The sequence below is a fragment of the Nostoc sp. CCY0012 genome, from assembly GCF_963920855.1.
Lineage (GTDB): Bacteria > Cyanobacteriota > Cyanobacteriia > Cyanobacteriales > Nostocaceae > Cyanocohniella.
Map to the genome: position 1 here is coordinate 1 of NZ_CAWUDM010000028.1, position 57,671 is coordinate 57,671.

At 40.2% G+C, this 57,671-nt stretch carries 43 protein-coding genes and 2 pseudogenes (1 of these 45 running past the window's edge); 35 read left to right on the forward strand and 10 right to left on the reverse strand.

What is annotated here, in order from left to right:
* Positions 1-153: 153 nt before the first annotated feature.
* The 3 genes from ACM0OS_RS10300 (at position 154) to ACM0OS_RS10310 (ending at position 3,460) form a co-directional block, all read left to right on the forward strand.
* Positions 154-531 carry a hypothetical protein gene (locus ACM0OS_RS10300; protein WP_414543090.1) on the forward strand — a complete coding sequence of 126 codons (378 nt, stop codon included), beginning with the start codon at positions 154-156 and terminating at the stop codon, positions 529-531.
* A 363-nt stretch (positions 532-894) separates the two neighbouring features.
* The gene (locus tag ACM0OS_RS10305) at positions 895-2,676 is read left to right on the forward strand and encodes a WD40 repeat domain-containing protein (RefSeq protein ID WP_414543091.1); all 1,782 of its coding nucleotides are present in this window, start codon (positions 895-897) and stop codon (positions 2,674-2,676) included.
* 223 nt (positions 2,677-2,899) lie between these two features.
* Positions 2,900-3,460 carry a Uma2 family endonuclease gene (locus ACM0OS_RS10310; protein WP_414543092.1) on the forward strand — a complete coding sequence of 187 codons (561 nt, stop codon included), beginning with the start codon at positions 2,900-2,902 and terminating at the stop codon, positions 3,458-3,460.
* Between the two features lie 18 nt (positions 3,461-3,478).
* Here the strand turns inward: ACM0OS_RS10310 and ACM0OS_RS10315 are convergent, their stop codons facing one another.
* Together ACM0OS_RS10315 and ACM0OS_RS10320 are read right to left on the reverse strand one after the other, a co-directional pair.
* Complete coding sequence (locus ACM0OS_RS10315) at positions 3,479-3,709, reverse strand: type II toxin-antitoxin system RelE family toxin (protein ID WP_414543093.1); 231 nt, start codon at positions 3,707-3,709, stop codon at positions 3,479-3,481.
* A gap of 283 nt (positions 3,710-3,992) precedes the next feature.
* Positions 3,993-4,574: pseudogene (locus ACM0OS_RS10320) on the reverse strand (ATP-dependent metallopeptidase FtsH/Yme1/Tma family protein); the annotation flags it as partial.
* Positions 4,575-4,806: 232 nt separating this feature from the next.
* On the opposite strand from ACM0OS_RS10320, the gene ACM0OS_RS10325 reads away from it, so the two are divergent.
* Both ACM0OS_RS10325 and ACM0OS_RS10330 read left to right on the forward strand, forming a co-directional pair.
* Positions 4,807-5,001, forward strand: a complete 195-nt coding sequence (locus ACM0OS_RS10325; protein WP_414543094.1) for a hypothetical protein — start codon at positions 4,807-4,809, stop codon at positions 4,999-5,001.
* Positions 5,002-5,057: 56 nt separating this feature from the next.
* Positions 5,058-6,206 carry an AI-2E family transporter gene (locus ACM0OS_RS10330; RefSeq protein WP_414543095.1) on the forward strand — a complete coding sequence of 383 codons (1,149 nt, stop codon included), beginning with the start codon at positions 5,058-5,060 and terminating at the stop codon, positions 6,204-6,206.
* 80 nt (positions 6,207-6,286) lie between these two features.
* On the opposite strand, the gene ACM0OS_RS10335 is transcribed toward ACM0OS_RS10330, so the two are convergent.
* Together ACM0OS_RS10335 and ACM0OS_RS10340 are read right to left on the reverse strand one after the other, a co-directional pair.
* Positions 6,287-7,855, reverse strand: coding sequence for a WG repeat-containing protein (locus ACM0OS_RS10335; RefSeq protein WP_414543096.1), 1,569 nt, complete (start codon positions 7,853-7,855; stop codon positions 6,287-6,289).
* A 64-nt stretch (positions 7,856-7,919) separates the two neighbouring features.
* Positions 7,920-9,263, reverse strand: coding sequence for a response regulator (locus tag ACM0OS_RS10340; protein ID WP_414543097.1), 1,344 nt, complete (start codon positions 9,261-9,263; stop codon positions 7,920-7,922).
* Positions 9,264-9,877: 614 nt separating this feature from the next.
* Here ACM0OS_RS10340 and ACM0OS_RS10345 point away from each other — a divergent pair.
* The 21 genes and pseudogenes from ACM0OS_RS10345 (at position 9,878) to ACM0OS_RS10445 (ending at position 36,762) form a co-directional block, all read left to right on the forward strand.
* On the forward strand, positions 9,878-10,552 hold the full coding sequence (locus tag ACM0OS_RS10345) for a vWA domain-containing protein (protein ID WP_414543098.1): 675 nt from the start codon (positions 9,878-9,880) through the stop codon (positions 10,550-10,552).
* Positions 10,553-10,598: 46 nt separating this feature from the next.
* Complete coding sequence (locus tag ACM0OS_RS10350; protein ID WP_414543099.1) at positions 10,599-11,417, forward strand: PP2C family serine/threonine-protein phosphatase; 819 nt, start codon at positions 10,599-10,601, stop codon at positions 11,415-11,417.
* Between the two features lie 76 nt (positions 11,418-11,493).
* The gene (locus tag ACM0OS_RS10355) at positions 11,494-13,677 is read left to right on the forward strand and encodes a tetratricopeptide repeat protein (protein WP_414543100.1); all 2,184 of its coding nucleotides are present in this window, start codon (positions 11,494-11,496) and stop codon (positions 13,675-13,677) included.
* A gap of 223 nt (positions 13,678-13,900) precedes the next feature.
* Entirely contained in the window at positions 13,901-15,118 is a 1,218-nt protein-coding gene (lhgO, locus tag ACM0OS_RS10360; protein ID WP_414543101.1) for an L-2-hydroxyglutarate oxidase, read from the forward strand.
* Between the two features lie 574 nt (positions 15,119-15,692).
* A complete protein-coding gene (gene rfbF, locus ACM0OS_RS10365; RefSeq protein WP_414543102.1) occupies positions 15,693-16,466 on the forward strand; it encodes a glucose-1-phosphate cytidylyltransferase in 774 nt (257 codons plus the stop codon).
* Between the two features lie 158 nt (positions 16,467-16,624).
* Positions 16,625-17,731, forward strand: a complete 1,107-nt coding sequence (gene rfbG, locus ACM0OS_RS10370; RefSeq protein WP_414543103.1) for a CDP-glucose 4,6-dehydratase — start codon at positions 16,625-16,627, stop codon at positions 17,729-17,731.
* 58 nt (positions 17,732-17,789) lie between these two features.
* Positions 17,790-18,782 (forward strand): annotated as a pseudogene (locus ACM0OS_RS10375) (glycosyltransferase family 2 protein).
* A 44-nt stretch (positions 18,783-18,826) separates the two neighbouring features.
* Entirely contained in the window at positions 18,827-19,666 is an 840-nt protein-coding gene (locus tag ACM0OS_RS10380; protein WP_414543104.1) for a phytanoyl-CoA dioxygenase, read from the forward strand.
* Positions 19,667-19,707: 41 nt separating this feature from the next.
* Positions 19,708-20,259, forward strand: coding sequence for a dTDP-4-dehydrorhamnose 3,5-epimerase (gene rfbC, locus ACM0OS_RS10385; protein ID WP_414543105.1), 552 nt, complete (start codon positions 19,708-19,710; stop codon positions 20,257-20,259).
* Positions 20,260-20,346: 87 nt separating this feature from the next.
* Entirely contained in the window at positions 20,347-21,660 is a 1,314-nt protein-coding gene (locus ACM0OS_RS10390) for an NAD(P)H-dependent oxidoreductase (protein ID WP_414543106.1), read from the forward strand.
* 231 nt (positions 21,661-21,891) lie between these two features.
* Complete coding sequence (locus ACM0OS_RS10395; RefSeq protein ID WP_414543107.1) at positions 21,892-22,980, forward strand: glycosyltransferase; 1,089 nt, start codon at positions 21,892-21,894, stop codon at positions 22,978-22,980.
* 58 nt (positions 22,981-23,038) lie between these two features.
* Positions 23,039-25,270 carry a GumC family protein gene (locus ACM0OS_RS10400; RefSeq protein WP_414543108.1) on the forward strand — a complete coding sequence of 744 codons (2,232 nt, stop codon included), beginning with the start codon at positions 23,039-23,041 and terminating at the stop codon, positions 25,268-25,270.
* A gap of 544 nt (positions 25,271-25,814) precedes the next feature.
* Entirely contained in the window at positions 25,815-26,540 is a 726-nt protein-coding gene (gene hepC / locus ACM0OS_RS10405) for a heterocyst development glycosyltransferase HepC (protein WP_414543109.1), read from the forward strand.
* 194 nt (positions 26,541-26,734) lie between these two features.
* The gene (gene hepA, locus ACM0OS_RS10410; protein ID WP_414543110.1) at positions 26,735-28,582 is read left to right on the forward strand and encodes a heterocyst formation ABC transporter subunit HepA; all 1,848 of its coding nucleotides are present in this window, start codon (positions 26,735-26,737) and stop codon (positions 28,580-28,582) included.
* A 193-nt stretch (positions 28,583-28,775) separates the two neighbouring features.
* Positions 28,776-29,615 (forward strand): hypothetical protein, encoded by an 840-nt coding sequence (locus ACM0OS_RS10415; RefSeq protein WP_414543111.1) that lies wholly within the window; start codon positions 28,776-28,778, stop codon positions 29,613-29,615.
* Positions 29,616-29,744: 129 nt separating this feature from the next.
* Entirely contained in the window at positions 29,745-30,908 is a 1,164-nt protein-coding gene (locus ACM0OS_RS10420; protein WP_414543112.1) for a glycosyltransferase family 4 protein, read from the forward strand.
* A gap of 62 nt (positions 30,909-30,970) precedes the next feature.
* Positions 30,971-31,963: a glycosyltransferase family 2 protein gene (locus ACM0OS_RS10425; protein ID WP_414543113.1), complete on the forward strand. Its 993-nt coding sequence runs from the start codon at positions 30,971-30,973 to the stop codon at positions 31,961-31,963.
* 41 nt (positions 31,964-32,004) lie between these two features.
* Complete coding sequence (locus tag ACM0OS_RS10430) at positions 32,005-33,201, forward strand: glycosyltransferase family 4 protein (protein ID WP_414543114.1); 1,197 nt, start codon at positions 32,005-32,007, stop codon at positions 33,199-33,201.
* Complete coding sequence (locus tag ACM0OS_RS10435) at positions 33,119-34,063, forward strand: glycosyltransferase family 2 protein (protein ID WP_414543115.1); 945 nt, start codon at positions 33,119-33,121, stop codon at positions 34,061-34,063. Before ACM0OS_RS10430 ends, ACM0OS_RS10435 begins: the two co-directional genes overlap by 83 nt.
* 102 nt (positions 34,064-34,165) lie before the next feature.
* Positions 34,166-35,617, forward strand: coding sequence for an O-antigen ligase family protein (locus ACM0OS_RS10440; RefSeq protein ID WP_414543116.1), 1,452 nt, complete (start codon positions 34,166-34,168; stop codon positions 35,615-35,617).
* An 11-nt stretch (positions 35,618-35,628) separates the two neighbouring features.
* The gene (locus tag ACM0OS_RS10445) at positions 35,629-36,762 is read left to right on the forward strand and encodes a glycosyltransferase family 4 protein (protein ID WP_414543117.1); all 1,134 of its coding nucleotides are present in this window, start codon (positions 35,629-35,631) and stop codon (positions 36,760-36,762) included.
* Positions 36,763-38,455: 1,693 nt separating this feature from the next.
* Here the strand turns inward: ACM0OS_RS10445 and ACM0OS_RS10450 are convergent.
* Positions 38,456-38,947: an orange carotenoid protein N-terminal domain-containing protein gene (locus tag ACM0OS_RS10450; protein ID WP_414543118.1), complete on the reverse strand. Its 492-nt coding sequence runs from the start codon at positions 38,945-38,947 to the stop codon at positions 38,456-38,458.
* A 234-nt stretch (positions 38,948-39,181) separates the two neighbouring features.
* On the opposite strand from ACM0OS_RS10450, the gene ACM0OS_RS10455 reads away from it, so the two are divergent.
* The 6 genes from ACM0OS_RS10455 (at position 39,182) to ACM0OS_RS10480 (ending at position 49,315) form a co-directional block, all read left to right on the forward strand.
* Complete coding sequence (locus ACM0OS_RS10455; protein ID WP_414543119.1) at positions 39,182-40,084, forward strand: SDR family NAD(P)-dependent oxidoreductase; 903 nt, start codon at positions 39,182-39,184, stop codon at positions 40,082-40,084.
* A gap of 623 nt (positions 40,085-40,707) precedes the next feature.
* Positions 40,708-43,254, forward strand: a complete 2,547-nt coding sequence (locus tag ACM0OS_RS10460; RefSeq protein ID WP_414543120.1) for a proteasome protein — start codon at positions 40,708-40,710, stop codon at positions 43,252-43,254.
* Positions 43,255-43,425: 171 nt separating this feature from the next.
* Positions 43,426-46,824, forward strand: coding sequence for a molecular chaperone (locus tag ACM0OS_RS10465; protein ID WP_414543121.1), 3,399 nt, complete (start codon positions 43,426-43,428; stop codon positions 46,822-46,824).
* A 388-nt stretch (positions 46,825-47,212) separates the two neighbouring features.
* Complete coding sequence (locus ACM0OS_RS10470) at positions 47,213-48,310, forward strand: hypothetical protein (protein WP_414543122.1); 1,098 nt, start codon at positions 47,213-47,215, stop codon at positions 48,308-48,310.
* Between the two features lie 248 nt (positions 48,311-48,558).
* Positions 48,559-48,876 (forward strand): RNA recognition motif domain-containing protein, encoded by a 318-nt coding sequence (locus ACM0OS_RS10475; protein ID WP_414543123.1) that lies wholly within the window; start codon positions 48,559-48,561, stop codon positions 48,874-48,876.
* Between the two features lie 133 nt (positions 48,877-49,009).
* Positions 49,010-49,315, forward strand: coding sequence for a P-II family nitrogen regulator (locus ACM0OS_RS10480; protein WP_414543124.1), 306 nt, complete (start codon positions 49,010-49,012; stop codon positions 49,313-49,315).
* A 266-nt stretch (positions 49,316-49,581) separates the two neighbouring features.
* Here the strand turns inward: ACM0OS_RS10480 and ACM0OS_RS10485 are convergent, their stop codons facing one another.
* Together ACM0OS_RS10485 and ACM0OS_RS10490 are read right to left on the reverse strand one after the other, a co-directional pair.
* Positions 49,582-50,964 carry a serine/threonine protein kinase gene (locus ACM0OS_RS10485; RefSeq protein WP_414543125.1) on the reverse strand — a complete coding sequence of 461 codons (1,383 nt, stop codon included), beginning with the start codon at positions 50,962-50,964 and terminating at the stop codon, positions 49,582-49,584.
* A gap of 307 nt (positions 50,965-51,271) precedes the next feature.
* The gene (locus tag ACM0OS_RS10490) at positions 51,272-52,132 is read right to left on the reverse strand and encodes a metallophosphoesterase (protein WP_414543126.1); all 861 of its coding nucleotides are present in this window, start codon (positions 52,130-52,132) and stop codon (positions 51,272-51,274) included.
* A gap of 157 nt (positions 52,133-52,289) precedes the next feature.
* Here ACM0OS_RS10490 and der point away from each other — a divergent pair, with 157 nt between their 5' ends.
* Positions 52,290-53,654 carry a ribosome biogenesis GTPase Der gene (gene der, locus ACM0OS_RS10495; RefSeq protein ID WP_414543140.1) on the forward strand — a complete coding sequence of 455 codons (1,365 nt, stop codon included), beginning with the start codon at positions 52,290-52,292 and terminating at the stop codon, positions 53,652-53,654.
* A 112-nt stretch (positions 53,655-53,766) separates the two neighbouring features.
* Here the strand turns inward: der and ACM0OS_RS10500 are convergent, their stop codons facing one another.
* Positions 53,767-54,198, reverse strand: coding sequence for a nucleoside deaminase (locus tag ACM0OS_RS10500; protein WP_414543127.1), 432 nt, complete (start codon positions 54,196-54,198; stop codon positions 53,767-53,769).
* Between the two features lie 150 nt (positions 54,199-54,348).
* On the opposite strand from ACM0OS_RS10500, the gene mgtE reads away from it, so the two are divergent.
* Together mgtE and ACM0OS_RS10510 are read left to right on the forward strand one after the other, a co-directional pair.
* Positions 54,349-55,719, forward strand: coding sequence for a magnesium transporter (gene mgtE / locus ACM0OS_RS10505; protein WP_414543128.1), 1,371 nt, complete (start codon positions 54,349-54,351; stop codon positions 55,717-55,719).
* 465 nt (positions 55,720-56,184) lie between these two features.
* A complete protein-coding gene (locus tag ACM0OS_RS10510) occupies positions 56,185-57,108 on the forward strand; it encodes a nucleoside hydrolase (RefSeq protein ID WP_414543129.1) in 924 nt (307 codons plus the stop codon).
* A gap of 97 nt (positions 57,109-57,205) precedes the next feature.
* On the opposite strand, the gene ACM0OS_RS10515 is transcribed toward ACM0OS_RS10510, so the two are convergent.
* Together ACM0OS_RS10515 and ACM0OS_RS10520 are read right to left on the reverse strand one after the other, a co-directional pair.
* Positions 57,206-57,526, reverse strand: coding sequence for a hypothetical protein (locus ACM0OS_RS10515; protein WP_414543130.1), 321 nt, complete (start codon positions 57,524-57,526; stop codon positions 57,206-57,208).
* Positions 57,527-57,561: 35 nt separating this feature from the next.
* On the reverse strand, positions 57,562-57,671 hold the 3' portion of the coding sequence (locus tag ACM0OS_RS10520) for a hypothetical protein (protein ID WP_414543131.1). Its footprint extends 361 nt past the window's final position; only the last 110 of its 471 coding nucleotides appear in the window; its start codon lies beyond the right edge, outside the window; the stop codon is at positions 57,562-57,564.

Consider the following 57,671-nt stretch of genomic DNA (forward strand, 5'->3'; position numbering starts at 1 on the left):
CCCCTGCTCCCCTGCTTCTTCCGCCCCGCCCCCTGCTTTTTCACCTGAGCCTCTAGCCTTTTCAACACCGAGTAATTATACTTAACCCAATTGCAGGAAGATTTTTGTGAGAAATTATGCCAATCTAGCAAGTAAATCTTCTCAGAGAAACTTATGGCGAAGAAACAGCAAAACAACATAGAATCATCTGAAGATGTCAGAGTAATGGCTACTCAAAAAATCTGGGGATATACCGTTGGTATTTTGGCTCTGTGTATCCCCCTTTCAGCTGTAACTAGAAGCGGCCCGGTTCTTCCTTTAGCCGCCCTTGGGGGTGCAGCGGTTAGTACTGTAGCTATCTGGCGTTCTGATGATAAAAAATCAAAATCTCACTATTTACCACCACAGCAGCTAGAAATGTTGCAACAAAGAGTAGCCGATTTAGAAACAATAGTTAGCAGTGACGAATTTGACCTACAAATGAAAATTAAACAGTTAGAAACACGCAACATCAATAAGCCTAACAATAATGACAAAAAAACTAAAAATTAGCCATTATTCAACACTGATGGTGATTGCTGTTTATTTGCACCTGTATTTGTGATCCTAACTGCCCCGCCAATATCTTAGTTTTTCTCAACCCTTACTTTTTTTTGCAGATAGAAGTGTTTCCCTAGAAACAGTATCTTGTGCTTGAGGTTAGTTAGAATTGACGGACATCATCGAATTGACCATACATCAGTCAATCAATAGTTTGATTGCTGCCTAGATATATGCCGACACGAACATATAACTATAAATGTGTTCTATTAGACTGAGAGGTTCACGTAATTTTTAATTAACTAGAGGTTGTAAACTTGAGTAATTGTGTTGGTATAGCTTACCTTAGGTATGCAATAATGTCGTGCCACTGGAATGCAGATGGATTGGATTAGCTTACTCAAAGCTCAACAAGCTGATTTCCTGCAACGTGTGAAAAAACCTAAAACTTACGATTTATCTTTGCTGGAAAGTCAAGTTAAAGGATGCCACAGCGAAATTATGGCATTTTCCGGTGATCCGTTGGTGAAAATCCTGGAGTTTTCGCGTCAACAGGCCGAAATTATCGCCAGAAATCCGCCCCCCATACCACCTGAATACCCTGAACCTCCTGACTGGGTAATTCCTTTTCCTAAATTTTTTCAGCAGCAAGCAGAAGATTATCTTTTGCGAGAACAAATTGTAGGACAGGTAATGGCTGAACGTCTAGGCAAGTTGGTGAAAAAACTGCCCCAGGATGTTCTGCGAAACATGGTATTAGATGATGAAGGAAATTTGCGCGGGGAAAGTAAATTTACTTATGTGCTGGCAGATAACCCTAAGTTGAGTATTCAAGTTTACGCGGCTGATGGAGAAAGTTTTAATGGTATTAAGAAAAATAAAATTAGGTGGACAGTTACTCAAGAGGATTTAAGAAATCACCAAGTATTAATTTTTCTGTGTTTATTTTATCCATCTAGTAGTAAATTAGGTTACGAAAAACACGCTGTAATTACTGGATTTTTACCTAGTAATCAAGTTGAATTTACAGAATCTAAACTAAATATTACTCCGAGTAACTTGTTGTATGCGGGGGGATTGAGTTGGTATTTAGAATCATTAATTACCCAAAAAAATGCGGCAAAAGAGATACAGTTATTCGGTGATGAAAAAATCATTACCGAAACAATTGATACTTTACCGCCAGAACATCCCCGCAAAGAAATAATTGGTGATTGGGAATGTTGGCAAACCTTGAAAGGTCATACTAGAGGAATTAATTGCCTCGCCTTTAGTTCCAGATGTAACAATGGTCAAAACTTGCCCATTTTAGCTAGTGGTAGTCGTGGCGAGACAAAGCTATGGGATTTAACTAAGGGCGAGTTAATCGAGACATTATCAGAATACCCTTGGGTGATGTCTGGGCTAATAGATGAAGTAAATTCTCTCGCCTTTAATGCCGATGGACAAACTTTAGTTAGTGGCGGTGCAGATTCTACGATTAAGATTTGGCATGTAGGGGCGCTAGATTTAATAGATATCCTGCACAAACATAATGGTATGGTGCGGTGCGTGGCTTTTACACCCGATGGACGGATGTTAGTCACTGGTGGGGACGATCGCAAAGTTTTGTTTTGGGATTTGATGCAACGTCAAGTAGCGATCGCTTTATCTTTAGATGATACAGCAGCTCATTCTCTAGTTCTCAGTCGAGACGGGCAAACTCTAGTTACAGGTAGCTATCGCAAAATCAAAGTCTGGCAAACCCCACATCCCACCAGAGGCAAAATTCTCAAAGATACAGAACCGCTATACACCCTCACCGGTCATTCTCATATCGTGCGTTCCCTGGCACTCAGTGCAGATGGTAAACTGCTAGTTAGTGGCAGTTGGGATCGAACAATTAAACTTTGGCACTTGGAAACTGGGAAATTAATTCGCACCCTGAAAGGCCATACAGATCAAGTATGTGCGATCGCTCTGAGTCCTGATGAACAAATTATCGCTAGTGGTAGTGCTGATAAAACTATCAAGTTGTGGCATTTAGAAACAGGTGAATTGTTAGGTACTTTTGCGGGTCATGGTAATACAGTCACAGCTTTAGCCTTCACTGATTCCGGGGAAATTTTGGTGAGTGCCAGTTTGGATAAGACTATCAAAATTTGGCAGAGGAGTTAGGGACTTCCAGCTAAAAAAATTTCCTATCACTGGGTAGGCAGGGGAGCAAGGGAGCAAGGGAGCAGGGGAGCAGGGGGAAGACGACAAATATTGTTTGAGTAAATTGGATAATTTATTTTCTAGGAGTCCCTTAACAGTGTGTTAGGCGATCGCACATAATTAAACTATCGCCTCTACCTTTACCCACTGATTTATCTATTTCCCGGTATACGACGAATTATCTATGACTGTAGCTAGTAAACCCAAACTCACTTTAGCCGAGTTTCTCAAACTACCAGAAACTAAGCCAGCATCAGAATTTGTTAATGGTGAAGTTATTCAAAAACCTATGCCCCAAGGTGAACATAGTCTACTTCAGACGACTCTCTGCGAAGTGATCAATGGCATAGCGAAAAATCAGAAAATTGCTATGGCGTTTGCTGAATTACGCTGTACTTTTGGCGGTGCTTCTATTGTCCCCGATGTCACCGTCTTCCGGTGGGAGAGAATACCTAAAAGTTCGTCTGGAAGAATTGCGCACCGTATCGAAATTTATCCCGATTGGGCCATTGAAGTTCTTTCTCCAGACCAAAGCCAAACTAAAGTTCTTAGTAAATTATTGCATTGTTCACGCAATGGCACTGAATTAGGCTGGTTACTAGATCCAGAAACAGAAAGTATTTTAGCGGTGTTTTCTGGTCAAAGAGTTGAAGTTTACGAAGGTATTAATCAGTTGCCAATAATTGAAGGTATCGAGTTGCCATTGACAGTAGAACAAGTTTTTAGCTGGTTGAATTTTGATTAATTTTAAGTCCTGAAAAATTTATAAATTCCTATAGACTTCATTATCATTACGCTTACCAACACGGAAAACATTAACTAGCTGATTCTCTTCATCAATGGTGTACAAAATTCTGTATTCACCTTGATCAACACGATAACCACCTTGATATCCCTTCAAAGCTTTACAGTCTTGGGGCTGAGGATTACCTTGAAGTGAAAAAATTTTTGATACAACTTGCTTAAACTGTTTGGCTTGCAAGTCTATTGACACTCTCCGGGCTGAAGCCACGGAGATTCTTAAGACCTTTCAATCTTAATATCCTGATTACTCAGGTTCCCAAACTCACTACGTTTGCTCATAGAGCGTAGTGATACCGCCAGATGCTCTACTTGGGGAGACCCCAAGACCGCACTGGCTCATCTTTTGGGCGTTTTGGTGATTAACACCTAGTTTCGCAGAGTCCCCGCGTACTATTTCCAAACCTCTATCTCTAATAGTCTTTGCAGCACCGATGTCAGCGTGTTCGTGATATCCGCATTCTGTACAAATGAACTCTGAGAAAATCAACAATTTCTTCGAGTTCGGCTTTGGCTTCATCCACACCAGCAACATCACTAAATTCCACACCAGTGACACCTTCTGAGTAGATGCGGGCTTTACTTTTACCTACTGTTAATGCAGCCGGGCCACCAGCCTGACGATTGATTAAAAAGGCCCAAATCCCTAAGAAAATTAAGGGTGGTGCAATCCAACTTAGTAATGTGCCAATCCAGCCGTTTTGTGATGGTGGTGGTGCAGTAAACTCTACATTATTTTCCCGGAGAATCTTCGGCAAATCTAAATCTAGGGCTACTGGTGTGGTGGTAAACACCTGTTCCACAGTTTCGTCTTCAGGGGTTTGAGTTTTGATGGTATATTCAATGCGATCGCTACCCACAAGAGCTTGTTCAACTTTACCGTCTTGCACCTGAGCGATAAATTCACTATAGGGAACTTGTGATTGACCCATCCCCAAGAAGCTGGGAACAATAAAGTTAAGCAGTAATAAAAAACTTAACAAAATTAGTAAAGTACCGCCAAATTGGCTGGTTTTCGGCTGTTTATTGGGTTTGTTATTATTGGTTTCTACAGGCATTTAGATGTACCCTCCAAATTCGACATTAGGGGCTAGAGGCTAGGGGCTAGATGAGGATGGGTGTTGGTGTGATGGGGAAACGACAAAAATATTAATACTGGTACTCTATGGCGATTAAGATAATTATGAGTGATGAGTAAAGTATTGTATCTGTTAAGTCTATTCTAGAAAATAGAGACAGTAGCCCAATATTGGGTATACCCTACAGAAATATGTGTATTGCCGTACTACGATGGAAAATAATTTTGGAGTTGTGGGGAAATTGCTGTTACTTTCGGCTTTGCTGTCATTCTTGATTAAGTATGCAGCACCAAGTTTATCGATTCCAGCGACAGATGCTAATGCACTAATTATAGTTTCGTTACCGACTTTGATCATAGCGATCGCTTTATTTTGGCGATTTCAGTCAGTATCAAAACAAAATTAGCGGAAGTTGCTACAATCAGCTAACCTCATTTGCATTACACAGTTGGGAGTCAGCCGGTGAACCTTGGTCAATGGATCGGCTTAATTGCTATAGTTCTCTGTTTATATATATTGTGGCAAATTCGGCAAGTACTTTTGTTGATGTTTGCCGCAGTGGTTTTGGCTACTACCTTAAATCGGCTAGCGAAACGCTTTCAAAGTTCAGGGCTAAAGCGTGGATTTGCTGTTTTCTTATCGGTGACTATTTTCTTTGCCGGAGTCGTGTGTTTTTTCTGGCTGATTGTGCCGCCTTTTGCACAACAGTTTCAAGAACTAACTTATCGAGTTCCTCAAGGTTTTGCTCGTTTTAATAGTTGGCTACAACAACTAGAAACTCTTGTTCCTCAGCAATTAGCTCCTTACATCCCTAATCTCAATGATCTGATTGCACAGGCGCAGCCTTTTGTGAATGAAATATTGGGTAGTTCTTTTGCCTTTGTTTCTGGCTCTTTAGAAGTCTTACTCAAAATTTTACTAGTCTTGGTATTAACAGGAATGTTCTTAGCCGATCCTCAGGCTTATCGCCGATTATTTATCCGGCTGTTTCCCTCTTTTTACCGCCCACGGATCGATGGCATCTTAGATAAATGCGAACTTTCATTGGAGGGATGGATCACAGGTACTTTTATTACTACGATTGTAGTGGGGCTGTTGAGTGTGATTGGCTTATCAGTTTTGGGGGTGAAGGCAGCTTTAGCTTTAGGCGTTTTGGCAGGATTTCTCAACTTAATTCCTAATTTGGGGCCCACATTAAGTGTAGTTCCAGCAATAGCGATCGCTTTGTTAGATAGCCCCTGGAAAGCTTTAATTGTGTTGCTACTTTACCTTGTAATTCAACAGATTGATGCTAACTTTGTCACCCCCACTGTGATGGCGCATCAACTTTCATTACTACCAGCAGTAACATTAATTTCCCAACTCTTTTTTGTCACCTTCTTTGGCTTTTTAGGTTTATTTCTCGCCCTACCCTTAACTGTTGTGGCTAAAATTTGGCTGCAAGAGGTATTGATTAAAGATGTGCTAGATGAATGGGGTAATAGCCATCGCCAAGAAACTGAGTTGGTGATTATTTCTCAATCACCGATGTCAGATATTGATTGGTCAGTAGATAATAAAACTAGCGAGCCAGAGCATCCAATTGATGAACCTTTACCACAAGAAGAGTAGTCATCTGTGGGGTGAAAAAGCAGGGAGCAGGGGGCAGGGGGGAAGGATTCACTTCCTTGACTTCCGCGCAGTGGTAGTAGTTACTTGGGTTTGGCAATATAACCCCATTTTCTCACATAGCTCCCTTGGTAGTAGCCACTGCCAATTGCCGCAGGTGCCATACCTTCTTTAAACTCACCTGCTTGAGAAAATTGGGGGCGAATCACTATATTTCCCGACTTATTAATATAACCAAATTTATTATCAAGTCTAATGCTCGCTAACCCTTCAGAAAATATAGATGCTCCATCAAAAATTAAAGGAATGACAACTTTTCCTGTTTTGTTAATAAAGCCACTTTTGTTGTTGCTATATACTGCTGCTAGTCCTTCATGAAAGTTGCTAGCTCGATATGTCAGAGGAAGTACCAATTTACCTGTTTTATCGATAAAACCATCACCTGCAACGAGTTGGAACCTTGCTAGACCTTCGTAAAAAGGTGCATTAACATCAACTGATTGTAGTTGTTCTACTTCTGTAAAATGTCCTGTTTGGTCAACAAAACCAAACTTACTAATTCCATCACTCACAAATGCAGCTTTGTCAGAAAATGGCTCTACCCATTTAAATTGAGGTTGAATAACCAACTTACCACTTTGATCAATAAATCCCCATTGATCAGCAATTCTTACAGATGCTAATCCTTCAGAAAAATTCATCGCCGTATCAAATTGTGGCGAAATTACAAACTTACCTTGAGGATTAATATAACCATATTTGCCATTAATACTCACGGCTGCTAATCCTTCTGCAAAGCTATTAGCCTGCTCAAAGTTTTGGGCAATAATAATTTTTCCTGTTTTATCGATGTAGCGAAACTTGCCACCAATAGTAACTAACCCTAATCCTGAAGAAAATGGATATTGCGTATAGTATTCAGGTTTAATCAAAAAATTTCCTGTCTTGTCAATTAAACCCCATTTACGATCAACTCTTACCCAAGCTACCCCCTCCGAAAAAGCTTGTACTTCATCAAACTGCGGTTGAATAGCAAAGGCTTGACTACCCACAACATATTGAGCAGGAATTTTGTTCCAGATTGACAAGGCTTGACACATCAAAGCCGTAGCCTCTCCTCTAGTAGTATTGCGGTTAGGCTGTAACCTTCTCACCTGAGGATAATTGACAACTAAAAAATTTTCCGATGCAGTAGCGATCGCACCTTGAGCATAGGCGGGAATTGTTTGCCAATCATCAAAATATTGCTTCAGGACTTGCTCTGTATTCTTTTGTCCAGGAAAATTAAATATGTTTCTGATAACTGCGATCGCCTGAACACGAGATATATTTTGATTGGGCTGAAAGGTGCCGTTAGGATAACCCACAACAAAATTTCTGTGTGCAGCTAGTTGAATGGCGTTATATGCCCAATGACTTTTCGCTACATCAGAAAAGTACACATCTTGATTCAGCGGGGGTACATTAACAGTTGTCTGTTGATCGGTAAATGCTTTTTGCAAAATTACCGTAAACTCGGCGCGGGTAATTGTTCCTTCCGGGCGAAAAGTTTTGTCAGGATAACCCTTAACTATTTGCCGAGATACTAACTGAGTTATACATTGTTGCGCCCAATGGCTATTAATATCAACAAGATTTATCGGCTCAAGCATGATTTAAATAGGAATGCGTACCCAGAAAAGATGTTGATATCATGTTACCAATAGCTTGTGTTTTTTAATTCAAGTGCTTAAAAATTATTTTTAACAATTCCGCCTGGGTAAAAGGTTTGGTTAAATACCCAGATGCACCGACAAATCTTGCTTTCACCTTATCCACAATTCCCTTGTAACCTGTAACAAAAATAATGGGAGTCCGTTGAAACATGGGATTGTTGCGTATAATACGGCACAACTCATAACCATCAAGACCTGCCATATTCAGATCCAATAAAATCAAGTCTGGTTTGTGCCTAATAATTGACATGACTGCCTTTAATGGTTCATTAATAGCGACCACATTAAAATTTTCATTTTCTAAGAAACGGCTAATTTCCTTGAGAATTGTGGGACTATCATCCACCGAAACAATTTTATAAAGCTTTTTAGGCGTTAGGGTAGCAGCGGTTACTCTTTGGGAGGGAATATTTATGTTATTTGATATTACTGGTTCTTGTTCTCTTGTCGGCACAGAAACATCTGCATCCGAGTGAGTCAAGTTTCTACTTACTGTTTTGCGGTTAAGTAAGATTTTTTGATGGGTAGAGGTAGGAATTGCGGAAAACTTTTCTCCTGTATGCGGTAACTTATCAAATGGGGGGTCTGGTTCATGTAATATAATCCCGCCTTTGATAATGTAAGGATATAACTTTTTAGCCAGTTCAAGTTCATCTTGATTTGTAATTTCCGCAAGATGACGTAAACTGATACCTTTCATTTTATTAATTAAATTTGCTTGGAGGTCTGGAAATTTTCTGCTGAGTAATGTGCTAGTGCTTAACACATACGGTCGTTGGTAAGGTGAAGAGATATAAGGCGAAAAAGATTGCCAATTATGTAATTGTATTTGGCAGTATTCTATAACTTTTTCTACATCTAGTCTGCATATTTCTCGTACTTCTTCTTGTGCATCGCTTAACTCATAAGTACCAGTTTTGATTAACAAAAAGGATTCAATTACTTCTTTGACTAATTCTTGAATCAGCAATGTTGCTTGTGTATGATCCAGATATCCTTGATTAATTAGCCAATATATAGCTTGATAATCAGGAGGCTGCTCACTGCTCACACTGTCATCTTCACTGTACTGATTGTATAATCCAGGTTCAAAAATCAAACGTAATTGCACATGAACTTCATGACTAATGTGAGGAATTTCATGACTGAGGCGATTGAGATGGCGTTCTATTCGCTCAAAAGGCTCGATTGAATGGGTCGCATAAGTGATTCTCCCCCGGTCTAAGTAAATTAACCAAGTAACTAAATTACTAGAGGCGGTTATGCAGGTAGTGTCATAACAGCTACATAATTGTCTTAACAAGCTTTGGGGACGTAGTGTGATGAAGGTGCCCAAATTATTCATATTTTCAAGTTTTTGTGTAATTATACCGAAAATATGTTTATTGGGAATCCTTAAGCTGTGAGACTTGGTGATCTTTAATAATTCTTGACATTCTGTTCTTTAAAAAGACGCGGATTCTGGGGTCAGCAAGTGTCGGTAGTAGGGTAAGAATTACTCACCAAAACCTAAAAATTTTGGCAACAGCCTATCAGGACTTACGTAACCAACCACGTATTTTCGTTATTGCGTAGGCGAAGCCCATCGTTCGCGTAGCGTCTCGCAGAGAAGATATCGTAGGGTAAAGCCCTAACGGGCATGGCTGCGCTTACCGCGTAGCGTGCCGGAGGCTCTAGCAATCTCAAAGCCTTTATTTTCGTAGCGAGTGCGTAAGTCGTACCTACGTTACCTATATGCCCAAAATCCCATATAAGTAATTCTTTTGCTTCACAAGCAACAATGATAAAGATTTTCTTAAATAAATGTGTAGTTAATTTAGGGAAAATTATCTGTTTAATAAAGATTCAACTAATAACTCGTAAACATCCATTTTTGGCCTTGTAGGCTCCGGAAATCAAACTATATACTTTGAAAAAAGGAAAATAAAGCAATTGCCATATAAAATAACACAAAAAGTTATGCATGATACCTTAAGACTTGATGAAGTAGTAGAGTTTGCGGAAAATCCAGAACCACGTTGTCCTTGTGTTTTGTTGTTGGACACATCTGGCTCAATGCAAGGAGATCCCATCGAGGCTTTAAATCAGGGCTTGTTGAGTTTAAAAGATGAATTAGTCAAAAATTCTTTAGCAGCCAGAAGAGTAGAAGTAGCCATCATCACTTTTGATAGTCATGTCAATATAGTGCAAGACTTTGTGACAGCAGACCAATTCAATCCGCCGATTTTGACAGCACAGGGTCTAACAACTATGGGGGCGGGAATCCATAAAGCCTTAGACATGGTGCAAGAGCGTAAATCTCTTTATCGTGCTAACGGCATTGCTTATTATCGTCCTTGGGTCTTTATGATTACAGATGGAGAGCCACAGGGCGAATTAGATCATCTAATAGAGCAAGCAGCACAACGCTTACAAGGAGATGAAGCAAATAAGCGCGTAGCATTCTTCACAGTAGGAGTGGAAAATGCTAATATGATGCGTTTAAATCAATTAGCTGTGCGAACTCCGCTCAAACTCAAAGGATTAAACTTTATTGAGATGTTTGTTTGGTTGTCAGCTAGTATGTCAGCAGTTTCCCATTCTCAGGTAGACGAACAGGTAGCACTACCACCCATTGGCTGGGGAACACTTTAAGCTGCTTAACAGCTTACTCACACAGCTAGCTGCCTTTACAAAATCTATGAACACAACAAAACAGATATCTCATTGGCGGGTAGTCGCCGCATCTGTATGTGGTACAAGCCACGTCAAAAACAAGCAGCTGTGTCAAGATGCTCACCACTGGCAACTGTTGCCGGGTAATGTGTTAGTAGCCGCTGCTGCTGATGGTGCAGGTTCTGCCAGCCAAGGGAAAGTGGGAGCAATGGTGGCTGTGGAAACAGCAATAGAGGCTCTATCTCTCAAAGAAATTACTCGAGAGTCTTTAGCACAAGATGCATTTGTGCAATCGCTATTAAATGAGGCTTTGCTAGCTGCCAAAAAAGCAGTGGAGGATGAAGCCGTAGCATGTAGCAAACAGCCTCAAGATTTAGCAACAACCTTAATTATTATGGTTGCCACACCAGAGATGGTGGCAGTTGTCCAGATTGGTGATGGTTTGGCAGTAGCTAAGGATAATCAAGGTAACTTACTGGCGCTGACAATACCGGACAATGGCGAATACATCAACGAAACCATTTTTTTAACTTCGCCTGGTGCCTTAGACTCGGCACAAATGAGATTATGGCGAGAAACTATAGTTAACGTTAGTCTCCTCACTGACGGACTACAAATGCTGGCTTTAAATATGGTTGTTGGTGAACCTCACAAACCATTCTTTTTTCCCTTGTTCGACTTTGTAGAAAGTGCCGAAGATAAAACACTAGCAAAAGAGCAGTTGGTGAAGTTTTTAGGTTCTGAGCGGATTACACAACGTACTGATGATGATTTGACGCTGATTGTAGCTGCCTTTAAAGAAGAGGAGGCAGGGGGGCAGGGAGCAGGGAGCAGGGGAGAATAATTACGAATTGCGAATTGATTTTTTGGTGATCTGCTAGATCGGTTTTTTTCATAACTCCATTCACCGTGATTAAATCATGCAGGTACTACGTTGTTTTCCCAAGCAAGAAATTATCAACCTTAGCGTTAGCTTGGGGCGCGGCGGTGAAGCTTGTATTTATGCCGTACCGTCTTCTGGTGATTTAGTAGCAAAGGTTTATCATAAGCCTACAGATGCTCACGCCCACAAACTCCGAGCGATGCTTGCTAACCCGCCGGAAAACCCTACAGCTAGCTTGGGACATATTTCTATTGCTTGGCCACAAGATTTATTAAGGGCGACAGATGCTAATAATGGCATTATCGGCTTTTTAATGCCCCGGATTCGCGGGATGCGGCCAATTATCGATTTTTATAATCCCAGCACTCGGCGACAACATTGTCCTTTATTCAACTATCAGTACTTGCTTCGCACTGCACGCAACTTAGCGGCGGCTTTTGCGGCTTTGCATAATAGTGGATATTGCGTTGGTGATGTGAATGAGTCAAATATTCTGGTGAGCGACACAGCATTAGTCACCTTGGTAGATACAGACTCTTTTCAGGTGCGCGATTCAGATAATAATGATCTTGTTTATCGCTGTCCAGTGGGTAAACCAGAGTTTACTCCACCGGAACTACAAAATAAAACTTTTGCTCAACATGACCGGGAAATTGTCCACGATTCCTTTGGTTTGGCGGTGTTGATCTTTCAACTGTTAATGGAAGGTACTCACCCCTTTTCGGGGATATTTCAAGGGATTCCTGAACCACCACCTTACGAAGCCAGAATTGCGGCTGGACATTTTACCTACAGTCAAAAGCGACAAGTACCTTATCGACCTACGCCCATAGCACCTGCTTGGGAAGTTCTGCATCCCAAATTACAGGAATTGTTTTTACGTTGTTTTGAGGATGGTCACAATGACTCGCAGCTGCGTCCCAGCGCCCAAACTTGGCTGTTAGCTTTGGCGGAAGCTGAAGATAGTCTAATTACTTGCACTGTTAATCCTCAGCACCGTTACAACAACCACTTAGAGAGCTGTCCTTGGTGTGAACGTGCTTCCCGCTTGGGTGGACGTGATCCTTTTCCATCTTCACGCGCAGTAGAAAATAAAGAACATCTCCGGCCAAGAAGTATCCCTAAAAGGCGATATGCCCAGCGGCCCCGTTCACCACAGCCAGCGATGCCGCTATATCCAGTCAATTATTGGCAGCCTGTAGCTAACCCTAGCTATTCCTCTTATCCTGTTCAGAAGAAAGCGAAAGTGTATCCGGCTGTCTTGTGTCTACTCGGTGTGGGTGTGTTGGGTTATTTGGACGTGATGGTGAAATTTACTCGTCCCTATGTTTCCCAAAATGCTTTCACTCAACAAGCGTTGATGGCACGCCCGACACCCGATAAGGAGACTTTAACTTTCGCAGATTACTATCAACAAGGTCATGCTGCTTACCAAATCAGAGATTATGAGCAAGCAGTGGAAAACTTCAGCCAAGCTATAAAACAGGAACCGAAAAGTGCCAGAGCATATGTTAACCGAGGTAATGCGCGCTACAACTTGAAAGATTATGAAGGCGCGCTGACAGACTATAACCAAGCTTTGAAAATTAATCCCCAAGAAGTCAAAGCTTTTGTCAACCGGGGCAATGCTCGTTATATGCTAGCTGAATTTAGCCATGATCCTGATCGAGAATATCACTTAGCGATCGCGGATTTCGATCAAGCTCTGCGGATCAACAATCAAGAAACAGAAGCCTTTCTCAGAAGGGGTATTGTCCGTTCGCAAATGGCTAGATATAGTAGCGAATCTTTACGAGATTACAAACAAGCCATTGTTGATTTTACCCAGGCAATTCGATTAAATGTATCTAACGCCGAAGCGTATTTTCAACGGGGCGATGTGCGTTACAAAATGGCCCAATTTAGTAGCGATTTTATTCAAGATTATCAACAGGCGATCGCTGACTTTAACCAAGCACTGAAAATTAATGACAAATTGGCAAAAGTCTATCTCAAGCGAGGGATGATTCGCTATGAACTCACACAATATAGTGGTCAGGAATCTGATCCTAATAATCTGAAAGCTATTGAAGATTTACAAACAGCCGCTAAATTCTCCTTAGAACAAGAGGATACGGAAATTTATCAACAGGCACTCAGTAGCATTTGTGTAATTATAGAAAGTCAATGTAGTGCTTTCTTACAAAGTTCTGCTATGTGGCAATACACAAATACAAATTAATTAGAAAACTAGTAAATTTAAACACTAGTTTTTTTATAGAGATTTTTTGTCTTTGATTCAGGCAAAACTCTACACGATAAGGGTTGGCATTAGCTGACTCTTATCACTTACTGTGATAGTGCCAATAAACAATGTTTAGAGGAGCTATGGAAGAAAAATCAGGCTCCTGGGAAAGTATGGTAGTTAATAGATATTAACTACACAAAATTTTCAAGTGCATACCATGTATCATTTTGCTATTATCGGTGGGGGAATAGTTGGACTGTCTACAGCGATGGCTTTAGGTCAGCGCTATCCCAATGCACGCATTTTAGTCTTAGAAAAAGAAAATAACTGGGCAGTTCACCAAACTGGTAATAATAGCGGAGTTATTCACTCCGGAATTTACTACAAACCAGGGAGTTTTAAAGCTAAATTTTGCCGTGATGGTAGTCACTCAATGGTGAAATTTTGCCAAGAACATGGAATAGAGCATGAAGTTTGCGGCAAAGTCATCGTAGCCACTGAGACAGAAGAACTACCTCGCTTAGAAAACATCTATCAACGCGGCTTAGAAAACGGCATACCAGTCCAAAAAATTAGTCCCGCAGAAGTTAAAGAAATTGAACCTCATGTTAACTGTGTAGGTGGAGTTCGGGTATTTTCTACTGGTATTGTTAATTACAAACAAGTTTGTTTAAAATATGCCGAATTAATTGAGAAGCAGGGTGGAGATTTACGCCTGAATACCAAGGTGCTAAAAATCTCTTCTAGTGATAAAAATCATGTACTGGAAACCAACAACGGTAATTTTGCCACACGTTTCTTGATCAATTGTGCCGGATTGCATAGCGATCGCCTTGCTAAATTAAACCAGGTAAAACCCCAGGCAAAAATAGTCCCCTTTCGCGGAGAATATTACGAACTAACCCCCGAAAAACGTTATTTGGTCAAAACTCTCATTTACCCAGTTCCTAATCCAGATTTCCCCTTCCTAGGCGTTCATTTCACCCGAATGATTGATGGTAGCGTTCATGCTGGGCCAAATGCAGTTCTCAGCCTCAAACGCGAAGGTTACAAAAAAACCGATTTTAATTTGCGAGATTTTGCCGAGGTTATCACCTACCCTGGTTTCTGGAAACTAGCAGCTAAACATGCAGATGAAGGCATTCAAGAAATCATCCGTTCTTTGAGTAAAGCCGCCTTCACCAGAAGTTTGCAAAAGCTCATTCCCGAAGTTCAAGCCGAAGATTTAGTCCCCACTCATGCAGGTGTCCGCGCACAAGCATTGATGAACAACGGCAAACTAGTAGATGACTTTTTGATCGTACCAGGTCAAAACTCCATCCATGTTTGCAATGCTCCTTCCCCAGCGGCTACTTCTTCTTTGGAAATCGGCAAAGCTGTTGTGGCGCAAATTCCTCAACAATCTCATCTGGAGATGGTCGTTCGTAATTCGTAATAGAGTCGAATGAGACACGCTACGCCAGTGAAAATCGCCTAACCCTTCAGCAGCGTTGTCTCATCGAGACTTACCTTTTTATTAATGCACGGAGATAAATTCTGCTTGTGTAGTAGCAAATTATATTTACCCAAAACTTTTAAAACACCCTCTCATAGTCAAAAATAAACAGATGTGAAAGTTTATTTTTAACCGAGTATTTTGATAATTTTATACCTTGAAATTTACGGCAATTGCTATAAACTTATTCTCTGGTTTTGAATAATTATTTTTGTTTTGAATAATACAATTTTTAGCACAACAACAGTCAATATTACTTATTTTTTATTCTTATTGGGTATTATTTTTAGCCAACGTATAACTATCTAATTTGAATTATAATAAATATTCATCAAGGTTTTATATACAAAAGAAATTTATTTACATATTCTTTACTATTTTGCTCAAAATAATCGTTAGATTATGTACTGAGAAAAGACATTATTCAGGCAATTTTATTCAATCCAAGTGCATCCTCTTCATTTCCGAAAAATTGAAATAAAATCATCTCCCTGCAAATCCCCAAGGTAATTTTATGAAAGCGGTGATTCTGGCTGGAGGGCTTGGTACACGCCTCAGTGAAGAAACTAGTATCAGACCAAAGCCAATGGTAGAAATTGGTGGTAAACCAATTCTTTGGCACATAATGAAGACTTACTCGGCTCACGGTATCAATGACTTCATTATTTGTTGTGGATATAAAGGCTACATCATTAAAGAGTATTTTGCTAATTACTTTTTACACATGTCGGATGTGACCTTTGATATGCGATTTAACCAGATGAACATCCATTCTGGTTATGCTGAACCCTGGCGTGTCACCCTAGTAAATACAGGCGATTACACCATGACAGGTGGACGCTTAAAACGTGTTAGTGAACATCTTGGTAATGACACATTTTGCTTCACCTATGGTGATGGTGTGAGTAATATAAATATCACAGAACTAATTCAATTTCATAAAGAACAAAATAGTTTAGCAACACTCAGTGCAGTACAACCAGCAGGACGGTTTGGGGCTATTTCGTTAGGTCAAGAACAAACTAAAATCAATAGCTTTAAGGAAAAACCCGAAGGTGATGGTGCCTGGATTAACGGCGGTTACTTCGTTTTAGAACCAGAAGTAATTAACTTAATTGCTGATGATTCCACAGTTTGGGAAAAAGAACCATTGGAAAAGCTAGCTGAAATGGAGCAGTTATCGGCTTTTAAACATACTGGTTTTTGGCAGCCGATGGATACTTTACGGGATAAACAACACTTAGAGGAGCTATGGAAGAGTGGTCAGGCTCCTTGGAAAATGTGGTAGAGGGGCTAGTAAGAGAAACAGTTGTCTTATTTTCATTATCCAATTCGTGATCAATTGTCCCGGATGACTAGGCGATCGCCTGGATAAATTAGGTAAACTTAACCTCCTAGCCAAGATGGCTGAAGAAATTCTGGTCAAACAACAAGGCATATTTGGTAATGCAATCAAATTTTTGGACTGGAAAAAAAGTTTTTGTAACAGGACATACTGGCTTTAAAGGTAGTTGGTTATCTCTGTGGCTACAAATGTTAGGCGCTAAGGTATGTGGTTATGCTTTAGTTCCGGCTACATCCCCAAATTTGTTTGAGTTAGCTCATGTTGCTAATGGTATGACATCGGTGGTAGGAGATATCAAAGATTTAGACTTGCTCAAACAAGTGATGCAAGCCTACCAACCAGATATTGTCATCCATATGGCAGCTCAAGCATTGGTGCGGGAATCTTACTACAACCCAGTAGATACCTATGCTGTGAATATTATGGGTACAGTCAATGTATTGGAAGCAGTACGATCTGTATCCAGCGTCAGAGCCGTAGTTTCAGTTACCTCTGATAAGTGTTATGAAAATCGTGAGTGGGTTTGGGGTTACCGCGAAACTGATGCTATGGGTGGATACGACCCTTACAGTAGCAGCAAAGGATGTGCTGAATTAGTCACTACTGCTTATCGTCAGTCTTTCTTCAATCCTGCTGATTACGACCAACATCAAGTAGCTGTAGCCAGTGTCCGCGCGGGTAATGTCATTGGCGGAGGAGATTGGGCTAAAGACCGACTAGTGCCTGATATTCTCAATGCTTGGCTAGCCGATAAAGAAGTTGTCATTAGAAATCCTCAAGCTGTGCGTCCTTGGCAACATGTTCTAGAACCACTCAATGGTTACTTAATGCTGGCAGAAAAACTCTTTACTCAAGGTTCACGATATTGCGGAGGCTGGAATTTTGGGCCGAGTGAATCAGGAGTCAAGACTGTAGCTTGGGTAGTTGACCAACTCCAGCAATTTTGGGGCGAAAATGTCAATTGGATTAAAGATGGTGGAGTGCAACCGCATGAGGCCAATTTATTAACCTTAGATTGTTCTAAAGCCCGCACTCAAATTAACTGGGAACCTCAATTAGACTTAACCACAGCTTTAGCTTGGATTGTGGATTGGACTAAAGCCTGGCAACAAGGCCATGATATGCAGCAAAAAAGCCAATCTCAAATCCAGCAGTTTATGCAACTTGCAAATTTTTCACGACGAGAAAATTCTCGGTTAGGAGTTTAATCCTTCATCAGAATACTTTCACTAGAGTTAAATTCACAAGCTAAACAACTTTTTGAATATGCATAAATTACTCACAATTGCCATTCCTACTTATAATCGTGCCGAGCTACTTGATAAACAGTTAGCATGGCTAGCTCAAGCTATTCAAGGTTTTGAGTCTGACTGTGAAATTTTTGTTTCTGATAATTGTTCAACTGACCATACTCAGTAAATTATCAAGAAATGGCAAAATGCTCTCACTAATGTTACATTTAAATCCCATAAAAACCCTGAAAATTTGGGATTGATCAAAAATATTATTCGTTGCCTAACTTCTGCTGAAACAAAATATATTTGGACAATTGGAGATGATGACCCCATTCAGCTAAGAGCAGTTAGTTATCTGATGAATCAGTTAAAGAATAAAGAAAAATTATCATTATTATTTCTGAATTTTTCTGGACGCAATAAGCTGACTAATGAACCAGTTCATCCACCAACAATCGTTGGTAATCGTTGGTTTGATGCTGATACCGAAGATGGTAATGAAGACGGCAAGTCAATATTTGAATATTGCTTTGCTAAAAGTATCGGTGCAGTTAGTTTTCTGACGGCTTCAGTCTATCGTGTTGACTTAATCAAACGCGCGTTAGAAATTTGGCCAGAGGCTCCAAGTAATTGGTTATCTTTAGCATATTTAGCTGGCTATTGTGCTGCTAATGGTCAAGTTATTGTCACTAAAGATACTTATATGGAATGTATTGTTGGTGTGAGTTATTGGCAAAAAGAAGCGGATTCTGCACTATTAATGCAATACAAACATATACCTGAAGTTATTGTCAAATTGGAAGAAAATGGATACTCTAAAGAATTTTGTCGTCGAATGATCTTACAAAATTTCAAACAAGTAAATATGAAAGTATTTTTGGGTGGTTTACGAAGATGGCCTGTGTCTGCCATGAAAATGGTGGGTCCCTTTTTGAGTTTGGTTTGTTTGTCTGCTTTTAAAACTATGCTAGGGAATAGATTTGGAATAGGACATTTGCAGAAAATTTCCATCAAGGCTTCATAAGCATTCAGCATTAATTACATTCAATAAATCCAGGCATTTTGGTGATGATCAACAACATTAAAAAAAAGCTATTAGCTTATAAATCTCAACTAGATTATGAAGCCTCGTTGCTGAGATATGCCAAAAAACTACCTCAATTATCACTAGGTGATCGCTGGATTGTTGATACTCTCAAAAAAGAGGGTGCTTATATTACAACATTGGCAGATTTAGGATTACCTTCTACTAGAGAATTGCTGCAAGCCTCTCACAGCCTATCGCTGGAAATGAAGCAGGTAAGTAATAGCCATTTAACTTATAAATTACCCCAGATTTATACAGTTACAAGTTTACCCGAATTTTCCACATGGGGAAGTAATAGAAGACTGTTAAACATCATTGAAAATTACATTGGACTTCCTATTACTTTTCATGGCGTTCATTTACGTAAAGATTTTTCTAATCAACATGAGTTTGGGACACTACTATGGCATAAAGATTCAGAAGATAGGCGGATGATTAAAGTCATTATTTATTTGCATGATGTTGAAGAACAGCATGGACCCTTTGAATATATTCCACGTTCTTTAACTTCCATACCTAATTTTAATGGCTATCGCGTTGACCGTAAGCTGCAACAATCTGGTTACTTAGGTCTCAAGGATGAAGAGCTAGCAAAAATTCTCCCTAAATCAGCTTGTAAATCTTGTGTTGGTTCAGCAGGCACAGTAATTATTGCTGATACCAGAGCCGTTTTACATCATGGAACAATTCGCACAGAAGAACGGTCTACACTGTTTTTTGCTTACACTGCTAATCCTCCTAAAAGACCGGAGCTTTGCAGACAATATTGGGATAATACTTTTACTATTCCAGCGTTAAGTAATACCTCAGTTCATAGTTGAATTTTTCACACAACTAATTAAAATTTCCCTCGAAATAAGCAATGATATTTACTAAAACTGCACTTAAAGACGCGCTCATTGTTGATGTAGAAAAGAAGCCTGATCATCGGGGATTTTTTGCTCGTGGTTTCTGCGCTCAAGAATTTATAGCGCATGGTTTAAAGCCCACAGTAGCCCAATGCAATATATCTTTCAATCATCAAAAAGGCACAGTGCGGGGAATGCATTATCAAGTTTCTCCAGCCGCCGAAACAAAATTAGTTCGTTGTACTCAAGGCGCTATTTATGACGTAATTATTGATATGCGTCCTGAATCACCGACTTTTTTATCACATATCGGTGTGGAATTGTCCGCAGAAAATCACCGCGCTTTATATGTGCCAGAAATGTTTGCCCACGGTTATCAAACCCTTACAGATGACGCTGAAGTAGTGTATCAAGTGGGTGAATTTTATACACCTGGATATGAACGGGGATTACGTTATAACGACCCATTTTTTAATATTGAATGGCCTCTGGAAGTAACTGAAATTTCCGAGAAAGACTCAAATTGGATGTTATTAGAAATGATGCCTGTCGGTTGTAGAGATTAGTAGCTAGAGCCTAGAGCGTGTTTTCTAATCCCTACTCCCTACTCCCCACTCCCCACTCCCAACACAAATTTATAGAGGAACTTACTAATGATTATTATTGATCGTGCCTTACAAGCCCGTGCCGCAGCAGGTAATCCCGTAAAAGTAGGGATGATTGGTGCTGGTTTTATGGGTCGGGGAATTGCTAATCAAATTATTAATTCAGTTCCCGGAATGGAGTTAGTTGCTGTTTTTAGCCGTCAATTTGATGCAGCTAAACGAGCTTACACAGAAGCTGGCAGAGAAAATGTGCAAGTTGTTACGAGTGTAACTGAATTAGAAGACGCGATCGCTAACCATAAGTATGCAGTTACCGAAGATGCTCAATTACTCTGCCAAGCTGAGGGTATTGATGCCATCGTTGAGGTGACTGGTGCAGTAGAATTTGGCGCTCATATTGTCATGCAAGCGATCGCGCATCGCAAACATGTAATTATGATGAATGCTGAACTTGATGCCACCATCGGCCCCATGCTCAAAGTGTACGCCGATAAAGCTGGAGTCATTCTCAGCGCTTGTGATGGTGACCAACCAGGGGTAGAAATGAATCTCTACCGCTTTGTGAAAAGTATTGGTCTGACTCCGTTATTGTGCGGTAACATTAAAGGACTCCAAGACCCTTACCGCAATCCCACCACTCAAGAAGGATTTGCCAAACGTTGGGGTCAAAAAGCCCACATGGTAACCAGCTTTGCCGACGGCACAAAAATCTCCTTCGAGCAAGCCATAGTTGCCAACGCCACAGGTATGAAAGTCGCCCAGCGCGGAATGCTGGGGTACAACTTCAGTGGTCATGTAGATGAAATGACCCATATGTACGACGTTGACCAACTACAAGAACTAGGCGGCATTGTTGATTACGTCGTAGGTGCTAAACCTAGCCCTGGTGTGTTTGTTTTTGCCACTCACGAAGACCCCAAACAACGCCATTATTTAGACTTATACAAACTAGGTGAAGGCCCTCTTTATAGTTTCTATACCCCCTATCACCTCTGTCATTTTGAAGTTCCCCTATCTGTAGCACGGGCTGTCCTGTTCCAAGATACTGTTTTATCTCCACTAGCTGGCCCAGTGGTAGATGTAGTCACCACCGCCAAAATTAACCTGAAAGCAGGAGAAACCCTAGATGGTATTGGCTACTACATGACCTACGGCCAATGTGAAAATTCTCCCATAGTGCAAGAACAAAAACTCCTACCAATCGGTTTAGCCGAAGGATGTCGTCTCAAACGAGATATTCCCCAGGATCAAGTCCTCACTTACGATGATGTAGAGTTGCCACCAGGTAGACTTTGTGACCAACTCCGCGCTGAACAAAACACTTATTTTGCATCAGAAAAAGTTCTGGCCACAGTTGGATAGCATCAATATTTCTCTACCAATATCGTTCAGTTAAGGTTTTGATCCCTCTAACTCCGTTAAAAAGGAGTTGGGGGGAATCTTCAACAAATAAACCTGCGTAAATTAAGTTGCAGAAAGAAACCCCATATCACAAATACTTTCTTTTCTTAATTCAGAATTACGTATTGCTAAAGCCTTCACGTTGGGTGCATTGGAATGCTATGACGAATTACTAATTACTAATTACGAACTATGAAAATTGCTCTAGTCCATGATTACTTAACCCAACGCGGTGGAGCAGAGCGCGTATTTGAATTACTGTGTAAACGCTATCCTGACGCGGATGTTTTCACCTCTTTATACAATCCGCACAAAACTATTGATATGGGCGATCGCATCGTCAAAACTACTTTTTTGCAAAATATTCCGGGCGCAACTAAGTATTTTAGATTGATGGCTCCCTTGTATTTTCCGGCCTTTCGGACTTTAGATTTACAAGACTATGATTTAATTATTAGTAGTAGTACCAGCTTCGCCAAAGCAGTACGCAAAAGACCAGATGCCAAACATATTTGTTTTTGTCATAATGTTACCCGTTTCTTGTGGGATACGGAAACTTATTTACGTGAATATGGAGATTATCGCTACTTCGCTCCGTTAATTGAACAAGTATTTCAGTTAATGCGAAATGTAGACCTAAAATATGCTCAAGAACCTGACCTTTACATTGCTAATTCCAGTGTAGTTGCTCGCCGTATCCAAAAAATTTACAATAAACCATCGATTGTGATTAACTATCCAATTGATACAAATAATTTTTTGTTTTCTGATATAAAGGATGAATATTATCTAGCCTCAGCGCGGATGATCAGCTATAAGCGCCTGGATATAATTATCGAAGCGTTTAACTGGTTAGGTTGGCGCTTATTAATATCAGGTGATGGGCCAGAACAAGCACGTTTAAAAGCCAAAGCTTTAGATAATATAGAATTCTTAGGACATGTCAGTGATAGTCAACGCAAAAACTTATTTTCCAAAGCCAAGTCCATCATAGTTGCTGCCTTAGAAGACTATGGATTAGTTCCAGTAGAAGCAAATGCCAGTGGTACACCAGTTATTGCCTACGGCGCAGGTGGGGTATTAGATACTCAAATACATGGCGAAACCGGAGTTTTATTTAAAAGACAAACACCCGAATCTTTACAAGCTGCATTACTAGAATCCGGAGAAATCACTTGGAATTATGAAACTATTCGTAATCATGCAGTGAACAATTTTTCAGAACCAGTTTTTTTCAGTAAGGTTGAGAAACTTATTGAGCAAACTTGTGGCGCCAATTAATGATTTTGGGAATTTTTAGCCCGCTAAACGTAGCGTCTCGTAGATCAGGATAATAAACATGAATCAAGTTAGACTAAATCCGAGTCTCAATCCAGGTATTGACTCTAATACAGAACCAAGTTACGGACAGTTATTTAAAATATTTATTCGCCGATTTCCTTGGTTTATTGCAGTATTTATTAGTTGTGTTGCTATTTCAGCTTTTGTAACTTCGAGAACTAAACCTACTTTTAGAAGTTCCATGCAATTGCTGGTAGAACCAAACTATCAAGGTAGAAGAGAGCCAGGGCCAGATAATCAGTTTCTTGAGCCTGATGTGCAAATAGACACGGCGACTCAGCTAAATTTAATGCAAAGTTCAGGATTGATTCAAAAAGCGGTTGATAAACTGAAGCCGACATATCCTGATATCACTGTTAATGAAATCAAACAATCTTTAGTCCTCAATCAAATCAGGAATCCAGAAGATAACGTAGCCACAAAAATATTCCAAGTAGACTATACTGCCCAAGACCCACAAAAAACACAAACAGTTTTGGCTGCCATTCAACAAGTGTATGTAGAATACAACAAACAGCAGCAGGATTCACGTTTACAAAAAGGTCTACAAGTTATTAGGGAACAATTAAGTAAGGCGAGTGAAGAAGTGAATGCTTCAGAAACTAACCTACAACGCTTTCGCCGCAACCAGAACTTAATTGATCCTGAATCACAAGCCAAGGCCCTTGAAGATGCTTTAAATAATATTGAGCAAGAACGTCGTGCTACTCGTTCCCAATATCAAGAGGCTGTGGCGCGCCAAAAATCTCTACAAGAACAACTTAATCGTTCCCCACAAAATGCTTTGGTTGCGTCTCGTTTAAGTCAATCTACTCGTTACCAAGGCTTACTCAACGAAATTCAAAAAACAGAATTAGCTCTTGCTCAAGAACGTCTGCGGTTTACAGATGAAACTCCTAGTGTGCAGAAACTCGGAGAACAACTGCAAAGTCAGAAGGAATTATTGCAACAAGAGGTAAGCAGAACTTTAGGCGTACAGTCCAATGGTGTCTTGTCTTCCAGGGTACAGTTACTCGAACAAGGACAATTCGGTGAAATTGACCTCAACTTGGCTAGTCAATTAGTAGAGACACAAACAACCATAGTTGCTTTAAGCGCCCGCGATCAAACTTTGGCAGAGAAAGAAAGTCAACTGAGTTTTGAAATCAAACGCTTTCCGCCTTTGTTAGCTTATTACAATCGCATCATGCCACAGCTACAATTTAGCCGTGAAAGGTTAGAACAGCTGTTACGTGCAGAACAAAAATTGCGTCAAGAACTTGCCAAAGGTGGATTTAATTGGGAAGTTGTGGAAGAACCATTATTAGGGTCACAGTTAGGCCCCAACCTCCAGCAGAATCTTTTATTAGGTGCTGTAGTGGGTTTGATGTTGGGAGGGATTGCTGCTTTTATTCGAGAAGCATCTGATGATGCTGTCCACACTACGGCTGAATTGGAAAAGCAAGTGCCTTTACCATTGCTGGGAACCACTCCCAAACTGCAATCCACCAAAACCAGAGAATCAATTATCAAGTTGCCTTTTGGTAAGCCTGAAGTGCTAGCACCTTGGACGATTCAGGTGTTGCAATCTCCATCACGTTGGGAATCTTTGGATTTGATTTTCAAAAATATTGAACTATTAAATACTGTTTCTAGCTTAAAGTCGTTGATGATTACCTCGGCTTTACCGGATGAGGGTAAGTCTGCTTTGGCTTTGGGTTTGGCGATGAGTGCTGCACGTTTACACAAACGGGTATTACTGATTGATGCCAATTTAAGAGATCCCAATCTGCACGAACAGCTGAATCTTCCTAATGAACAAGGGCTTTCGACGCTCTTAGCTAGTGATGTCACCTTACCTGAGCAAATTGGTATCCACACTTTAGGCTCTGCCTATATTGATATTTTGACAGCCGGGCCTAGACCTACTGACCCAGCGAATCTTTTAAGTTCTCCCCGGATGATGCAATTGATGAAAGCATTTGAGGAGAATTATGATTTGGTGCTGATAGATGCTCCACCAGTTTTGGGTTTGGTAGATGCTATGCTCACAGCATCGTCGTGTCGCAGTGTCGTATTAGCTGCAAGTATGAGTAAAGTGACTCGCAGCCAACTTGCCCAAGCTACAGCCATGTTGAGCAAGTTAAATCTAATTGGAGTTGTGGCTAATGGAGTCTCAGATTCTGGTAGTACCTATGTACAGTATCCCCAGCCGTCTCAATTTGCCCTCAAACAAGCCTTGGAAAAATAATTAGTAGGACGACTAAATCCTGAAGTTTTATTGATGTGCGATCGCGCTTGGTATGTACAGTTTGTATGTATGCGATCGCACATATATTTTTGGCTAATTTTGTTGATTTCTCAATAATTAATTGCACATATTTTTACTGAAAAATCAGTATATTTATGTCAACTTTATCATATACTAGCAAAACTACGGACTGTTTGAAGACTAAATAAAGAATTTATCCTAGCATATAGTGATTTCTACAGAGTCTTATATCCTAGAGATTAAAGCCCCATGCTCAACAGTTAGATAAAAAGTCTACTTCACTGATTGACTAACTTTTACTCAGCGAGAAGTTGCAACAAGGGTATCTCTACAAATAAAATTTGGTGGCTCAACACTTACAAGAAATATGTAGACTTGCCTAGAGGGTCAGCTAAAATACCATATTTTTCCCCGCAATCATCTACAGTTTTCCAGAGTAAATCAAGATTTGGTTCAAAGTCTTTGGTATTGATAGCCTTCAATATCAACTCAGCAACTTACTATGGTATAAATCCAAAGACATATGACGATTTCATTAATTCCTGCGCTACAAGATTCGGCTCCCACAACCCCAGCTAAACAACATAATTGCTCTCCATATTGCTCACTTCAGTGGCGGCGCGGTAAGTTGTTGGTGAAACTTCCTACACAGGCAAAACAGGTATCTTTGCCTTCTTTAAATAACCAACAATTGTTAGTAAATTGTTTAAAACATTCTCTAGTAAATTTGGTAATTATAGATCCAAATATTGGTGAATATGGTGTAAAACTGTGGGTTGAAGCTTGTGAACAAGCTGGTAAACCTGTATTCCTCCGCATACCATCTAGCAGTAAACAAATCAATCACATTAGCCAATTACAGCGGTTAATTGACTGGATTGTAGCTTTAGGGTTACTACTATTAATGAGTCCGATGATGCTGGCATTAATGGTATTCATGCAAATTGACTCACCAGGATCACTTTTTAATTATGAGTGGTATGTTGGCGAACGGGGTAAACTGTTTCGCGCCGTCAAGTTTTGCACAACAGCAAATCACAACCTTACAGCTTTAGGGCGCTGGATGCGTAAATACGATTTAGACTATCTACCACAGTTGTTCAATGTACTACGAGGGGAAATGAGTTTAATGGGATCTCGTAGTTTGAGTTTGTCTAGTGCAGTTCGTCTGACTGTGGAAGAACAACAAGCAATTACGGGTTCCTGGGAAGATTCCCAGTTGTTGCAGTTGGATAGCCCAACACTCTAATTTGCTCTTTAAGGAATGGAAATCACAGTTGCAGCGACTGATAAAAGCCGGTATTTGCATCTGTGGTTCCTTCTGAGAAAAACAAACTGCTAATGTTTTCCTATTCTCATATTTCCTGGTTGGGGTGTTATTCGATAAAGGGGTTACGTCTATGGTGGCTGGTGTAAATTACAAAAATATTGTTAGAAAATACAATGAACTTTTCTCTTTCTCAACAAAGTCATAATTGGTTTAAATCTACTAAGTTTTGGCAAAATAATTATTTGATTCTGCGAGAATTTAAATATTTTCGTAAAGTTGCCATATTGGCTTTATGCTTTTCTTTTTTAGCTGCTACTTTTGAAGGTTTTAGTATTGGTTTTTTGCTATCGTTTTTGCAAAATTTAACTACTCCCGATGCTGAACCAATACAAACTGGTATTGCTTGGTTTGATACCTGGGTTTTAGCGGCTCAGACAACGGCAATTAATCGGCTATATCGTATATCTTTTTTGATTTTATTGAGTACCTGGATACGTGCTGGGTTTAATTACTTATCACAGGTATATACAGAAATGGCTCAATTATTGCTAGCTAATCGCTTACGCAAGCAAATATTTGAACAACTGCAAGGATTACCACTGAGTTATTTTGCTCAGACTCGTTCTGGTGAATTGGTTAACACTATTACCACTGAAATTGAAAGAATGCGGCAGTGGTTTAGCGGTGCAGCCTTTCTGATGACTAGAGGTATAACGGCTCTGGTCTACTTTATCTCCATGTTTTTATTATCATGGCAGCTTTCAATCATTTCTTTTTTCTTATTTACATTGGTGGGAGTGGGATTATCAACTCTAAATTCTCGCGCTAGAGAAGCGAGTTTTAGCACTTCCATTGCTAACGGTAATTTTACTTCTATAGCCATAGAATTTATTAATGGTATTCGCACTGTACAGGCATTTGCCACTCAAGATTTTGAACGGCAGCGTTTTTATAATGCTAGTGATAAAGTAGTTACTACTGCCACTAAAGTTGTTTTAGCTTGGGCGCTTGTCAGACCATTAGCTGAAGCTATAGCTAGTACAATTCTCATTGGCATGATTATTTTTGCCTTTACTGTATTTGTGGTTAATGGCAACTTACAAGTTGCTTCTTTACTGACATTTTTCTTTGTATTATTTCGGGTAGTACCCATTGTTCAGGACATTAATGGTACGAGAGCGCATCTGAGTACACTCCAAGGAGCAGCAGATAATATTAAAAATCTGGTGAGAACCGACAATAAATATTATTTACCAAATGGCGAGATTAAGTTTAAACGACTGAAGCATTCAATTGATATTGTCTCGGTAGATTTTGGTTATGATGCCGTTTCTATGGTGCTAAATAATATTACATTGAGCATCGAAAAAGGAAAAACAACAGCATTGGTCGGAGGAACTGGTGCTGGTAAGAGTACATTGATTGACTTAATTCCCAGATTTTACGATCCCACACAAGGTAACGTCCTGATTGATGGAGTGAATGTCCGCAACTTTGACATTAAATCACTCAGACAGAAAATTGCTGTTGTCAGTCAAGATACATTTATTTTCAATACTTCTGTTTTGAATAATATTGCCTACGGTACAGAAGGGGCCAGTGAAGCGGAAATTCGCCAAGTTGCACGATTAGCTAATGCACTTGAATTTATTGAAGAAATGCCAGAAGGCTTTGATACCCAACTAGGAGATAGAGGTGTGCGGTTATCTGGAGGTCAACGCCAGCGAATTGCGATCGCCCGCGCTCTCTTGCGTGATCCAGAAATTTTGATTTTGGATGAAGCCACCAGCGCCTTAGATTCCATGACTGAACGCTTGATTCAAGACTCTATCGAACAGCTATCTGTCGGTCGAACAGTGATTGCGATCGCTCATCGTCTTTCTACTATCGCTAAAGCTCATAAGGTCGTTGTCCTCGAACAAGGACGCATTGTTGAACAAGGTAATTATCAAGAATTACTCGACCTCAAAGGTAAGTTGTGGGAGTACCACAAGACTCAGTACGAAATGGGTCAAGCGTGATCTTAAGAAGGGAGTAGGGAATAGGGAGTAGGGAGTAGGAAGGGAGCAGGGGAGAATTTTTCTTGCTTGTCCCCTTGTCCCCTTGTCCCCTTGTCCCCTTGTCCCCCTAGTCCCCAAATTCTTCCGGATTTTAATCTTCTCGTTTGCAAACTAAATTGAGACCAAGGAATTGGTTTTTAACTGAGGTGAAGAAATGGTAAATATTGGCTATCATTCTGCTAAATTTCACGGTAAATTCAACCGCTCTTTATATAAATTCAAGCTGAATAAAACAGCAAAAATTGCTATCAAGCCAACTCATCAAATCCCCTTAAATGTGTACGCTTTATCTTGTGAGCGGGATTTAGCTGAACAAGTAGCAAGTATTCGCTCATTTATCCGCCATATTGGCATTCCTAATACATTCACTGTTATTTCTGATGGTAGCTACACTGACTTAAGTTGTGAGTTACTTTGCAGCCTTCATCCCTGCGTTAAGGTTGTACATATCAATAAATTTATTAGAACAGATTTACCACAATGTGTAACTGACTACGCCCAAATCCATCCTATGGGTCGAAAGTTATCAGCTTTGATGTCAATTCCTGTTAATGGTGCAACTATTTATACAGATTCAGACATTTTATTCTTCCCAGGGGGAATTGATTTAGTTAGTTTAGCTAAGTTAGATAGTAAATACTGTCATTATTTACCCGATTGTTCAGCTTCACTAGATGAACGAATGATTTATGAAGATGCTGAAAAATTCAATCCTGTAAATGCGGGATTTATTTTATTTAAGGATAAACTAAATTGGGATTTTGCTATCAAACGTTTGGCAAATATCACAGGATTGCCTAACTATTTCACGGAACAAACAATTGTCCATCTGACAATTCACCATAATCAAGGTATACCATTATGCCCACAAAAATACGTTCTCAATGTTGCAGATCAATTTATTTATCCAGATAAGTTTGCTAGTAAAGAAATTGCTTTACGGCATTATGTCAGTGATGTGAGGCACAAGTTTTGGATGAATGCTAGGGCTTAGGGGATAGAGTACTCAATTGATATAAAAAACGGTGTAAATCAATTAGTAAGCTATTCACAAGAGCATGACTATATTGTCAAATTTATTTTCTAAAAATCAGGATTTTAGCTACAAATAAGTAGAATCTTTATGAGTTATACATTGGTTGATACAAAAATGATTTATCACTGCTCCCGTGCTGATATTAAGGGCGGTGGTGGTATTGAAACTTATTTAGCATCTTTAGTAAATTCTCAAATTCCTGGAGTAAGCGATCGCACTATCTCTTGTCTAAAAAATATAGACCAAAAACAGGCTCAATTACTGCATATTCATGACCCAGATATGCTGGTTCATCTGCGGGAGGAATGCCCAGCCATTTTGACTTTGCACAATCATTGTAATTACTGTCCTAGTGGTACTAAATATTTAGCGAATCGCGGGAAAGTTTGCGATCGCGTGATGAATCCCCTGGGTTGTATTTTAGGACATTTAGTAGATGGTTGTGGTAGCCGCCGACCCCAAAAAATTATGCAGAATTGGCGACAGGCTTCCCAACCTCTAGAAATCTTGAAAAAGCTGAAGATTCCAGTAATTGCTAATAGTGATTATGTGCGTCAGCAAATCATTAGTAGTGGTTTAGCACCTGAGCGTGTTGTAACTCTGCGTTTTGGTGTGCAACCGCCTAAAAGTACTCCTGAGCCTTTAAGTTTAGACATTCATCAACATCAGCGCATCTTATTTGCTGGTCGGATAGTTCCCGATAAAGGTGTGGAATGGCTAATTAAAGCGATGGTAAAAACCGACAGCCGGATTCATCTTGATATTGCTGGCGATGGGTGGAGTAAACCCAGCATGGAAAAACTAGTGCGTGATTTAGGGTTAAGCGATCGCATTACGTGGCATGGTTGGTGTAATGGCGAAAAACTAGAAGCACTTTATCAACAATGCTTGGCTGTAGTCTTTCCTAGCTTGTGGCCAGAACCTGCTGGTTTGGTAACTCTCGAAGCTTATGGTCGCTATCGACCGATTATAGCTAGTGCCGTCGGTGGTATTCCCGAACATGTACGAGATGGTGAAACAGGTGTTTTGGTTCCACCTAATAATATCCAACGGTTAGCTGCTGCTATTAACGAACTAGCAAGTAATTATGATAAAAGCCGCCTCATGGGTGAAATCGGTCACGCTTGGTATCAGCAAGAATTTACGATGGATATCCATGTGCAACGATTGGCAGAAATTTACGCCAAAACTATTGCTGAATTTGAGGCGAGAAATCCTGATCCCATTGCTTTAAATTTTTGTCCAATTTAAGGAGTGGGGAGTAGGGGGTAGGGAGTAGGGGAAATTCTCAGTCTAAAATCAACAATTGTCTTATGTCATTAACTATTACATCACCAGCACCACTAGTCAGCGTCATTATTCCTACATATAATCGGCCAGAGTATTTGCAGCAGGCGATCGCTAGTGCTGTGAAACAAACTTATCAAAATATCGAAATCATTGTTTCTGATAACTGTAGTCCAGAAAATCCCCAAGCCCTTGTAGAATCTTTTCAAGATCCACGCATCAAATTTTGGCGACATCCGGAAAATATCGGCATGATTGCCAATCAAATGAATGCCTTTAAAATGGCAAAGGGTAAATATGTGGCTAGCCTCCACGATGATGATATGTGGAATGAGGATTTTTTAGCGAAACTTGTCCCACCATTAGAGGCTAATTCTGATTTAATTTTAGCTTTTTGTGACCAATATATTATTGATGCCCAAGGTCAGATTAAAGTTGCTGGGACTGAGGCTAATACACGGGGTTATAAGCGCGATAAACTAGCACCGGGGATTCATCAAAATTTCTCCAAAATTGGGTTAATCGATAAAAGTATAGCCACTGCCGCAGCTTGTTTAATTCGTAATCATGTAATTGATTGGGATAGCATTCCTTCAGAAATTGGCGGTATGTGGGATTTATATTTAACTTATCTTTGCTGTATATCTGGACTTGGTGCTTACTATTGTCCAGAAAGACTGACACGATATCGCGCCCATGAGCAAACAGACACTATGCTCAGTGGTAGTCGTAATGTCCAGGCAAAAATTCGCAAAGCTAAAAGTGAAATGTTCTGTTACCAAATCATGATGCAAGATGCACGGTTACAGAATTTTCAAACACATTTTTATAAAAAATGGTTAGAGTCTCAAACAACTTTAGGTATAGGTTTACTACGAAATAAAGAAACTATTGAAGCCCGTGCTTATTTGTGGAAATCTCTCGGTCAACAAAAAGCTAATATGCGAACATTAGTAGCTTTAACTCTTAGCTTTACTCCACAAATATTAGCTAATTCGTTACTTGGGATAGCTAAGTAAATTACTTAAATATAATCACGAATTATAGAAGGAGGTGATACGTGAAACTTTGCATTGTTACTCATACATTAAAAAAAGGTGATGGTCAAGGAAGAGTAAATTACGAAGTCGCCCAAGAAGCCATTCGTCGTGGTCATCAACTCACATTAGTGGCTAGTGAAATAGCACCAGAATTACAAGATGTTGTCACTTGGATACCGATTCAAGTAGAAAATTATCCTACTGAATTTATCCGCAATTTAATCTTTGCTCAAAAAAGCGCTCATTGGTTAAATCAACATCGTGCAAATTTCGATTTAATTAAAGTCAACGGCGCTATTACTAAAGTTGCGGCTGATGTCAATGCTGTACATTTTGTTCATAGTTCTTGGCTGCGATCGCCTGTGCATATTTCCCGCATTCGCCGCGATTTGTACGGGTTTTATCAGTGGTTATATACGGCTTTTAATGCCCGTTGGGAAAAACAAGCTTTTCAAAAGGCCAAAGTCGTTGTAGCCGTCTCGGAAAAGGTAGCCCAAGAACTAGTTAACATCGGCGTACCACGTTCGCAGATTCGGGTAATTGTCAATGGCGTTGACTTGCAAGAATTTACTCCTGGTGTAGGCGATCGCCAAAAATTAGGTCTACCTACAGATGTAAATTTGGCCTTATTTGCCGGAGATATTCGCACACCCAGGAAGAACTTAGATACAGTACTGCACGCCTTGGTGAAAGTTCCCGACTTACATTTAGCAGTGGTGGGGAATCCAGAAGGTAGCCCCTTTCCTGAGTTAGCAGCTTCTCTAGGGTTAAATGAACGGGTGCATTTTATGGGATATCGCCGGGATATTCCCGAAATTATGCGTTCAGCAGACTTATTTGTCTTTCCTTCCCGTTACGAAGCTTGCACCTTGGTATTACTAGAAGCCCTTTCTTCAGGACTACCTGTAATTACAGCCACAGCTACCGGCGGTGCAGAATTGGTGACTCCCGAATGTGGGATCGTTTTGTCAAATTCAGACGACACCGAGGCTTTAGCAAATGCAATGTTGTCTTTAACAAGCGATAGTACTAGGTTGCAACAAATGGGACAAGCCGCCCGCATAGTTGCAGAACAATATAGCTGGACGACTATGGCACAAACTTATATGGATCTATTTGAGGAGTTAATTCATCATGAGGAACACAGTTCTCATCCCGACTTATCGCCGTCCTCAAGATCTATCACGCTGCCTTTTGGCACTGCAAGCACAAACTAAACCTGTTCATCAAGTGATTGTGGTGGTGCGGGACACAGATGCAGAAACTTGGCAATTTCTCGCAGAATTTCCAGAACATAACTTGCCATTGCACACTGTAACTGTGACACAGCCAGGAGTTGTCGCCGCCCTCAACGCCGGACTTACCGCAGTTACCGGAGATATTCTTTCCGTTACTGATGACGATGCTGCACCGCATCCTGATTGGTTAGAGAGAATTACCGCTCACTTGGTAGCAGATAGTTGCATTGGTGGTGTCGGTGGACGTGATTGGATATATCACGGCGACAAACTAGAAGCCGATTCCCAAGCAGTTGTTGGTAAGTTGCAATGGTTTGGACGCGTCATTGGTAATCATCATCTGGGAGTAGGTGAAACCCGTGAAGTAGATGTCCTCAAAGGCGTGAACATGAGTTTTCGTACCCAAGCCATTGGGCAATTACGCTTTGATGAACGGATGCGAGGTACAGGCGCACAGGTACACTTTGAAATGGCATTTACTTTAGCCATCAAGCGGGCTGGCTGGAAGATTATTTATGATCCGCAAGTGGCAGTAGATCACTATCCGGCGCAACGTTTTGATGAAGATCAGCGCAATAATTTTAATGAAATTGCCTTAATTAATTTAGTTCATAACGAAACCTTAGTTTTACTAGAACATTTGCCACCTCTACGCCGTGCCGTTTTTTGGTTTTGGGCCTTATTAGTAGGGACACAAGATAGTTTGGGTTTAGTGCAATGGCTGAGACTTTTACCCAGTCAAGGGCAACTAGCAGGACAAAAGTTACTAGCCTCTTGGCGGGGACGCTGGCAAGCACATCGGCAATTCGTAATCTCATATCCGGTTAATCAAACTGAATAAAAATATTTGCTCGTAGTCAGGACTTTAGTCCTGCCTTTAGGGACTTTAGTCCCTACTACAAACTGTAATTCCCAATCCAAAATTCAAATTGGTAAATGCACAGTGATTTCTCAAGAAATACATTTTAATAGTTTTTTAGAAGCACACTTTTCGCCGCAAGAGCGATCGCTACAAGGTTGGCTAGCAATTGTAGGGTTTGTGCTGCTGACAATTACTTGTTATTTTGCCGGTGCCGCGGGTCAATTAAGGTTAATTTATCCGGTGACAGCTTTGGTGGTAGCTGTGTTTTTATACTTGCGCCATCCAATTTTGTATATCGGCTTTACTTGGTGGATGTGGTTTCTTTCACCTTTAGTTACCCGTTTAGTTGACTATCGCGTTGGTTGGGACCCCACCCGGCAAATGCTCATCGCCCCTTATTTAGTAGTATTTGTCACTATAGCCACATTTTTACGGCATTGTCCCCGGTCGGCTCGTCAAGGGGGTTTACCGTTTATTTTGGCTTTTATCGGGGTGTTTTATGGCTTTTTAGTGGGTCTAATTTATCACGCACCTGTCCCTGTGGCCCGTGGTTTATTAGATTGGCTAAGTCCCATTATCTTTGCTTTCCACTTATTTATGAACTGGCGAGACTATCCCACCTATCGCCAAAATATTCAACGGGTATTCCTGTGGACAGTATTGGTGATCGGCACCTACGGTATATATCAATTTGTGGTAGCACCAGAGTGGGATAGGTACTGGTTAATCGAGTCAAAACTATTTACTAGTTCCGGCGACCCTGTACCTTTTGGAATGCGGGTATGGAGTACTCTGCACTCTGTTGGGCCTTTTGGTGCAGTGATGCAGACTGGTTTATTACTATTATTTACTAGTTCTGGGCCTTTAATCTTTCCTGCCTCAGCAGTTGGTTATGTGTCGTTTTTGTTGGCACAAGCACGAACTAACTGGATTGGCTGGCTTTTAGGGGTCATTATGATTATGGGTTCAGTTAAAGCCAAGATTCAAATGCGCTTGCTGGCCATAATTGTCGTCATGGCAATATGTGTAATTCCCTTAGTCACCATCGAGCCGATTTCCGATGTGGTGTCAGATCGTTTAGAAAGTTTTTCTAACTTAGAAAAAGATACTAGCTTTAAAGATAGATCAGATAGCTATGACAGAAACCTCAGCCTCGCCCTTTCTAATGGACTAGGTAACGGTTTAGGCAATATTTGGAAAGTCAACGAAAAAACTGGACAAATCGAAGTTTTTGTGCTAGATAGTGGCATTTTAGATATGTTTTTCACCCTAGGTTGGTTTGGCGCCATCTTTTATCTGGGTGGATTAATCATGATTATTTTCAGTGTTATCCAATATCGTGAAGCGCATTTTGATAGTTTTGTCAGTACTGCGCGCGCCATTGGCATTAGTTCTTGCGCCCAGCTAGTTATCGGTAGCGGGATGCTGAGTGTAGCCGGCATGATTCTTTGGGGATTCTTAGCGATGGCTATGGCAGCACATAAATATTATCAACATCAAGCTAGAAATTACGACATTTCGACATTTAAATAAAGGTGGAAATTATGAAAGTTATAGTTGTCATGCCCTTAGCCGAACAAAGAGGCGGCGGTGAAATGATGCTGTGGGATTTGATGCATCAGGGACGTAACGCAGGTGTGGAATGGTTGGTGGTTTTTTTAGAAGATGGCCCAATGGTGGAACAGGTAAGGGCCTTGGGAATTAAGATCCGCGTATTAGAAAGTGGTAGATTGCGCCAAGTCCACCGTTTGATAGCTACGGTTTTTCAAATAGCTGCGATCGCTAAAAATGAAAGTGTAGATGCGATCGTTAATTGGATGTGGATTACCCATATATATGGGGGACTTGCAGCCATAATTGCCGGGTTACCTGCTGTGTGGTACCAACTCGAAGTACCTTATGACAAGCCTAAGTTAGTCCGGTTAGCAACAGCAATCCCAGCCCGTGCAGTCATTACCCTTTCCCAAGATGGTAAGCAAGCACAAGCAGAGATTTGGCCCCACAGACCCACACCTTTGGTTTATCCTGGTGTCGCCCTAGATAGATTTGAACCGGCTAATCTGCCTTCTCCCATAGAAGTACGGCAGAAATTGGGCTTACCACTACACGGGCCATTAATTGGCATTGTCGGACGATTGCAACGATGGAAAGGAATGCATGTCCTTATAGACGCCATGCCCAAAGTATTGCAAAAATATCCTGATGCCCATTGTGTGATTGTTGGCGGCAAACACGATTTAGAACCAGATTATGAGGAATTTGTCAACAACAAAATAGCCAATCTAGGGTTGCAAGAACAAGTAATTATGGCTGGGTTACAGCGTAATATCCCTGAGTGGGTACAAGCAATGGATGTCTTTGTTCATGCTTCCGATAAAGAACCCTTTGGTATTGTGATTATTGAAGCGATGGCATTAGGGAAACCAGTGATAGCTGGTAATGTAGGCGGCCCCACAGAGATTATTACAGACGGGATGAATGGGCTACTTACACCTTACGGCGATCCAGATGCACTTGCGATCGCAATTCTCCGCTATCTGGACGAGCAAGAATTTGCCCAACGTGCGGGAGTTGCAGCACGCCAACGCGCCCTCGATTTCTCGACACAGCGTTATGCCGAAAATTTTATCAATACAATTCGCTCTGTAATGCCAAATGTTTCCTCCGTAAAAAGTTAATAAAAGGTTTGTAGTGAGTTAGCGCGGTCTTGGGGGTTTCCCCCATGAGCGACTAACGAACCCGTAGGGTGAGGACTTTAGTCCTCAAAAAATACTTTCAAACACAAACATGAGGTATAGCGTCTTCCCGCAGAGTAAAGACTGAATTTGTTTAGCCGTTCCAGTAGTTCGGGCTTAGTACAACATAAGACATATTAAATATTTTTAATCCCTGATTATTTAGTTGTGATTTAACGAGAGTTATTTAGCCAAAACCTGCTTTAACTCTTCATTAAACTAATAACAAATAGCCAGGGATATTTAATTAAACGTGAGTTCGATGAACCTCTCTCCAACCCCTTTCCGACGCGGAAAGGGGCTTAAATATCCTAAAACGCCACTTGCTACAACGCGGGGAAGCTTTCAGGGGAGAGGAATGGAAGCGGGGGTTTTAAGCGCGGTGGGACAACAAACCCTACGAATAATTTATTTTCCTTCATATAAATTGAATTTTATCAGGACTTACGTAATCAACCACGTATTTCCGTCATTGCGACCGTAGGGAAGCAATCTCACCAAGTTATTTACGAGAAATAAAAAATGCCCACAGGCGGGGCATTAAGTAGGCTTTCTGTCACTTTTATTGGCTACAATCATGTTGTATCATGATGTTTTTATTTTTCTCTATTCCCAATTAGAAATCAAGTCTAAAAAATTACGTCTTTAGACATAAACTAGGGAATTATATCTTTTTCATTTGTATATTTAAATAATAATTTTTACCTTGGGTATAGTTTTATATATGTGGATTAGTGATTGCTATTAAATAATTGCCTGCTAGCATATTTGTGGCATGATAATGCATAATTTATTTTGGACTAAATTTACAGATTTATGTCCACTACAATTTTGATTTTTCCAAAATTTTATATTACAAATAGAAGTGTGGTCAGGTTAGAAACCCCAGGGATTCCCAGTCCTGGGGTTTTACTTTTCGTTTTGATAATATCTGGATGATAATTTTAGCGTTAAAATATAATGTTTTATGCAGTATTAATTCAGCAGTATACTTCAGACATTATATTGAGCATGGGTGGCAAAATCTACAATATTAATAATTCAACTGTTGTGTATATAACTTGATTAATACCAAATTAACTTTCTTTATAGAAAAATCAATAAAAAATCTTACTGCAAAAACAAAAATATTGAAATTAACCGCAAGACAGATGAAATAGCTTCAGCAATTATCTTATATTTTACATATAAAACAAAGAGCTTTACGGCTTAAGTGCATCTGCTATAATGAAAACCCCAAGTTAACACAGGGTAAAAATTAAATTCTTTACTCTGTGTCTATTTAAGATTATGTATTTTGAAATTATAGTGTTGTTTGAGTTATTTATTAGCACTCACAAATAATAAATCGCTAGATATCAAAAGATTTTGCTTAAGCAGAACGACTTGAAAAAACCAAACTATGTGAAGTAATGTAAAAAAAATTGCATTTGTTTCGTAGTAAGGACTTCAGTCCTTATTAGAGGACTAAAGTCCTCACTACAAACCTTTAATTATTTACACCATTCTACTTATAAGGCTTGATAACCCCGACCAAAAAAACCGGGGTTATGTGCTTTTACGAAGGATTAAGGATGAAAATTACTACTTACCAGCAGGTGTTCACCCTAAAACGGGATGTAGTTAATGCAAATACTTAAACTTCAGCACCGGGTTTCGGTTCAGCACCCATTGGTGAAACATAATCACGGAAAAGATTAATCTGTTTCTCAAAAGGTAGTGCCTTAATTTTGTTCAGCAGTGTTTCCGATGAAGATGAAAGCTTGTAACCAGGAGGCATAGGAATAATTCTCGAATTTTCCATACCTTGCGCTAAACGATACCAAAATAATAGCTTTGTGGTATCACTTAAAGAGCCATATTCACGGATAAGTTGATTATCTACTTTGTTGATGATGTCGCGCTGAAGTTGCAATTGTTCTTCATGGCTTAATTCTTGAACTTGATTGAATAAACCTTCGGCAATTTCGGGTGAAACAGTGCTAGCACCAGGGGCTGCTGGTGTAATGGAATCACCCATTTCTTCATAAATGAACCAAAATAAAGCCAACTGTTGATCTACATCTAAGTTTTGCCAAGATTCAACACATTCACGAATATTGGGATCGCTGGTTTGGGTATATGTCATAACAAATGTTCTTGTGATTAATTGAGTGTTATGAATAACCGTAACAAAAAGCTATTTCCTACTTAACCCTACTGAAGACAGATGTATCTAAATCAAAGAGTAGAACAATTATAAAAAGAACCCAGTTGAGGCTGGATGCTTTGTATATCAGGATTACAAGTATTGAAAATGGACAAAATACTCAAATCCAAAAGTAAGAATCATGCTTGGCAACCTGAAACAGCCCACTAATAGATGATGAAATTTACAGGAGGTATTCCTTTGGTTAGACGTTTAGATGGTAAAGTGGCGATTGTGACTGGTGCTGGTGCTGGAATTGGCGAGGCGATCGCTCATAAATTTGCCAAAGAAGGTGCATCAGTAATTGTTAATGGATTAGCTGATGATCCCATTGAGGATGTTGTAAAGTCCATTAGACATTATGGTGGTAATGCAGTGGTCTATGCAGGTGATGTTGCTCAAGAATCTCATGCTCAAAACTGCGTGCAAACTGCTATTAATACCTACGGTAAACTAGATATTCTCATTAACAATGCTGGAGTGTTTCTCGCCGCTGCGGAAACTCAAGATTATCCCATCGATGTCTTTGACGAGACTATCCGCATGAACATGCGTTCGGCATTTTTAATGACCAAATATGTATTACCACATTTGCAAAAAACCCGTGGGAATATCGTCAGCGCAGGTTCTGAGGCTGGTATGAACGGATTAGCCTTTAATACAACTTATGGTGGGACTAAAGCCTGGATGCATTCATTTATGTTGGGTGTAGCAGTCGAACAAGCTAAATATGGTATTCGTGCTAATTGTGTGTGTCCTGGTGCAATTGATACTGCTTGGACGCATAAGACAACTGGCCCGATGGATTCCCAAATGGAAAAATCATTGATTCAAGGTACACCTCTAGCACGTCGTGGCACACCAGAAGAAATGGCAAATGTCTACGCCTTTATTGCTTCTGATGAAGCCAGTTATGTCACAGGTGCATTGTGGCTGGCTGATGGTGGGGTGACTGTCGCCAAAGGTGCTGTTGGTTCGGAAACTCCTTTGTGGATGCGCTTTGCACCCCAGGGGGAATTACGTCTTGATCATTCTAGGGAAGGGTTAGAAAATAAACAGACTCAGACTATTAAATAAACCCGTAATTCCAGAAGCATCTCAAGGGCTGTAATTGAACTCAGAAGATGGCAAAAAATCGCCAAGACCAAAAGTAAGAGTATTTAAAAGGGTGTTTGCTTCAGTTCTGTTGGGATGCTTCTTTACTTATATGTTCATAGCTACTCCTAGAGGTGAGTTTGTTCATGACTGAGATTTCTAGGGGTTTTTATGTTTGAGTTGATGAAGTTGAATTTTGATAATTCATCAGGTATTTGAGCAATAGTGCCGTTTCCCAAAATCTCTGCTATACATGGATAGTTTGTCAAGATATTTTATCGAAATGTCTCTATATTAAATTTGTTGCCTGCAATGGGAAATTTTGTATAAAAAGCTCCCACCAAGGCGCAATCTGAAGTCAGCTATTTACGTAATTGGATAATGTATTTACAGAAGAAATTATACTTAATATCAATAAATGTCGATTTTTAATTCTTAATCTTTTTTACATAAGTATCCGGTTCATAATTGTGTAAGCCGGTAGTAAAAAATAGTTTAGTAGTAAATGCCAAATCTTTGATCAACACTTTGCATGAATATCTGCTGATCTCATGTATTTATGTTATAAAACTCACAGAAATTGATGCCAAGTGGAAAAATGCTTTATGGAACCAGAAAAACTGGAATGTTTTAAAGAGTACGGGGAATTTATTCTCCAAAAAATAGATTCAGTCCCGCAATATCCCTCTAAACAAGAAGATTGGATACCTGTCAGCTTGGATGACTGTCTTGTGCGTCTCCGCGAAGCTGCTGAGAAAACGGTAGAACTTGCCACATCGCCTGTGAAAATTGGGGTGATGGGTGAATTTAGTAGCGGCAAGACCTTGCTTTTAGGTAGTTTAATGGGGTATGCAGATGCTTTGCCCATTAGTGAAAATCCCACCACAGGCAATGTCACGGCTATTCATCTTGTACCCCAAGAAAGCTTTTTAACTACTCAAATTGGTAATTTTACTATAGAGTACCTTTCCCATGAAGGTGTCAATGAGTGTTTACGTTTTATGTTGGCAGAAGCCAATCAGAGGGCTAAAGCCGCGGGGCTGACCCTGATTTCTCCATCAAAGTTAAACAGTGGCAGAGATATTGTCAATTGGTGCGAGGATGCGTGGAACACCAGTAAGAATCTAGAGTTACGTTATTTACTACGGGAATTGGTATTGTTTGTACGTGCTTATCAATCCTATGGGCAAGCGATGTGCAATGGACGCTATCAAATTGATGCCATCACTGCCCGTGAGGGGCTACAGCTAGCCGAACAGCCAATGGCTATCCAAACTCTCAATTTTGAGGATTTACCACCTGTTCATATTAAATTACCGAGTCCACCCCAGAGATTACCTACCAAATTATTGCAAAACAGCTTCCCATTAATTCGCCGTGTGGATATTGAGGTGAAAATAGCACGGGAAATTTGGGATTTTACAGGTGCTTCGGAATTTATCTTGTTGGATTTTCCCGGCTTAGGGGCGGCTAATTCCGGTGCTAGGGATACCTTTTTATCACTGCGGGAATTGGCAGAAGTACAGACAATTTTAGTCTTGCTGAATGGGAAAACCCCCGGAAGCGATCGCGCCAATAAAATTTTCACCATGATGCAGCAGCAACGCCCAGGACAAGACCTCAAGGATTTGATTCTGGTGGCTGTGGGTCGTTTTGACCAACTACCTTTAGATAGTGAAGGTGGTGAACGAGAACTTGATCAACTGATAGCCGATCCTCATCCTTTAACAGAAAAAGATGTCTTATCCAGGTTAAAAGTTCTGCAAACCACCATTGACGCCGCTAGTGCATTCACCAGCCAACCAGACCGCATTGTTTTATCATCGCCACTGTTAGGACTAGCTGAGTTAGCTAAACGTTCTAGTAGCGTCAAAGCAGGTTCACCAGAATTTTTGGCGAATTTGGACTATCCTGATTATCTAGAACGGTCTAAGCGGTTGCAACGAAAATGGCAACTATTAAGTGAACGGCTATTAGAATCTGATCCTCGGAGTCGTTTAGGCAGACAACTAGGTTACTTTGCCCAAGATGGGGGTATCGCTAAACTCCGAGAATTAATTCAAAATCACGTCGCCACTCACGGATTAAAACAACTTTATCAAGATACTTGTAGGGCTGCCGATAATTTACGTCAGCAGCAAGATTACCTCAAAAATATTATTGAAGAAATTCATCAACAAGGCATACCCACAACAGATACCCCAGATTTAATTGAGTTGCGTGCTGCCATTGAAAATTTAGATAAAACTTATCGCAATTTCCAAAAAGATTTAGGTAAAGAACCACTCAAAGACCGTCGGGGAGAGGTAGTTAGTGATGTAGTTAAAGATGAACTGACATTTAAAATTCTCAATTGGAATGAGTGGACTTTGCTGTTTAATAAAGCCAATAATGGGATGATTTCTTTATCGGAATCTAAAGGTGCGGCAGGCAAATTATTTAACCGAGGTAATCGAGTTAATAGCGCCTTACCAACAAAGAGTGATGACTTTTATCCGTCCTTTGAAAAAACAGTTAAAGAACTAGAAAACTTTGCCCGCGATCGCATCCACCAAGCAGTGGCAGATTTATTAAATAAGTTATCAAATCACATAGCCCCAGAACGTGATTATTTACAAGAACTTCTGCAACCAGAAATGGAACCAGAAATTGAAAGCAAATTTGGTGTAGAATCAGCCGATATATTTTATCAATTGCTCCTGGGATGTGATCCTATCCAATGGCAAGAAGCAATTATTTCGGAAATTAATAGTCAAGAAAAAACAATTTCACCAGAGATAATGTTTCCCTTAGCGCGACAAGACGAAAAACATAATATTGGTCAAATCTTTGATTGGGCCCCAGAAAAAAGTCAAGACTTCCCAAGAACCGCCAATCATCAACTTTTCGTATTGCGACTCAGAGATGAAATCATCGCTAGTGCCAGTTTACATTTAGTACAATACGTCAGTGAAATCAATCAGCAAGTAAACGCCGAACTCGAAGGGATTTTAGATCAAATTATTCCCACACTACAAAATTTGTCTAAAAAAGAAGAATTACTCAGACATATTGCTGCTAGCGATTCTCCAGGTAAAGTTGCTATTCCCACCTGGTTGCAGATTCTTTCGGCAATTTCTACTATGTCTTATTCAGAGGTGGAGAGGAGTTAGAAGAGAACTTAGTACATCTGCATAAACAACCTCATATTTTTTTCTTTGTACCTTTGCGCCTTTGCGCCTTTGCGTGTTAGCGCAGCGGGGCGTAAGCCCAATAAATTCAGATTTTCAATCATCAACGCCAATAAATTTTAATAAACCACTTTCCCAACCAAGGAAAAAACAATGCCTGTAGAAATTCGACTCCCGCCCAACTTCCAGATACGTATTAACGAAAGTGAATATTTAGAACTACCCACTATTCAACTTATCGCCGCTGGTGATAATGTGCCTCACATAGCCAGAATTAATTGCATTGTCACTGGTACACCCGATGACTTAGCAATGCAAATAAAAAAAGCATATAAACCATTTGATTCAGTAACTCCAAAAATTTCGCAAATTGGGCAATTAGAACAATATCCTTGTAAATTAGAAACCCCTTTAACAGAACCAATTAATTGTACTCTAGAAGTAACCGTTGAGTATTTTGATTCTGATCCTTTAGGCGATCCACTGCTATCTGAACCTCGGCAAAGCGAAGCTTCCTGTTATTTGTGGTCACCTCTAGTTTATGATGAAAAAATTATCGATGTAGATGCTGTTAGCGCCGATTTTCAACTCAGTAATTATGTTTTGCAACAAGCAATTAAAAAACAGCAAAAACGATTTCCTGGATGGTTTGCTTTAGATTTTGGGACATCCAATTCTACAGTGACATTGTTTGACCCCATTGAAGTGCCAATTGCCGAAATTTTACCAAAAGAACAAGAAATTCGATTGCGCGATCGCCTGTCACAATGGTTGAGTTCTCCTGTTGATGAAGCATTACCTGATGTCAATCCCTATGAATGGGAAAAGTTTATTGCTGATATTAGTAAAAACTTGGAAGTTGAACCGAGTCGCTTGTGTGAAATTTTTGCGGGTGACCAAAAGGCAGGATTTTTGGAAGTCATTCGCCAAATCGAATTATGTTTAGGAAATAGCGATAAATTCCGCCGGGCGGTTAGTAAAAAACTTTATCAGATATATCATGAAGTTTTCCGTGTCCCTACCTTAGAATCGCAAAATTTAATTCCTGTAGTCTTAGATATTGACCGCCGGGATACAGAAATTCCCAGTGAGTTGGAAGTGGCTAGCTTACCCGATTTACGCTTACGCATGGGAAGAGAAGCTAGAGATAACAGAAAAAAAGCGATCGCCCAAGGTACAAGTAGTTCATTAAAGGAAATTATCAGCAGATTCCACCACTCACCTAAGCGTTATTTTGGGCAGGAAAGGTCTTTTCCGGTAATGATAGATGGTGAGGAAGAGTCAATTCATGTTAGTGAACTGATTCAAGCAGCCTGGGCCCATCTCATCGAGTTAACAGAAGACTACCGCCAACGCGCCAGACGCAAATTTTCTGAGGGCGAATTTCTCACAGCCGTGGTGACTTATCCCACCGTCGCCCCTCCTGTAGTGCGAAAGGAAGTGAGACAATTAGTTGAACAGTTGGGTATTGATGATGTCCAAACCGCCTACGATGAAGCTGTCTCGGTAGCTATCTTCTTTCTCTGGCGAGAATTTGGCGGTAATCTGAATATTGGCATTGAGTCATTTAAAACTCGTTGTCGCCAAGTAGGGAATAAATGGTCACAAAACGTTTTGGTTTTGGATATCGGCGGCGGAACTACTGACTTAGCGTTAATAGAATTAACTTTAGAAGATAAAACCCCATCTTTTGCAGAACATGAAGATAGAGGATTAGGTGGACGTTACTATAAACTCACCCCAAAACTATTAGGTTCATCGGGACATTTACAGTTGGGTGGTGAATTAATCACCCTGAGAATCTTCAGATTATTGAAAGTAGCGATCGCCGATTTTCTGCTCACAGCAGTAACTAACGGTGACCTCGATTGTGAAAAGTTAGAAGATTTAATTAGTGCTGAATTAAATGAACGTTTCCTCGAACAAGGAAAATTCAAAAACGGCAGCCTATTAAAATGTTTAGATAGAGAAAATCCCGAAGGTGACGCTGCTTATAAAGACGCCCTAGATACAGCCGAAAAAGTATTACCAACCCGCTGGCAACAAGCACCCCAAAGACTACAAACCTTTTATACATTGTGGGATTATGCCGAAGCTGCCAAACTGCAACTCGGACAAAAACCACCAGCAGATAATTCACTGTTAACCTTTACAGTTTCCGAACAACAGATTTTAGAATTACTGCATCAAAGTGTGATTAAATTCCAAGTTAGAGATCCAGATAGTATCAGTGTCACCTTAGATAGTCAGCAATTTGAACGTGCGGCATCTTCCGCCATTAAAGAAGGGATTGGCATTGCTAAAGGACTCATGGAAAGTCGCCTCAGCGCCCAAGATACAGATACTTGGAACACCCACAAAGTTGATTGGTTAATTCTTTCTGGTAAAACTTGTAATCTTGATTTAGTACAACGCCATATTTATCAAGAATTTAGTAACTCACCGTATTTCGTTTGGAATCCAGAACGTATTACCTTTGTTTTAGAATTTACCAAACTAGCCACCTCAGCCGGTGCTTGCTACGCCGAAAAACTGCGAAGACTCAGATTCGACCCCGAAGAATCCAAAGAATTACTCAGAAAAGGTGCAAATCAACTGGAAATAGACGTTAAAAACCTATTTTATTATTTGCCCTGCAACTTCAAACGCAAAACCCAAAGTAACGAACTCTTACCCATATTCAAAGCCGGACAAGAACTTTATCAAATCGCCCCCAGCGAAACAGCCGCCAAAGTGCGTACCGAATGGCAAGGGATACAATTAACCAACATAATTTACCGCCAAGATTACGAAGACGGAGACTTACGACTTTGGGGTAGCTTCGACGGCAAAAACCTGATGCAGAAACTAGGAATGCAAGAAGCCGAGTTTCTCAAAAAAATCAAAGTCCAATTTGAAATCGACCAAACCCTACAATTTAGCGTCCTGCTATGTCAAGGAACACCCCATTATTTAATTGACGTTCCCGGAATCGATGTCGGCGCAGCCTTAGCCGCAGCCTCGGAAACATCAGCGTTATTTGCCGATGGTAACTTGAAATGGAATATAGCCGTAGAAGGCCCCAAACAAAACTTAAATGATGGCGATATTGCCGTCAACGTCATTGAGTCAGCCACAGTTGATCAACCAAACGCCTATCACCTAGTCTTTGAAATCGACAAAGATAATAATCAATTGCTACGAGAATTTCATTATGTCCATGATGGCGCCGCCCATCCAGAATATGGTTTAGTTAGTAACTCCTTACCTCCCTTTCCCCATACCAGTCAGCACACCTTTTATATTTATCAAACAGATAGCACAACTAACACCAAAAAATGGATACGCATTGGCGCTTTAAGTAAACCCGATATCACCACAGATTATCCTTGCCAATATTGCGTCACCCTCGATAACCGAGGCATTTTGCGAATGCACGCCGGCGAAGTTCCCTACTGGACATCCACCAGTCAAGAATGTCTCAAACAAGAAGGATGCGTTTATCGCGCCGAACTAGAACTGCAACCAAATGAAGTCGATAAAGAACGCGATCCCTTTTGCGGCATACATTAAGACGGGAGTGGGGAGTAGGGAGTAGGGAGTGGGGAGTAGGGAGTGGGGGGAAGACTTTAAGTAGGACGGCGTAAATCATTAAAGTAGGACTTACGCACACTCTATGGATTCTTGGCGTTCTACAGCCCTTACGGGCATCGCTGCGCGCGGGCGTCTTGGCGGTTCCATAAATTAAGGTTTTTGGTGATTTTTGCGTAAGTCCTGTAAAGGTTTGTAGTGAGGACTTTAGTCCTCAAATAAGGGCTAAAGCCCTTACTACGAAATGAATTTTAATTATTTTACATTGCTTAATATAGTTTGATTTTTTTCACCGACTTACTTAGACTAGCTCCCTTATTTATCTTTCTCTACCTTTGCTCCTTTTGCGGTTAGTTAATTCTTAATCTTCATGCAGCATTTACACCAACTACTAGCAATAGAAAACTCAGAACTAGCCAAACTACTCAAATTTAGTCTACACGGACTAGAGGCTACCTTAAACCAGGCACGCACAGAATTACCACTAGATCCAGGGGCCGAAATATGCGCCGAACTACTGCAAGAAATTCATAACTTACTGCAACCAAAACCCGATGATATTCCCGAAACAATCACCCTACCTAGTGAACTAAAACTCATACATCTGCGCGATGCTTTTAATGCTGACACCGAACTCAAATTATATCTAGGAAACTCACCATTACAAAGCCAAACCGACGGCGAATTATGGAACGAAATTCACCGAAAATTGCTCCGCATACCAGAAAATTTGGCCATAACTTGGCGACAAAAAGCATTAGACTTAGCCCAAGAAATTGGGGCCACAGCAGATAATGTGCATTTAATTAAACTGCCTTTTAGTCGTGATGAAATTATCTACCCCGGATTAAATGGTACAGTCAAAGCCAAAGGCTTGTGCTTATCAGAAAAAGCCCTATTTAATTGTGGCATCGACCCCAATGCAGGCTCTCAAGAAGTGTACTTATTCGCTGGATTTGTCCACTTATTACGCAAACTGATAGACATAGACCCAGAATTACATCATGCCTTAAAAAGCGTCTTTAGCTTCGATGTGATCAACTTGCAATCCAAACCAGAACAGCGCACTCAATATATAGATACCTTAGGCGATCGCCTGCACCGCATCCAAAAAGTTGAGGAAAATCTTGACCCCTTATTAACCCTCAGGGCTGGCATTGACATAGATGAAGCCATACACTCATTAATATTTGTCCCCCCAGCCGAACGCTATTCTTGGTGGGGTAAGTTGCAACAAGAATCACGGCGCATCTTGAAAAAAATGGCACAAAAAGCCATTAGTGCAGGACATGACGTACGGATTCGTCAATTGTCAGGAATTTATGCCGATATCTGCCATTTATCCAAAGATGACCTCCAACTAGACTGCGGCGGTATTCCTGGGGAAGTTTTAACTTGTCTGCGGGTGTATACACGAATTAATCAACAAGAGTTTCCGGGAAGAGTCATATTTCGCTCATTAAAATAAGTAAATACATTTAAGTAATCAAAAATAATTTCTCAGTATACTGATCTGGCTGCAATTGTTTATATGACTTTATATAACACTTTTGCCATTTCCTCCCTAAAAGTTATTTGCTATGCCATGATGGGTGATGAGAGTTAGATCGGTTAACAGCATTTGTTTTTAGTATTGACAGCTTTTGCGTTTTTGGTATTTACAAATTTTTCTCCGAAATCTAAATCTCTACATATTTACAATTTCGGAGACAATCTATGTCAGTTTACGTAGGCAATCTTTCTTACGACGTTACAGAAGAGACACTTAATGCTGTGTTTGCAGAATATGGTTCTGTTAAGCGCGTTCAGCTACCTACCGACCGTGAAACAGGACGTTTACGCGGCTTTGGTTTCGTAGAAATGGGTACAGATGATGAAGAAACAGCTGCCATTGATGCCCTAAATGGTGCAGAGTGGATGGGTCGTGACCTTAAAGTCAATAAGGCTAAACCAAGAGAAGAAAGAGGTTCCTTTGGTGGTGGCGGTGGTGGTAACCGCGGTGGTGGATACGGTGGCTCACGCAACCGCTACTAAGCTTGATAAATTGAGCTGTTTGAGCTAATTTATTGATCTAGTAAATTCATTTTATTTTGCAGTGGCTCAGGCAAAAATGCTTGAGCCTTTTTGATATTTAGATTAATCAAAACTTACTTTTTTGGAGTTATCTATGACAGACTTATCCTTTCCTGTCGAACCTGCTGTCCTCATCACTATTATTTGTGAAACAGTACTCAAAGACCGGATTGTTAAATTATTAAAAACCTACGATGTCAGCGGTTATACCATTAGTCAAGTACAAGGTGAGGGAGGACATGGAAGACGCTTGTCAGATTTAGCTGGTTACAACACCAACATTGAAATTAAGATTATTGTTTCACTAGAATTATCTGATGCTATCTTTTTGTCAGTGAAAGAGGAGCAGGGGAATCACGCTTTAATTGCCTACCGCCACAATGTAGAAGCTTTCTTTTAATAGATAATTCTTGCTTGTTGGCACTAAAAATTAGCAGTATTTAGGGAAAAATCTGCTAAAAAGCTGATTAGCAAATTGAGGGTCGTTATGATAGTTTCATGACTTCAAGTTCGGACTCAAATTGATTCTCAAAAGTATCGCTCAGTTGCAAAACAAGGTGGGATTTTTGGTTCGCGCTCTAACGGTAAATAAATGTTCCGAAGACGCACTGGTACCCTGGCAAATTTTCATCTAAAATCTATTTATCCATTTGCAAATTTCTTGGGTTAACCATTTTTTTCTGTAAGAGTAATATGGTGAAAATCATAAAGACTATAAGTTTCTCGATCAATTTTATTTCTGATTTCGTTCAGATATTGATAAATAAGTAACTTGATATCATCTGAAAATTTTAATACATCTCCTACAAGAAAGTCTAATTTAATAATTAGGGAATGAACATTATATTTTAAACCAAGTATTTCCTGATACCATTGATAACCATATCTTTCATAGTAAGGTATTTCATTATGAAGATAAATATGTTTTTTATAGAGTCGCAGACGAGTACGTTTACAACAACTCCATAGTAAAAGTATCACAATCAACGCGATCGCAATAATTCTTGCCCTTGTAAATCCAGGCAAAATCTCGATTGGGAATTGCATTGTCAACCCTCCAATGATTCCCAAAGGTGCAGCACAAAAAATTATAATAATTTGTAAAAATCCTAAACCTTGAGCAGGAAAAATAATATCAAGATAATCAGCTTTTTGCTGCACAGTTATTTTGCTACCTTGGGGTTTACTAATTAGCTGGATTGGTGAATTAGTGGAAGTTTGTTTGGGGATAACTGGTCGCGGGGGAGGATTATCAAGCTTTTCCAGGGCTAATTGGGCAGTTTTGAATCTTTTAGTTTGACTAGGTTCACTCATCCATTCCAACCAATCAGCAAGGCTGGTAGCAATTTGACAATGGTTACGAAATTGAATCCGTAATTCCCGTTCAGGTAATTCACTCGGATGTAAACCCGTGACTAAAAAAATTATAGTTGCACCTAAACTGTACAAATCCGATGCGGGTGTAGTACGTCCACCAAATTGTTCTGGGGGCATATATCCATAAGTACCAACCACAGTGATGGTACTTCCTTCGGTAGCAGCGATATTTTGCACAGAACCAAAGTCTACCAGGAAAACATCTCCGACATGATGCGCTGAACGATTAGTAATGACGATATTACTGGGTTTAATATCACGATGAATAATTGGTGGGTCGCAACTGTGGAGATAAATTAAAATTGACAAGAGCGATCGCGCTAATTTTATCACTTCAGTTTCGCTAAATACTCGTCCTGCCCGTAACTGTATTTCTAAGGACTCTCCAGGTATATATTCTTGTACCAATGCAAATCCCTTTTCATCTTCTAGATCAAATTCAAATGAATCAAGATATTTGGGTATTTGCGGATGATTAAGTTGTTGTAGGGTTTGGGCTTCGCGTTCAAATAGCTTTAAATCTTGCCAATCAAAATCTAGCCCTAGATATAGAAGTTTAACTACAACTTGATTTTGTGTTTGGATATCTTCAGCTAAATAAGTTTTACGACTAGGTTTAGAGCCTAATTCTCTTAAAATTATATATTTTTGATTTAGTAAATTTTGCATCATTGTTTTTTAAAAAAGTTAGCTTTAATCTTGAGTATGATTGAAACAAGCCTGAATTTAACAGGTTTTATTTATTAGTGAGCAAGATGCTCAAATTACATTCACCACCATTTTTTTCTTGAAAGTCTACTATTGCTTTCTTGTTCGTACCAAAGTGCAAGACTTTTATTAATCTCACGCAAAGTCAAACCCCAAAAAATTGCTGGAAGTAGAGTAAATGGGGGACAAGGGGACAAGGGGATAGGGAGAAGAATTTAGGCTAATACCAAAATCTTTTGTTTTCATCACCCCATCACCCTTAATATAACTACTACAAAGCAGGCGTCACCAAAGTAAACACGGTAATCTCAGGTCTAGCAAATAACCGTATATGCATTCCCGTCATCCCCAAACCACGGTTAGTATACAACTGCATATCACCCACCTGATAACTTCCTAAATAATACTTTTTACCCCAAGGAGGCAAAATCGGCGGTTTCAAAATAGGTAAACGCACCTGGCCACCGTGAGAATGTCCTGATAATTGCAAATCAAACCGCCCAGTAGTCGCACTAGTCTTGGCAAAATCCGGTTCATGTGCCAATAATATCGCTGCACCTTGTTGAGGTAACTGCTTTAATACCAAATCTAAACGGGCTTTACCCATACCCACATCATCTACACCCGCAATGTTGAACAACGCTTGGCCGCGTTTCAAGGTGTAAACTTCATTACCAAGGTGGATTATCCCGTTTTGTTCCAGAACCTCGATAATTGCCTCTACGTTGTTTTCATGGTCATGATTACCTAATGTTGCTACAGTGGCATCTTTAGGGGTTAATCCACTCAAAGTAGAACCCAAAGAAAGAATTAACTGCGGCGAATGGCGAGTAATTAAATCACCTGTAATTGCTACCAAGTCTGGTGATTGCTGATTGACTAATCGCACAACACGCCGTAAACGCTGGGGATTCATCCATCTATCTCGGTGAATATCGCTAATTTGGACAATGCGATAACCGTTAAATTCCGCAGCCAAATGAGGTAAAGTTAATTGCAAAGAATTGATCTCAATCCAATTGGGTTCAATCAACTTGGCGTATAATAAAGTGCAACAGCCTAACAGCAAGCACCATCTGAAACATCGAAAAGCTAAACGACTGGCTTTTTTTAGCCACTTACGATTGATCAAGGCACAAACTCCTTCGACGTGACTGCCAGGTTCTCCGTTATGCTATTTCTTTAAATTTGGCAGTAAATCAGTATGGGGGCGGAAAAATTAAATAAAGAATTAAAGTCGCTAAAATAGAGAGACATGATATACTGTGTCTCTCACTCACCCTGGTTTTATGGGACTGCCAATTGTTGCTATTATCGGACGCCCGAATGTGGGCAAATCAACCCTGGTTAATCGCCTCGCCGGGGAACAAACGGCGATTGTCCACGATGAACCGGGTGTAACGCGCGATCGCACTTACATGCCAGCTTACTGGTGTGATCGGGAATTTCTCGTGGTCGATACAGGTGGCTTAGTATTTGACGACGATACCGAATTTTTGCCCCTGATTCGCCAACAAGCCTTAACGGCACTCAAAGAAGCCAGCGCTGCTATTTTTGTTGTCGATGGTCAAACAGGCCCCAATGCGGCTGATCAAGAAATTGCCACATGGTTACGCCAACAGTCTGTTCCCGTCTTACTGGCGGTGAATAAATGTGAATCTCCCGAACAAGGTGCAATTCAATCTTCTGAATTTTGGGTATTGGGATTAGGTGAACCTTTCCCCATCTCCGCCATTCATGGTAGTGGTACTGGGGAATTACTCGACGAGTTAATTAATCACATCCCCATCGTCACAGAAGTACCGGAAACTAACGAAATTAAAGTTGCCATTATCGGCCGCCCCAATGTTGGTAAATCCAGTCTATTAAATGCTTTCGTTGGCGAAGAGAGGGCAATTGTCAGCCCAATTTCTGGCACTACCCGTGATGCCATTGATACCGTTATAGAACGAAATGAGCAAATTTACCGCTTAATTGACACCGCCGGTATTCGTAGAAAGAAACAAATAGACTACGGTACAGAATTTTTTAGCATTAACCGTGCCTTCAAAGCTATTCGCCGTGCCGATGTGGTGTTATTGGTTATAGATGCCCTAGATGGCGTTACCGACCAAGACCAAAAATTAGCCGGGCGGATTATCGATGAAGGTCGAGCTTGTATTATCGTCGTCAATAAGTGGGATGCTGTCGAGAAAGACTCTTACACCATCTACGACTACGAAAAAACTTTAGAATCCCGGTTACACTTTACCGAATGGGCAGAAACTATCTTTGTCAGTGCCTCCACCGGTAAACGGGTAGAAAAGATTTTAGAATTGGTGAATCAAGCTGCTGAGTCACATAAACGCCGTGTCAGCACATCTGTAGTCAACGAAGTCCTCACAGACGCAGTGAGTTGGCATTCACCGCCAGCGTCGCGGGGTGGTCGTCAGGGCAAAATTTATTATGGTACTCAAGTAGGTATCCAACCACCAACCATCGCCTTATTTGTTAACGAAGCCAAACGCTTCAATGATAACTACCGCCGCTACATTGAAAGGCAATTCCGCCAACAATTAGGATTTAAAGGCACACCTATGCGTTTACTCTGGCGCAGTAAAAAAGTCAGAGATATGGAAGTTGGTAGTGTAAATAGAGCGACTCGCGTTAAATAAACAATAGTCATATACTGATGATGCAGATCCCCGACTTTTTCAAGAAGTTGGGGATTTTGGTATTTGGCACTCTTGAGAAATTTTCTTGTTTCCTATTCCCTTGTAATAATTACTACTTGCCAATATCTTCATTCCAAAGTTCAGGATTGGTTTCAATAAATTCACTCATCATTTGTTCGCATTCATCCAGATTTAGATCAATTACTTGCACTCCGTGGGATACCATAAATTCTTTAGCACCGGGAAAAGTTCTCGATTCTCCGGCGATGACTTTTTTAATGCCAAATTGCACTACTGCCCCAGCGCACAAATAGCACGGCATTAAGGTTGAATATAATGTTGTACCTCTATAGCTACCAACTCTCCCAGCATTGCGGAGACAATCTATTTCCGCATGGGTGACAGGATCATCGTCTTGTACACGCTTGTTGTGTCCTTTCCCGATGATTTTGCCATCCTTGACAAGAATAGAACCGATGGGAATGCCACCTTCTTTTCTACCTTGTTTTGCTTGGGCGATCGCAGCTTTCATAAATTCATCCATTTGTTAATTCTCCTAATAGTGGCTTTTACCTTCTTATCTTTAACCCGAACTCAGGTTATACTAAAAAGCCTAGCTTGTCATCTGACAATCATATTTGTTATTTATACTGACTCAGCAAATTGCCTGAGAAAATATTACTTGAAATCAGCCATGCAAAGCAGATCTCGACAAGAACTACAAGAGTTAGTACGAGAACAGTTGCAAGTACTACTAGAACAGGAAAACTTTCAAGGTGCTAAAGCTTTGTTAGTTCCTGTCAAGTTTGCGGATATTGCCGAAGCAATTGAAGGTTTGCCAGAGGCTATGCAAGCGATCGCTTTTCGGTTGCTGTCTAAAGAAGAAGCAATTGAAGTCTTTGAATACCTCAATCCAAGTGTGCAACAGACACTACTTGAAGATTTTAAGCGTCAGGATGTGCAAGATATCGTTGATCGCATGTCACCTGATGATCGCGCTCGCCTGTTTGATGAACTACCCGCCAAAGTTGTCCGGCGACTATTACAACAACTCAGTCCTGCGGAACGGGATGCAACTGCCCTGCTTTTAGGCTACACACCTAATACGGCTGGGCGAATTATGACTCCTGAGTATTTGTCGCTCAAAGAAAATGTCACGGTAGCACAAGCACTAGAACAGATTCGTTCTCTGGCTAACTTGAGAGAAACTATCTACTATATGTATGTTACTGATGATGCTAGTCGCTTAACTGGAATTTTATCGCTCCGCGATTTAATTGTGGCTCAACCAAACCAAACTATTGGTAGCATCATGACCTGTGAAGTGGTATTTGTGAATACTGGTACTGACCAAGAAGAAGTTGCTCGGACAATTCAGCACTACGATTTTGTGGCAATTCCTGTGGTAGATACAGAACAACGTCTAGTGGGCATTGTCACAGTGGATGATGTCCTTGATATTTTAGAGCAAGAAACCACTGAAGACATCTATACTTTGGGTGGGCTTGAATCTGGTGGAGATAATTATTTTCAAACTAACTTATTTACCGTTGCCCGTAAGCGTGTCGTGTGGTTGCTGATTTTATTGGTTACTAATAGTGCTACGGCTGCGGTGATTACTAATCAAGAGGATATTTTAGAAAAAGTAGTTGCTTTAACTGCCTTTATACCTTTGTTGATTGATACAGGCGGAAATGTGGGAGCGCAGTCTTCAACCGTCGTGGTTAGAGGCTTAAATACAGAAGAAGTCCGCCCTAAAGAGGCTTTAAGCATCGTGAAACGAGAAGCGATCGCAGGCATCTTGTTAGGAACAATGTTAGGTATTGTAGTAGTTGTGTGGGCATTCTTCTTACAAGGAAATTGGTTAGTGGCGATCGCTGTTGGTATTAGTCTTTTTTCTATATGCATCTTAGCCTCAGTATCCGGTTCCGCCTTACCATTTCTGTTTCGCTCTTTAGGCTTAGATCCCGCTTTAATGTCGGCTCCGTTTATTACCACTGCTGTTGATGTGTTAGGAGTTTTGATTTATCTGAATGTAGCAAGATGGATTTTAAGTTTTTCATAAAACTGACTAATTTTAAAAAATCCCTCTTACAAAACTTTACATCGTGATAAATTTTGCGCGTATCTTGTCTTTACCCCGTTTAAATTAATATCAATAATAGAAGTCAAGCAAAATCAGGAACCTGTTCATTTTACGCCTACGCTACTTTATATGAATTAACAAAAGGTAAACGGATAACGCTTGCAGTTAGAGGAGTACGTTGGCTTGATACAAATGTGGCGATTATAACTTACTTATTATCCGAGCTAAATACCCTTAAAAGTGAAATAAAAACCCTCTATTTAGATAGAGAGTTTTTTAGTGTTCCTGTTATCAGATGGCTACAAGCATTGGATATTCCCTTTATAATGCCAGCGATTAGGAGGGGTAAAAGAAGAGGTATTAATAGTTAAGCAAAAAATGTATCTTTGATTACAAAATCTTAGCGTTTGCTCTTTTGAAAAAAAACTTTGCGATTTACTGAATATGTCAAAACAACTTGTATTCATGGATCATGATGGCGGTGTAGATGATTATTTAGCAACTATGCTGCTGTTGACGATGGATCATATAGAACTTCTTGGTGTCGTCGTCACCCCAGCCGACTGCTACATTCAACCAGCCGTCAGTGCGACACGTAAAATTATCGATTTGATGGGATTTTCTCACATCTCGGTGGCAGAAAGCACTGTGCGCGGAATTAATCCTTTTCCCCGTCTTTATCGTCGTGATTCTTTTATTGTTGACCATTTGCCAATTCTCAATCAAAGGGAAATCATTAACACACCTTTGGTAGCAGAATCAGGTCAAGATTTCATGATCAAAGTTTTACGCGCAGCACCACAACCAGTCACACTCATGGTAACTGGGCCATTAACAACGGTAGCAGCAGCCCTAGATCAAGCACCAGATATCGAAGCAAAGATAGAAAAAATAGTCTGGATGGGAGGGGCGTTGAATGTCCCTGGTAATGTGGAAAAAAGTTTAGAAGCCGGACAAGACGGTTCCGCAGAATGGAACGTTTATTGGGATGCAATTTCCGCAGCGCGAGTTTGGCAAACCCAAATTGAAATTATTATGTGTCCTTTGGATTTAACTAACAATGTGCCAGTGACATCAGAGTTAGTGCAAAAAATGGGAAAACAACGCCACTATCCCGTCTCTGATTTAGCCGGACAATGTTATGCCCTAGTGATTCCCCAAGATTATTATTTCTGGGATGTTTTGGCAACTGCATACTTAGGACACCCAGAATTTTATCAACTCCGCGAATGGGAAACAGAAATTATCACCACAGGCCTGAGTCAAGGAAGAACTAAGGTAGTGTCTGGTGGGCGCAAAATTTACGCAATGGATAAAGTAGATAAAAATGCTTTTTATGATTACATCTTAAAGCAATGGGCGCGTTAATTTTTTTATTTTGGTGTGAGATTTTTCTTAAAAAGAAAGCTGAGTAGATTCTTGTTATTTTTTGATTACAAATACTTATTTATGGAGTCTGAGTTATTTATTCTGTCAACTTTTTCAACTTATAAGCGGTTTCTTCAGGTTTTCCATCAGACGGAAAAACTAAAATACTCTTGATGTCTGGGTTATTAATTAATTCTTTTAAACGATTGAATTGTTGATCACTAATTGCAATACCCGCAGAATCTTTAACATACTTTAATTCCTCTTGAAAATTTGCGTCATTATAAACTTGAATAAATACTCTATCAGCATTCCAGTTTGGCCAATCAGCGGCAAAATATCTTTTAGCCCAATAAGGATTATGATGGCAAATATCAAAACTAACTTTTGGGTTAGCCTGTTTAATTGCACCGACCATTTGTTGGACAAATTTTGTTAAATTAGCAGTACGGTCTACTTTTCCTGGGAACGATATTTACGAACCCGTTGCCGAATCGTTTCTTCGTTAGCATTATTAGTAATATAATAACGACTAAAATAAATACCTCTAATTACTTTTTTGT

Coding starts and splice junctions, on each gene's coding strand:
- ACM0OS_RS10300 (WP_414543090.1), top strand. CDS start 154: ATGGCGAAGAAACAGCAAAACAACATAGAATCATCTGAAGATGTCAGA.
- ACM0OS_RS10305 (WP_414543091.1), top strand. CDS start 895: ATGCAGATGGATTGGATTAGCTTACTCAAAGCTCAACAAGCTGATTTC.
- ACM0OS_RS10310 (WP_414543092.1), top strand. CDS start 2,900: ATGACTGTAGCTAGTAAACCCAAACTCACTTTAGCCGAGTTTCTCAAA.
- ACM0OS_RS10325 (WP_414543094.1), top strand. CDS start 4,807: ATGGAAAATAATTTTGGAGTTGTGGGGAAATTGCTGTTACTTTCGGCT.
- ACM0OS_RS10335 (WP_414543096.1), bottom strand. CDS start 7,855: ATGCTTGAGCCGATAAATCTTGTTGATATTAATAGCCATTGGGCGCAA.
- ACM0OS_RS10340 (WP_414543097.1), bottom strand. CDS start 9,263: ATGAATAATTTGGGCACCTTCATCACACTACGTCCCCAAAGCTTGTTA.
- ACM0OS_RS10345 (WP_414543098.1), top strand. CDS start 9,878: ATGCATGATACCTTAAGACTTGATGAAGTAGTAGAGTTTGCGGAAAAT.
- ACM0OS_RS10350 (WP_414543099.1), top strand. CDS start 10,599: ATGAACACAACAAAACAGATATCTCATTGGCGGGTAGTCGCCGCATCT.
- ACM0OS_RS10355 (WP_414543100.1), top strand. CDS start 11,494: ATGCAGGTACTACGTTGTTTTCCCAAGCAAGAAATTATCAACCTTAGC.
- lhgO (WP_414543101.1), top strand. CDS start 13,901: ATGTATCATTTTGCTATTATCGGTGGGGGAATAGTTGGACTGTCTACA.
- rfbF (WP_414543102.1), top strand. CDS start 15,693: ATGAAAGCGGTGATTCTGGCTGGAGGGCTTGGTACACGCCTCAGTGAA.
- rfbG (WP_414543103.1), top strand. CDS start 16,625: ATGCAATCAAATTTTTGGACTGGAAAAAAAGTTTTTGTAACAGGACAT.
- ACM0OS_RS10380 (WP_414543104.1), top strand. CDS start 18,827: ATGATCAACAACATTAAAAAAAAGCTATTAGCTTATAAATCTCAACTA.
- rfbC (WP_414543105.1), top strand. CDS start 19,708: ATGATATTTACTAAAACTGCACTTAAAGACGCGCTCATTGTTGATGTA.
- ACM0OS_RS10390 (WP_414543106.1), top strand. CDS start 20,347: ATGATTATTATTGATCGTGCCTTACAAGCCCGTGCCGCAGCAGGTAAT.
- ACM0OS_RS10395 (WP_414543107.1), top strand. CDS start 21,892: ATGAAAATTGCTCTAGTCCATGATTACTTAACCCAACGCGGTGGAGCA.
- ACM0OS_RS10400 (WP_414543108.1), top strand. CDS start 23,039: ATGAATCAAGTTAGACTAAATCCGAGTCTCAATCCAGGTATTGACTCT.
- hepC (WP_414543109.1), top strand. CDS start 25,815: ATGACGATTTCATTAATTCCTGCGCTACAAGATTCGGCTCCCACAACC.
- hepA (WP_414543110.1), top strand. CDS start 26,735: ATGAACTTTTCTCTTTCTCAACAAAGTCATAATTGGTTTAAATCTACT.
- ACM0OS_RS10415 (WP_414543111.1), top strand. CDS start 28,776: ATGGTAAATATTGGCTATCATTCTGCTAAATTTCACGGTAAATTCAAC.
- ACM0OS_RS10420 (WP_414543112.1), top strand. CDS start 29,745: ATGAGTTATACATTGGTTGATACAAAAATGATTTATCACTGCTCCCGT.
- ACM0OS_RS10425 (WP_414543113.1), top strand. CDS start 30,971: ATGTCATTAACTATTACATCACCAGCACCACTAGTCAGCGTCATTATT.
- ACM0OS_RS10435 (WP_414543115.1), top strand. CDS start 33,119: ATGAGGAACACAGTTCTCATCCCGACTTATCGCCGTCCTCAAGATCTA.
- ACM0OS_RS10445 (WP_414543117.1), top strand. CDS start 35,629: ATGAAAGTTATAGTTGTCATGCCCTTAGCCGAACAAAGAGGCGGCGGT.
- ACM0OS_RS10450 (WP_414543118.1), bottom strand. CDS start 38,947: ATGACATATACCCAAACCAGCGATCCCAATATTCGTGAATGTGTTGAA.
- ACM0OS_RS10455 (WP_414543119.1), top strand. CDS start 39,182: ATGATGAAATTTACAGGAGGTATTCCTTTGGTTAGACGTTTAGATGGT.
- ACM0OS_RS10460 (WP_414543120.1), top strand. CDS start 40,708: ATGGAACCAGAAAAACTGGAATGTTTTAAAGAGTACGGGGAATTTATT.
- ACM0OS_RS10465 (WP_414543121.1), top strand. CDS start 43,426: ATGCCTGTAGAAATTCGACTCCCGCCCAACTTCCAGATACGTATTAAC.
- ACM0OS_RS10470 (WP_414543122.1), top strand. CDS start 47,213: ATGCAGCATTTACACCAACTACTAGCAATAGAAAACTCAGAACTAGCC.
- ACM0OS_RS10475 (WP_414543123.1), top strand. CDS start 48,559: ATGTCAGTTTACGTAGGCAATCTTTCTTACGACGTTACAGAAGAGACA.
- ACM0OS_RS10480 (WP_414543124.1), top strand. CDS start 49,010: ATGACAGACTTATCCTTTCCTGTCGAACCTGCTGTCCTCATCACTATT.
- ACM0OS_RS10485 (WP_414543125.1), bottom strand. CDS start 50,964: ATGATGCAAAATTTACTAAATCAAAAATATATAATTTTAAGAGAATTA.
- der (WP_414543140.1), top strand. CDS start 52,290: ATGGGACTGCCAATTGTTGCTATTATCGGACGCCCGAATGTGGGCAAA.
- ACM0OS_RS10500 (WP_414543127.1), bottom strand. CDS start 54,198: ATGGATGAATTTATGAAAGCTGCGATCGCCCAAGCAAAACAAGGTAGA.
- mgtE (WP_414543128.1), top strand. CDS start 54,349: ATGCAAAGCAGATCTCGACAAGAACTACAAGAGTTAGTACGAGAACAG.
- ACM0OS_RS10510 (WP_414543129.1), top strand. CDS start 56,185: ATGTCAAAACAACTTGTATTCATGGATCATGATGGCGGTGTAGATGAT.
- ACM0OS_RS10515 (WP_414543130.1), bottom strand. CDS start 57,526: ATGGTCGGTGCAATTAAACAGGCTAACCCAAAAGTTAGTTTTGATATT.